Annotated in this window: 56 protein-coding genes (2 of these 56 cut by a window edge); all 56 read left to right on the top strand. The window is 46.5% G+C overall.

Going from position 1 to position 57671, the window contains the following annotated elements:
- A protein-coding gene (gene fliY, locus IEW48_RS01660) for a flagellar motor switch phosphatase FliY (protein WP_188622312.1) crosses the window boundary here: on the top strand, positions 1–1070 show its 3' portion. It extends 79 nt beyond the left edge of the window; the window shows 1070 of its 1149 coding nt (coding positions 80–1149); the start codon falls outside the window, past its left edge; its stop codon occupies positions 1068–1070.
- Between the two features lie 89 nt (positions 1071–1159).
- Positions 1160–1519, top strand: coding sequence for a response regulator (locus IEW48_RS01655; protein WP_188622311.1), 360 nt, complete (start codon positions 1160–1162; stop codon positions 1517–1519).
- Positions 1520–1529: 10 nt separating this feature from the next.
- Entirely contained in the window at positions 1530–2165 is a 636-nt protein-coding gene (locus tag IEW48_RS01650; protein ID WP_188622310.1) for a flagellar biosynthetic protein FliO, read from the top strand.
- Positions 2166–2209: 44 nt separating this feature from the next.
- A complete protein-coding gene (gene fliP, locus IEW48_RS01645) occupies positions 2210–2881 on the top strand; it encodes a flagellar type III secretion system pore protein FliP (RefSeq protein ID WP_371874795.1) in 672 nt (223 codons plus the stop codon).
- Positions 2882–2899: 18 nt separating this feature from the next.
- A complete protein-coding gene (gene fliQ / locus IEW48_RS01640; protein WP_188622309.1) occupies positions 2900–3169 on the top strand; it encodes a flagellar biosynthesis protein FliQ in 270 nt (89 codons plus the stop codon).
- A gap of 7 nt (positions 3170–3176) precedes the next feature.
- Positions 3177–3953: a flagellar biosynthetic protein FliR gene (gene fliR / locus IEW48_RS01635; protein WP_188622308.1), complete on the top strand. Its 777-nt coding sequence runs from the start codon at positions 3177–3179 to the stop codon at positions 3951–3953.
- A 7-nt stretch (positions 3954–3960) separates the two neighbouring features.
- Entirely contained in the window at positions 3961–5052 is a 1092-nt protein-coding gene (gene flhB / locus IEW48_RS01630; protein ID WP_188622307.1) for a flagellar biosynthesis protein FlhB, read from the top strand.
- 15 nt (positions 5053–5067) lie between these two features.
- Positions 5068–7101 carry a flagellar biosynthesis protein FlhA gene (gene flhA / locus IEW48_RS01625; RefSeq protein WP_188622306.1) on the top strand — a complete coding sequence of 678 codons (2034 nt, stop codon included), beginning with the start codon at positions 5068–5070 and terminating at the stop codon, positions 7099–7101.
- Positions 7101–8270, top strand: coding sequence for a flagellar biosynthesis GTPase FlhF (flhF, locus tag IEW48_RS01620; RefSeq protein ID WP_229703903.1), 1170 nt, complete (start codon positions 7101–7103; stop codon positions 8268–8270). Before flhA ends, flhF begins: the two co-directional genes overlap by 1 nt.
- Complete coding sequence (locus IEW48_RS01615) at positions 8254–9138, top strand: MinD/ParA family protein (protein WP_188622304.1); 885 nt, start codon at positions 8254–8256, stop codon at positions 9136–9138. Before flhF ends, IEW48_RS01615 begins: the two co-directional genes overlap by 17 nt.
- Before the next feature lie 70 nt (positions 9139–9208).
- Entirely contained in the window at positions 9209–9796 is a 588-nt protein-coding gene (locus IEW48_RS01610) for a CheB methylesterase domain-containing protein (RefSeq protein ID WP_268236516.1), read from the top strand.
- A complete protein-coding gene (locus tag IEW48_RS01605) occupies positions 9787–11844 on the top strand; it encodes a chemotaxis protein CheA (RefSeq protein ID WP_188622302.1) in 2058 nt (685 codons plus the stop codon). Before IEW48_RS01610 ends, IEW48_RS01605 begins: the two co-directional genes overlap by 10 nt.
- A 38-nt stretch (positions 11845–11882) precedes the next feature.
- Positions 11883–12359, top strand: a complete 477-nt coding sequence (locus IEW48_RS01600) for a chemotaxis protein CheW (protein WP_188622301.1) — start codon at positions 11883–11885, stop codon at positions 12357–12359.
- Entirely contained in the window at positions 12356–12988 is a 633-nt protein-coding gene (locus IEW48_RS01595) for a chemotaxis protein CheC (protein WP_188622300.1), read from the top strand. Before IEW48_RS01600 ends, IEW48_RS01595 begins: the two co-directional genes overlap by 4 nt.
- Complete coding sequence (locus IEW48_RS01590) at positions 12972–13457, top strand: chemotaxis protein CheD (RefSeq protein WP_188622299.1); 486 nt, start codon at positions 12972–12974, stop codon at positions 13455–13457. Before IEW48_RS01595 ends, IEW48_RS01590 begins: the two co-directional genes overlap by 17 nt.
- Before the next feature lie 32 nt (positions 13458–13489).
- The gene (locus tag IEW48_RS01585; protein ID WP_188622298.1) at positions 13490–14269 is read left to right on the top strand and encodes a FliA/WhiG family RNA polymerase sigma factor; all 780 of its coding nucleotides are present in this window, start codon (positions 13490–13492) and stop codon (positions 14267–14269) included.
- A gap of 56 nt (positions 14270–14325) precedes the next feature.
- The gene (locus IEW48_RS01580) at positions 14326–14811 is read left to right on the top strand and encodes a helix-turn-helix domain-containing protein (protein WP_188622297.1); all 486 of its coding nucleotides are present in this window, start codon (positions 14326–14328) and stop codon (positions 14809–14811) included.
- Positions 14812–14959: 148 nt separating this feature from the next.
- A complete protein-coding gene (rpsB, locus tag IEW48_RS01575; protein WP_188622296.1) occupies positions 14960–15661 on the top strand; it encodes a 30S ribosomal protein S2 in 702 nt (233 codons plus the stop codon).
- A 175-nt stretch (positions 15662–15836) separates the two neighbouring features.
- Positions 15837–16727 carry a translation elongation factor Ts gene (tsf, locus tag IEW48_RS01570; protein ID WP_007503192.1) on the top strand — a complete coding sequence of 297 codons (891 nt, stop codon included), beginning with the start codon at positions 15837–15839 and terminating at the stop codon, positions 16725–16727.
- 113 nt (positions 16728–16840) lie between these two features.
- Positions 16841–17563 carry a UMP kinase gene (pyrH, locus tag IEW48_RS01565; protein ID WP_188622295.1) on the top strand — a complete coding sequence of 241 codons (723 nt, stop codon included), beginning with the start codon at positions 16841–16843 and terminating at the stop codon, positions 17561–17563.
- Positions 17563–18120 carry a ribosome recycling factor gene (gene frr / locus IEW48_RS01560; protein WP_188622294.1) on the top strand — a complete coding sequence of 186 codons (558 nt, stop codon included), beginning with the start codon at positions 17563–17565 and terminating at the stop codon, positions 18118–18120. The genes pyrH and frr overlap by 1 nt, the downstream gene beginning before the upstream one ends.
- Positions 18121–18193: 73 nt before the next feature.
- Positions 18194–18958, top strand: a complete 765-nt coding sequence (gene uppS, locus IEW48_RS01555) for an undecaprenyl pyrophosphate synthase (RefSeq protein ID WP_188622293.1) — start codon at positions 18194–18196, stop codon at positions 18956–18958.
- Between the two features lie 45 nt (positions 18959–19003).
- Positions 19004–19807 carry a phosphatidate cytidylyltransferase gene (locus IEW48_RS01550; protein WP_188622292.1) on the top strand — a complete coding sequence of 268 codons (804 nt, stop codon included), beginning with the start codon at positions 19004–19006 and terminating at the stop codon, positions 19805–19807.
- Positions 19808–19884: 77 nt separating this feature from the next.
- Positions 19885–21036, top strand: a complete 1152-nt coding sequence (locus IEW48_RS01545) for a 1-deoxy-D-xylulose-5-phosphate reductoisomerase (protein WP_188622291.1) — start codon at positions 19885–19887, stop codon at positions 21034–21036.
- Position 21037: 1 nt separating this feature from the next.
- The gene (rseP, locus tag IEW48_RS01540) at positions 21038–22303 is read left to right on the top strand and encodes an RIP metalloprotease RseP (protein ID WP_188622290.1); all 1266 of its coding nucleotides are present in this window, start codon (positions 21038–21040) and stop codon (positions 22301–22303) included.
- A gap of 39 nt (positions 22304–22342) precedes the next feature.
- Entirely contained in the window at positions 22343–24049 is a 1707-nt protein-coding gene (locus IEW48_RS01535; RefSeq protein WP_188622289.1) for a proline--tRNA ligase, read from the top strand.
- An 86-nt stretch (positions 24050–24135) separates the two neighbouring features.
- Positions 24136–28437 (top strand): PolC-type DNA polymerase III, encoded by a 4302-nt coding sequence (locus IEW48_RS01530; protein ID WP_188622288.1) that lies wholly within the window; start codon positions 24136–24138, stop codon positions 28435–28437.
- Between the two features lie 135 nt (positions 28438–28572).
- A complete protein-coding gene (rimP, locus tag IEW48_RS01525; RefSeq protein ID WP_188622287.1) occupies positions 28573–29043 on the top strand; it encodes a ribosome maturation factor RimP in 471 nt (156 codons plus the stop codon).
- Positions 29044–29064: 21 nt separating this feature from the next.
- Positions 29065–30300: a transcription termination factor NusA gene (nusA, locus tag IEW48_RS01520; RefSeq protein ID WP_188622286.1), complete on the top strand. Its 1236-nt coding sequence runs from the start codon at positions 29065–29067 to the stop codon at positions 30298–30300.
- 23 nt (positions 30301–30323) lie between these two features.
- Positions 30324–30611 (top strand): RNase P modulator RnpM, encoded by a 288-nt coding sequence (rnpM, locus tag IEW48_RS01515; RefSeq protein WP_188622285.1) that lies wholly within the window; start codon positions 30324–30326, stop codon positions 30609–30611.
- Complete coding sequence (locus tag IEW48_RS01510; RefSeq protein WP_188622284.1) at positions 30601–30903, top strand: YlxQ family RNA-binding protein; 303 nt, start codon at positions 30601–30603, stop codon at positions 30901–30903. The genes rnpM and IEW48_RS01510 overlap by 11 nt, the downstream gene beginning before the upstream one ends.
- Before the next feature lie 16 nt (positions 30904–30919).
- Complete coding sequence (infB, locus tag IEW48_RS01505; RefSeq protein ID WP_188622283.1) at positions 30920–33160, top strand: translation initiation factor IF-2; 2241 nt, start codon at positions 30920–30922, stop codon at positions 33158–33160.
- A 26-nt stretch (positions 33161–33186) separates the two neighbouring features.
- Entirely contained in the window at positions 33187–33540 is a 354-nt protein-coding gene (rbfA, locus tag IEW48_RS01500; RefSeq protein ID WP_188622282.1) for a 30S ribosome-binding factor RbfA, read from the top strand.
- 12 nt (positions 33541–33552) lie between these two features.
- Positions 33553–34536, top strand: coding sequence for a DHH family phosphoesterase (locus tag IEW48_RS01495; RefSeq protein WP_188622281.1), 984 nt, complete (start codon positions 33553–33555; stop codon positions 34534–34536).
- Between the two features lie 5 nt (positions 34537–34541).
- Entirely contained in the window at positions 34542–35444 is a 903-nt protein-coding gene (gene truB, locus IEW48_RS01490) for a tRNA pseudouridine(55) synthase TruB (protein ID WP_188622280.1), read from the top strand.
- An 11-nt stretch (positions 35445–35455) separates the two neighbouring features.
- Positions 35456–36406 carry a bifunctional riboflavin kinase/FAD synthetase gene (locus tag IEW48_RS01485; protein WP_188622279.1) on the top strand — a complete coding sequence of 317 codons (951 nt, stop codon included), beginning with the start codon at positions 35456–35458 and terminating at the stop codon, positions 36404–36406.
- A 121-nt stretch (positions 36407–36527) separates the two neighbouring features.
- Positions 36528–36797, top strand: coding sequence for a 30S ribosomal protein S15 (gene rpsO, locus IEW48_RS01480; protein WP_188622278.1), 270 nt, complete (start codon positions 36528–36530; stop codon positions 36795–36797).
- Positions 36798–36940: 143 nt separating this feature from the next.
- Positions 36941–39079, top strand: a complete 2139-nt coding sequence (gene pnp / locus IEW48_RS01475) for a polyribonucleotide nucleotidyltransferase (RefSeq protein ID WP_188622277.1) — start codon at positions 36941–36943, stop codon at positions 39077–39079.
- A 94-nt stretch (positions 39080–39173) separates the two neighbouring features.
- Entirely contained in the window at positions 39174–40223 is a 1050-nt protein-coding gene (locus IEW48_RS01470) for a polysaccharide deacetylase family protein (RefSeq protein ID WP_188622276.1), read from the top strand.
- 58 nt (positions 40224–40281) lie between these two features.
- Positions 40282–41541 carry a M16 family metallopeptidase gene (locus IEW48_RS01465; protein ID WP_188622275.1) on the top strand — a complete coding sequence of 420 codons (1260 nt, stop codon included), beginning with the start codon at positions 40282–40284 and terminating at the stop codon, positions 41539–41541.
- A gap of 125 nt (positions 41542–41666) precedes the next feature.
- Complete coding sequence (locus IEW48_RS01460; RefSeq protein WP_007505982.1) at positions 41667–41921, top strand: YlmC/YmxH family sporulation protein; 255 nt, start codon at positions 41667–41669, stop codon at positions 41919–41921.
- A gap of 119 nt (positions 41922–42040) precedes the next feature.
- Positions 42041–42937, top strand: coding sequence for a dipicolinic acid synthetase subunit A (gene dpaA / locus IEW48_RS01455; RefSeq protein WP_188622274.1), 897 nt, complete (start codon positions 42041–42043; stop codon positions 42935–42937).
- The gene (locus IEW48_RS01450; protein ID WP_188622273.1) at positions 42937–43536 is read left to right on the top strand and encodes a dipicolinate synthase subunit B; all 600 of its coding nucleotides are present in this window, start codon (positions 42937–42939) and stop codon (positions 43534–43536) included. The genes dpaA and IEW48_RS01450 overlap by 1 nt, the downstream gene beginning before the upstream one ends.
- A gap of 68 nt (positions 43537–43604) precedes the next feature.
- The gene (locus IEW48_RS01445) at positions 43605–44645 is read left to right on the top strand and encodes an aspartate-semialdehyde dehydrogenase (RefSeq protein ID WP_188622272.1); all 1041 of its coding nucleotides are present in this window, start codon (positions 43605–43607) and stop codon (positions 44643–44645) included.
- 32 nt (positions 44646–44677) lie between these two features.
- Positions 44678–45931, top strand: coding sequence for an aspartate kinase (dapG, locus tag IEW48_RS01440; RefSeq protein ID WP_188622271.1), 1254 nt, complete (start codon positions 44678–44680; stop codon positions 45929–45931).
- Entirely contained in the window at positions 45928–46791 is an 864-nt protein-coding gene (dapA, locus tag IEW48_RS01435; RefSeq protein WP_268236515.1) for a 4-hydroxy-tetrahydrodipicolinate synthase, read from the top strand. Before dapG ends, dapA begins: the two co-directional genes overlap by 4 nt.
- A gap of 196 nt (positions 46792–46987) precedes the next feature.
- Positions 46988–48655, top strand: a complete 1668-nt coding sequence (locus tag IEW48_RS01430) for a ribonuclease J (RefSeq protein ID WP_007505976.1) — start codon at positions 46988–46990, stop codon at positions 48653–48655.
- A 127-nt stretch (positions 48656–48782) separates the two neighbouring features.
- The gene (locus IEW48_RS01425; RefSeq protein WP_007505975.1) at positions 48783–49595 is read left to right on the top strand and encodes a ClpP family protease; all 813 of its coding nucleotides are present in this window, start codon (positions 48783–48785) and stop codon (positions 49593–49595) included.
- Positions 49592–49813, top strand: a complete 222-nt coding sequence (locus IEW48_RS01420; protein WP_188622270.1) for a YlzJ-like family protein — start codon at positions 49592–49594, stop codon at positions 49811–49813. Before IEW48_RS01425 ends, IEW48_RS01420 begins: the two co-directional genes overlap by 4 nt.
- A gap of 97 nt (positions 49814–49910) precedes the next feature.
- Positions 49911–52307, top strand: a complete 2397-nt coding sequence (locus IEW48_RS01415; protein WP_188622269.1) for an FtsK/SpoIIIE family DNA translocase — start codon at positions 49911–49913, stop codon at positions 52305–52307.
- An 85-nt stretch (positions 52308–52392) separates the two neighbouring features.
- Positions 52393–53679 (top strand): EF-P 5-aminopentanol modification-associated protein YfmF, encoded by a 1287-nt coding sequence (gene yfmF, locus IEW48_RS01410; RefSeq protein ID WP_188622268.1) that lies wholly within the window; start codon positions 52393–52395, stop codon positions 53677–53679.
- On the top strand, positions 53676–54956 hold the full coding sequence (yfmH, locus tag IEW48_RS01405; protein ID WP_007505971.1) for an EF-P 5-aminopentanol modification-associated protein YfmH: 1281 nt from the start codon (positions 53676–53678) through the stop codon (positions 54954–54956). Before yfmF ends, yfmH begins: the two co-directional genes overlap by 4 nt.
- Before the next feature lie 58 nt (positions 54957–55014).
- Entirely contained in the window at positions 55015–55743 is a 729-nt protein-coding gene (ymfI, locus tag IEW48_RS01400) for an elongation factor P 5-aminopentanone reductase (RefSeq protein ID WP_188622267.1), read from the top strand.
- 84 nt (positions 55744–55827) lie between these two features.
- Complete coding sequence (locus IEW48_RS01395) at positions 55828–56088, top strand: DUF3243 domain-containing protein (protein ID WP_188622266.1); 261 nt, start codon at positions 55828–55830, stop codon at positions 56086–56088.
- A 157-nt stretch (positions 56089–56245) separates the two neighbouring features.
- Positions 56246–57058: a DUF3388 domain-containing protein gene (locus IEW48_RS01390; RefSeq protein ID WP_188622265.1), complete on the top strand. Its 813-nt coding sequence runs from the start codon at positions 56246–56248 to the stop codon at positions 57056–57058.
- A gap of 5 nt (positions 57059–57063) precedes the next feature.
- Positions 57064–57671: the 5' portion of a helix-turn-helix domain-containing protein gene (locus IEW48_RS01385; protein WP_188622264.1), read on the top strand. Its footprint extends 283 nt past the window's final position; the window shows 608 of its 891 coding nt (coding positions 1–608); it begins with the start codon at positions 57064–57066; its stop codon lies off the right edge, out of view.

Below are 57671 nucleotides of genomic sequence, written 5' to 3'. Positions count from 1 at the left end.
ACGTAGATCAATACTTAAGTACGTTTGAACAGGATGCTATCGGCGAAATTGGCAACATTGCTTTCGGCAGCGCCTCTACCGCTTTATCAACGCTGTTAAATCAAAAGGTAGACATTACAACGCCCAATTTGTCTTTATTGTACACTGACCGCCTGGCCGAAGAATTTCCTAAACCCCATGTCGCTGTATATGTCAACTACACAGAAGGGTTTAAAGGCTTAAACCTGCTCATTATTAAAATGGAAGATGCCAGCGTGATTGCAGATCTCATGTTGGGTGGTGACGGGAAGAATCCCGACCAAGAGCTGACTGAGATACATACCAGTGCGGTCCAGGAAGCAATGAACCAAATGATGGGCTCTGCTGCTACCGCCCTGTCCACGATGTTTGACAGGCGGATTGATATTTCGCCGCCCGGGATCGACATCTTTGACGTAACCAATACAGAATTTGAACATCCTGTTTTGGAAGAAAAAGTTTTATTAAAAGTTGCTTTTAAATTGCGGGTCGGTGAACTGATCAATTCTGAAATTATGCAATTGATTCCTATTTCCTTTGCCAAAGAGATGGTTGGGTTGCTTCTTGACCCAGAGGAATCTTCCCAACCAGAAAATCAGTCGGCAAGTGAATTATCACAGCAAGAGCCCCCTCAACGTCAGTCAACCGTTGACCCAGAACGGGAAGGAGCAAACCGTGGGGATGAGGGTGTCGTAGATAAACAGTCTATGACAAAGAACGGTCGCTACCAGGATTCGCCTGTTCAACCGGTTGAATTTGCAGAATTTGATCAAAAGCAACCAGCAACATCACCGCCAAAAAATCTGGACTTATTATTGGATATTCCCTTGCAAGTCACTGTTGAACTGGGACGGACCAAGCGCACCATTAAAGAGATCCTGGAGTTATCCCCCGGATCTATCCTTGAACTGGATAAGCTCGCTGGTGAACCTGTAGACATCCTGATCAACAACAAACCGATTGCCAAGGGAGAAGTGGTCGTCATCGAAGAAAACTTCGGTGTGCGGGTCACTGATATCTTAAGCCAGAGAGACCGCTTGCAAACACTCTAAAGGTAAATCCTGTCAGTAGGAAAAAGGGAAGGACTACAAACTGGTTCGTTAATGGGAAAACTTCATTAAATGCGAGGGAGGAGTTCTAAATGGCAAAAGTTCTAGTTGTTGATGATGCTGCATTTATGCGCATGATGATCAAGGACATCCTAACCAAAAATGGATACGAGGTGGTCGGGGAGGCTGCTGACGGCCAGCAAGCTGTGGAACAGTACAAAGAACTGAAGCCGGATTTAGTCACCATGGATATTACGATGCCGGAAATGGACGGGATTACCGCCTTGAAAAAAATAAGAGAAATAGATCCTGAGGCCAAGGTGATTATGTGTTCAGCCATGGGCCAACAAGCGATGGTCATTGATGCCATTCAGGCAGGAGCAAAAGACTTTATAGTCAAGCCCTTTCAGGCTGACCGGGTGTTGGAAGCGATCAAAAAGGTACTAGGATAAGGGATAAAAGATGGAGGGTAAATATCATCTGCTACGGCTGATCGTGATGACGGTGTTGATGTGTGTTCTCCTTCTCCCAGCGATAGAAGAAGGAGAGGCGGCTTTACCAACAGCACCGGGAACAGAAGTGAACGAGCAAATCGAACTGCCTGACCAAAGTAAGACATTCGGCTGGATGATAGTTCAACTGGTTTTTTACACTGTGCTCGTCATCATTTTGCTTGTCCTGTTTATTCGTTTTTTAGCCAGGCGCCAGCAAAAACTGGGACACCAACAACTTTTTGAACATATGGGCGGCACCTCGCTGGGCCCGCACAAGTCCTTGCAGTTAATCAAAGTGGGAGGAAAGATTTATCTGCTTGGAGTGAGCGATCAGATTACGTTAATAAAAGAAATAGATGATCCTGCTCAAATTGAGCGTATTGAAGCGGATAGAGAAAAACAGCAGTCTTTTTTCCAGACCACGGGGCAGGACGGTTGGAAATCCTTGCTGGATCAGTGGGCAAACAAAAAAAGAGACTCCCAATTCCAGTCATTGCTTGAGACCAGTTTAAGGAAGCAGCAGTTGAAGCGTGAAAAATATGAACGCGACTTGCGCCAAGGGCAATCCGGCCCAAGGAGTGACGTGGAGAACAAAGAGGGTTGATGTAAGTGATTGACATCGTGTCGCCACAGACAATTGGAGCATTGATTCCAGCTCTAAATCTTGAAATTGGCACATCGACAGATCCGGAAGAAGTGGCCTTTACGCTGCAGCTTCTAGCCTTATTAACCATTTTATCATTGGCGCCAGCCATTTTAATCATGATGACGTGCTTCACCAGGATCGTGGTTGTGCTGGCCTTTGTCAGAATGTCTCTGGCCACCCAAACGATGCCGCCCAACCAGGTTTTGATCGGCTTAGCCCTGTTTCTCACTTTTTTTGTGATGGCTCCAGTATTCACGGAAATTAATGAAACTGCTTTACAGCCGTATCTTGAGGGAGAACTTAATCAAGAGGAAGCATTTGATCTGGCTGTCGTCTCTCTTAAGGAGTTTATGGCCCGGCATACCAGGGAGAAAGATATGGCCTTGTTTTTAAGATACGCCGGGTTGGAGCAGCCGGAAACGATTCAGGATATACCATTGACTGCCCTTGTCCCTGCTTTTGCCATCAGTGAATTGAAGACTGCTTTTCAAATTGGTTTCATGATTTTTATTCCCTTTTTAATCATCGATATGATCGTCGCCAGCACCCTGATGTCAATGGGGATGATGATGCTCCCGCCGGTTATTATCTCTCTTCCTTTTAAAATATTGTTGTTTGTGCTGGTGGATGGCTGGTACTTGGTGGTTGAATCTTTACTCTTAAGTTTTCGATAAGAAAGGGGCGGGGGGATGATGACACCCGAGATAGTGTTGGATCTGGCCCAAAACGCCGTTTTTACCATTCTGCTGGTGGCCGGCCCTATGTTGCTCATGGCCCTTGGGGTAGGGTTGTTGGTCAGCATCTTTCAAGCCACAACACAAATTCAGGAGCAAACACTGGCCTTTATTCCGAAAATAGTGGTTGTGCTGTTGTCACTGGTTATTTTTGGACCCTGGATGCTGTCTGTCATTTTAGATTTTACCAATAAGTTGTGGAAAAACTTGCATCTTATTGTAGGATAGATGAGTGATGCTAATAGAATGGCTTAATGATCTGCCTGCTTTTCTATTAATATTAGTGCGTCTCACTGCTTTCTTTGTGACAGCCCCTTTGTTTTCCCTGCAAGGGGTACCACACGTGTTTAAGATTGGTTTGGCTTGTTTTCTTGCTTTGGTTTCTGTTGCAGTCATTGAAGTAGAGCACCCGCTACCTCTGGATGTTGGATTTCTGGTTTATGTGGTTAAAGAAACACTGGTCGGCCTTTCCTTGGGCTTTGTTGCAGCACTGGTGATCTATACCGTTCAGGTGGCGGGGGCGTTTATCGACTTTCAGATGGGTTTTCTTATTGCCAATCTGGTTGATCCACAAACAGGGGCCCAAATCCCGATTATTGGGAATCTGAAGTACTTTTTAACTCTGCTGTTTTTATTATCAGTTGATGCTCATCATTTGCTGATCGAAGGGGTGCTTCGCAGTTATCAGCTGGTGCCCGTTGACCACTATTTTGTACCCATTGGCTCGGCTGGTGTGGCTCAGTTTGTCACGCACGTCTTTGTGCAAATGTTTCTTGTTGCCCTGCAGATCGCCATCCCCATTGTAGGTGCTTTATTTCTTGTTGACGTATCGCTCGGCATTCTGGCCCGCACCGTTCCCCAGATTAATGTGTTTGTGGTCGGCTTGCCGTTAAAGATTTTGAGTGGTTTTGTCTTGATTTTGATCACGCTGCCTGGGTTTTTCTTCATTTTGCATAGACTGGTTGGGGAGATGGTGGACACAATGGGCCAGCTGTTGCGTTTACTGGGGTGATCGCCATATGGACAAGTACATACTACCTTTACAATTTTTTGCAGAGGACGCACAGGAAAAAACAGAAAAAGCGACGCCCAGGAAAAGGGAAGAGGTACGGCGAAAGGGGCAAGTAGCCAAAAGCTCAGAGGTGCCGACCGCCCTCATTTTGCTGTTTGTTTTCATCGTGCTCTATTTTACCGGGGACTGGATCGTGACCCGTTTCAAAACCTTGTATGTCAAAAGTTTAACCCAGTATATCCACCAGGAGGTCACATCCCAGATGGTACCCATCATCTTTCGGGAATTGTCGCTGGAGGCAGCCAAGCTCGCTGCGCCGGTTATGCTGGCTGCCCTGGCAGCCGGGCTCTTGGGCAATTACATTCAGGTGGGTTTTCTTTTTTCCACCGATCCCCTGCAGATGAAGCTGGAGCGCATCAATCCGCTGAAGGGATTTAAGCGGATCTTTTCCACCCGGGCCCTGGTGGAGTTGTTAAAATCACTGATCAAAATAACTTTGATTGGAACGGTGGTCTTTACCCTGCTCATGCACCGCCGGGAAGAGATCTTTCAGTTATCTCAAGCCAGTCTGGGCAGTACAATAGCGCTTTTAGGCAGATACACGTTTCAGATCGGACTTAGTGTTGCGCTGATTCTGCTCTTTTTGTCCCTGCTCGATTATCTATACCAAAAATATGAGTTTGAGAAAAATATCCGCATGTCCAAACAAGAAGTAAAGGATGAACACAAGCGGATGGAAGGGGATCCGTTGATCAGGTCCAAGATCAGGGAGCGACAGCGGCAGATGGCCGCAAGACGGATGATGCAACAAGTGCCATTGGCCGATGTGATTCTCACCAACCCGACCCACTATGCCGTAGCCCTGAAGTATGATGCTGACCAGATGGATGCTCCCCAAGTGGTGGCCAAGGGGACAGGACTTGTGGCTTTAAAAATAAAAGAGATTGGCGAGGAACATGACGTGACGATTGTTGAGAACAAACTGCTAGCCCGGGCGTTGTATGAACAGGTGGAGATCGGCGAAGAAATTCCGGAACACCTGTTTCAGGCTGTGGCCGAAGTATTGGCCTATGTGTACCGCTTAAAGGGCAAGGTGTAAGGAGGAGGATCTTTAGTGATTCTTAGGGATTATAGTATTTTATTCGCTGTTATCATGATTATTGTCATGATGGTTATTCCTCTTCCCACCTGGATGTTGGACATCCTGATCATCATTAACATTTCTCTGGCACTTACGATTCTTCTGGTGGCCATGAATACCAATGAGTCACTCCAATTTTCCATCTTTCCAGCACTGTTATTGTTAACCACCCTATTCCGGCTGGGTTTGAATGTGTCTACCACCCGGGCGATTTTGACCGGAGCCGATGCTGGCACTGTGATTCAAACCTTTGGTGAATTTGTGGTTGGCGGCAGTGTGATTGTCGGGTTCTTGGTTTTTTTAATCCTGGTGATTATTCAGTTTATTGTCATTACGAAAGGTTCCGAGCGTGTGGCTGAAGTGGCGGCCCGCTTTACTCTAGACGCCATGCCGGGAAAACAGATGAGCATTGATGCCGATTTGAATGCAGGCCTCATTAATGAACAACAAGCCAGAGAACGGCGGGAGAAAATTGAGAAAGAGGCAGATTTTTACGGTGCCATGGACGGTGCAGCCAAATTTGTCAAAGGTGATGCCATCGCTGCCATTGTGATTACCATTATTAACATTCTTGGCGGTTTATTGATCGGCATGATGGTGATGGGCATGCCTTTAAACGAGGCGGCTTCCACCTACACGCTGCTTTCAATCGGGGATGGTCTGGTCAGCCAGATTCCGGCCCTCCTGCTTTCTACTGCAACTGGCATTGTGGTCACCAGAGTTGCTTCTGACGGAAATTTGAGTCTGGATATCTCCCGGCAAGTTTTCGCCTATCCCAAACTCTTATATGTGGTCGGGGGCACGATCGCTTTGTTGGGAATTTTGACCCCGATTAACCCTTTTTTAACTTTGTCTATTGCCGGATTTATCTCCTTTGGCGGATTTAAGATGGAGCAAGCACTTAAAGAGCAGCAAGAGCAGCAGGACGTGCAGGAGGAAGAGCAGGCTTTGGAAGAGGTGAAAGGACCGGAAAGTGTGCTGCCTCTTTTGGAGGTTGACCCTATTGAGTTTGAATTTGGCTACAGCCTGATTCCCTTAGCTGATGCCAATCAAGGGGGGGATCTCCTAGACAGAGTCGTCATGATTCGCCGCCAATGTGCTTTGGAGTTGGGGATGATCGTTCCCGTGATCCGGATCAGGGACAACATTCAATTGAAACCGAATGAATATGTGATCAAAATCAGGGGCAACCGGGTGGCCCAAGGGGAGTTGCTGCTTGACCATTATCTGGCCATGAGTCCCGGTGTTGAAGATGAATCAATAGAAGGGATTGAAACGGTGGAGCCAGCGTTTGGTTTGCCGGCTCTATGGATTACTGAAGAGATGAAAGAGCGGGCAGAGATGGCGGGTTATACGGTTGTCGATCCTCCCTCTGTTGTCTCTACCCATCTCACTGAAGTTATCAAGCGTCATGCCCATGAGCTTCTGGGCCGCCAGGAAGTGAAAACATTGCTTGATCATGTCAAGGAATCTGCCCCTGCTGTAGTAGAAGAGCTGATTCCAGATCTTTTGACGGTGGGGGATGTGCAGAAAGTATTGCGCAATTTGCTCCAAGAGCGGGTTTCGATCCGCAATCTGCCCCTCATTTTGGAAAGTTTGGCTGACCATGCATCGCATACCAAAGATCCTGATCTGTTAACGGAATATGTCCGCCAAAGCCTGGCCAGACAGATCACCCATCAATATGCGGGAGATAACGGGTCGTTGAAAGTCATTACTGCCGGTGCTTCTTTAGAAAAACGGATTGCCGATGCGATCCAGCAAACAGAACAAGGCCCTTACCTGGCTCTGGATCCTGAAACGACCCAGCAAATCTATCAGGCCGTGCTGGAAGAAGTCAAGCGCGTGCAGCAGGTGGGGGCAGAACCTGTGCTTTTAACCTCCCCGATGATCAGAATGCATTTGCGTCGCTTGCTGGCTCGTTACCTGCCTGATTTACCCGTTCTATCTTATAACGAACTGGATGCCGATATCGAGGTGCAAAGCGTAGGAGTGGTGAACGTGTGATGAGAATCAAAAAGTATGTTGTCAATTCCCTGGCTGAAGCCATGCAGGAGATAAAACAGGATTTGGGTCAAGATGCGGTGATTCTGGATACCAAGAAGGTGAAAAGAAAGGGTCTTCTGGGTTTGTTTCGCAAAAAGACACAAATTGAAGTGATTGCTGCGGTAGATCCTAACCGTTCTCACCCCTTACCCGAAAGCTTTAGCAAGCGAAGAGAGCAAAACAGGAAGGGTTTAGACGGGAAAGCAGCTGCAGCTGCTTTGCAACCTTTAAAGCCTCAGGCTGTGCAGAATGATGTCGCCCAAGAGATTAAGGAACTGAAAACATTGATGCTCAACATGATGGGCGAAGTTACAGTTCAACTGCCGCCTGTGGCAGAGAAAATCGACCAGCAGCTGAGACAGCATGGCGTCTTGCCCTTTATCCGGGCTGATATTTTACAAAAATTGCTGCGGGAAGAAAAATGGCGGGTTGAAAAGGGGCCGCATAGAGAGCTAACGACAGAAGCGAGGAGGATGCTCAAGGACTATTTGGCCACACTCCCGTTTCAAGAGAACAAACCCTTGCCCAAGCTCGTCTGTTTCGTTGGTCCCACCGGTGTGGGAAAAACAACTACCATCGCCAAACTGGCTGCTGACATGTTACTGGTCAAACGGCGGAAAGTAGGTTTAATCACTGCAGACACTTACCGTATCGCAGCTGTTGAACAACTAAGGACATATGCCCAGATTTTAAATGTTCCCCTTAAAGTGATCTATTCAAGGAAGGATTTGACCGAAGCGCTGGACGAGCTTCAGGGTTGCGACTGCATCTTGATGGATACGGCGGGGCGCAACTATTTGGGGACGTTTGACATACACCAACTTAAACAATTTGTCCCTGAAGGGGAGGATGTCGAAACTTGTTTGGTGCTCAGTCTGACCAGCAAATATGAGGATATGAAGCATGTCATAGCCAATTTTAAAACACTGCCCGTCCACAGCTTAATTCTGACTAAGGCGGATGAAACGCGCTCACTGGGTTCAATTGTTAATTTGCTCAGTGAATACCGCCTGCCGTTAGCTTATATCACCAACGGTCAGAACGTCCCAGACGATTTTCTCCATCCATCACCCGGGTGGCTGGCCGATGCTCTGTTGAAAGAGGGGGTAGAGCATGAAAGATCAAGCTGAAGGCCTGCGGGAAAAAATGCGCCGCAGCCAGACGAAAACCGGCCCCCGCACAATTGTGGTGACAAGCGGCAAGGGCGGCGTAGGAAAATCTAATGTTGCCCTCAATTTTGCCTTAAGTCTGGTTGAACGCGGGAAACCGGCATTACTGTTTGATCTTGATGTGGGTTTTGCCAATATCGATATCTTAATCGGTTACAGCCCCCGGAAGACTTTTGTGGATATGATTGAACAACAGCTGCCTTTAAACCAGGTGATTGAAAGGGGGCCATACGGCCTTGAGCTTATTTCCGGCGGATCAGGACTGGGCAAGTTGTTTCATGTGGATCAGGAAAAGCTTCATCATGTCCTGCTCCAATTGGACACATTAGCTAACCGTGTGGACTATATTGTTTTGGATACTGGGGCAGGCTTGTCCCACGAATCGTTAAGTCTGATGCTGGCTGCGGATGATGTGCTGGTGGTGACCACCCCTGAACCGACCTCTTTGACCGATGCCTATGGAGTGATAAAAGTCTTGTGCAAGTACAATCGGGAGAGTCACTTACATCTGATCGTCAACCGCTGCACCAAACCTTGGGAAGGTTTGCAAACAGCACGCAGATTGCAGGCAGTGGCACAGCAATTTTTAAATAAAGAGTTTAACTATTTGGGCTATCTTCCCCATGATTCAGCTGTACAAAAAGCCGTGCTTAACCAACAGCCTTTCATTAAAATGTTTCCTGCTTCCAAGGCTGCGCAGGCGATGAAGGTCATCACGGCCCAATACCTTGGTCAACAGTTTGAACAGCAGCCGGTGGAGAAAGAGGGAAGATTGCGCTCCTTTTTTAAGCAGTTAATCGCTCCCTTTCGCCAGAAGGAAACAGGATAACAGAAGAATTGGCTGCAGAGGAGGGAGGATCATCACAGGTTATCGCCATCAAAAACCACTTAAATATTTAGTGCTCATTGGTGCTTCCACCGGTGGTCCCAAGGCATTGCACTATATTTTTTCCCATTTGACCCTGCGTCAAGATACAGCCTTGCTTGTTGTTCAGCATATGCCTCCTGGATTCACACGGTCATTGGCGAATCGCTTAAATGAGCTCTCCGCTTATACGGTGAAGGAAGCACAGCAGGGCGAAGCGGTTCAAGGCGCTTATGCCTATGTGGCACCAGGAGACTACCACATGGAAATGAAGCTGACAGAAGGTGTACCGGTCATTCACCTGCACCAGGACGCGCCGCAAAGGGGGCATCGCCCGTCAGTAGATGTTTTGTTTAAATCAGCTGCACAAACTGTCAACTATGGGGTAGTTACAGTGATCTTAACGGGAATGGGAAAGGATGGGACAGAAGGATTACAATGGCTAAGGGAACGGAAAAACGTTTACTCGTTGGCTGAGGATCAATCAACCTGTGTTGTCTATGGAATGCCTAAAGCAGCCATTGAGGCAAGACTGATTGATAAGGTTGTGCCGCTCGAAGGCATGCCTGGGGCGATTGAACAGGCTATTAAAGAGCTGGGGGGATCTGGACAATGGATATGAACAAGTATTTGGACGCTTTTATTGATGAAGCAACTCAACATTTGCAAGCTGTTAATGAAAATTTGCTCTTATTGGAAAAGGAGCCGGACAATGTGGCCCTGGTGCAAGAAATCTTCCGCTCTGCCCACACATTGAAAGGGATGGCAGCTACCATGGGGTTTGAAGATGTGGCTGACCTGACCCATCATTTGGAAAATGTGCTGGATCAGGTGCGTAACGGGCAATTGCAAGTCAACACGCCCATGCTAGATACGCTGTTTTCAGCCGTTGATACACTGGAGCAAATGATTGAGGCTATTATGAAACAAGAGGAGTCAGGCGCAAATCCCGGCCAGATCATCAGTGCGTTGAGCCGGATTTTAGATCGGGGGGGCGCCAAGGATGATCCAGAGCAGCTTGGCAACGAGGAAAAATCCTTGCCTCTTGAATCCAGCACTATTTTACAAGCGGTGGATGAGTTTGTTTTGACTGTATTGACCCAGTCAGAAGAAGCTGGATTTCACATTTATTACATACAGGTCATCTTGGATCAAGGTTGTTTGTTAAAAGCAGCCAGAGCGTACATGGTGTTTCAGCTCCTTGAAAGGGAAGGGGAAATTATACAATCCCATCCTCCGGTGCAAGAAATAGAAGAAGAGGCCTTTGATTTCTCTTTTCAACTGCTTTATGTCACCAAACAACCCATGGAATATATTCAACAGATCATCCTCAAAGTTTCGGAAATAGAACAGGTAGAGATTTTCCCCATCAGTGTAGACGAGTTGAAGCACAGTCAGGGACAAAAAAAGATGAGCGCAACAGAAGAAGTTGCAGCTGGAAAAGAAGCGCCGGCTAGTGAAGCACCGCGTCAATCATCACGGTCTAACACACCGTCGACTGGAGCAGGAACAAAACGGGTGCTGAATAAGACCATTCGCGTCAATATTGACCGTTTAGATGCGTTAATGAACTTGTTTAGCGAGCTGGTTATTGACCGGGGCCGTCTGGAGAAAATCTCTAAGGAACTTCAACATCAAGAATTAATGGACACAGTAGAACACATGAGCCGCATGAGCAGCAACTTGCAAGATCTGATTCTCAACATGCGCATGGTGCCCGTTGAACAAGTCTTTAACCGCTTCCCCAAAATGGTGCGCAGTTTGGCGCGGGAATTAGGGAAAGAAGTGGAGTTGATTATGAGCGGAACAGAGACGGAGCTGGATCGTACAGTGATAGATGAGATTGGTGATCCGCTGGTCCATCTGTTGCGCAATGCCATTGATCATGGTTTAGAAACTAAAGAAGAACGCAGACGCTTGGGTAAACCGGAACAGGGGCGGATAGAGCTTAAGGCGTATCACAGCGGCAATCATGTCTTCATCGAGGTCAAAGATGACGGGCGGGGCATTGACCGTGACAAAGTGTTAAAAAAGGCAGTTGAGCGGGAAATCCTGACCTGGGAAAGGGGGCAGGAGTTTACGGATCAGGATGTCTATCAATTGCTGTTTGCTTCCGGTTTCAGTACCGCTGAGACGGTGTCTGACATATCCGGACGGGGCGTTGGGCTCGATGTGGTCAAAAACAAAATCGAATCTTTGGGGGGAAGTGTCTCCGTTCAATCAGAGCCCGGAGCAGGGACCACTTTTACGGTGCAACTGCCCTTAACTTTGTCTATCATTTCCGCTCTGCTTGTCAAAGTAAAGCATGAGACTTATGCGATTCCGCTGACCTCTATCATTGAGGTGGCTGCAGTCAAAAAAGGGGATGTCCGCACCGTCCAGGGGCAGAAAGTGATTAATTTTAGAGGAAAAGTTGTACCCCTGGTCTCCTTGGAGGAGGTTTTTGAAGTGCCAGGGGAAAGAGTGGACGAGGACGTTCTTTCCATCGTGATTGTAAGGAAAGGGGAGAAGTTGGCGGGGTTGGTTGTGGATGCTTTAATTGGCCAGCAGGAAGTGGTGCTCAAATCCCTTGGGGCTTACTTAAATCAAGTTTTCGCTATTTCCGGAGCAACCATTTTGGGGGATGGGCAGGTGGCCTTGATCATAGACTGCAATGCACTGATTAAATAAGGAAATAAACCATCATGCTGTTTGGCGGAGGGAAAAACATGCAGAACGAACAGGTGAAACTTGAGGAGAAGAAGGTTGTTGTGTTTAGGCTGGACAAAGAGGAATACGCCATTGAGGTTGAGCAGGTCCGTTCGATTGAGCCTCTGCAGCCGATTACACGGGTGCCACACACCCCCCCGTTTGTCAAAGGGGTCATCAATTTAAGAGGAGTGGTCACTCCGGTGATTGATTTGCGCCGCCGGTTTAATCTGGACGAAACAGATGATACCAGCACCACACGGATCATTATTGTAGTGGCAGGTGAGATGGAGGTGGGACTGATCGTTGATGCTGCCAATGATGTGATCAACATTCCGGTTGATGGGATTGAACCTCCTCCGGAAGTGGTGGGGGGAGTGATGGCCGATTATGTCCGAGGTGTGGTCAGACTGGAAAACAGATTGTTGACTTTGCTTAATCTTGAACATGTTTTATCTCATCACAACCAAACCAACAAGATTGAGGAGACATCATGAGTACCTGGGATCAATTGAACAATATGCAGGTTGACGTCCTGAAGGAGATTGGCAACATTGGTGCTGGCCATGCTGCCACCTCTTTAGCTCACTTGTTGCAAAAACCGATTCAAATGAAGGTCCCTGACGTCCGCTTGGTGTCCTTCGATGAGATTGCAGAACGGGTGGGAGGAGCCGAGCACGTTATTGTTGCTACTGTGTTGACGATACAAGGTGATGTCACAGGTTATATGTTTTTCATTCTTCACCAGGAGAAGGCTGAAAAGCTGATTCGTAACCTGTTCAGCCCCGAAGTATCTGACCTGTTAAATGACCTGCACTTATCTGCCATACAAGAAGTGGGCAATATTTTATGCGGCTCCTACTTATCAGCTTTGGCTGATTTAACGGGACTGAACATCCAGCCGTCGGTTCCTGAGGTGGCAATTGACATGGCGGCCGCCATTTTAAGCTATGGCTTGTTAGAAGTAGGTAAGGTAGGAAACGATGCATTAGTGATTGATGCGTGTTTTTATGACCAGTCAGGTCAAGATCCGATTGAAGGGCATTTCTTTCTTTTACCTGATCCAGACTCTTTTTCAAGATTATTTCAAGCATTAGGAGTAACAGAACATGACAAACGTGATTAAAGTCAGCATGGCTGATCTTAAGGTCGCTTGTGCCCCAGACAGAATAATGACGGTCGGACTCGGCTCTTGCGTTGGGGTAGCCATCTACGATCCTTCTAAGCAAATTGCAGGCCTGGCCCATGTTATGCTCCCAAGCAAAGACTTATCCAGAGGAGATACGAATATGGCCAAATATGCGGACACAGCCATTCCCTTATTAATTGAAAAAATGGTCAGCTGTGGGGGCAATCGGCGGAAGTTTCAGGCCAAGCTGGCCGGAGGGGCGCAAATGTTCTCATTTCAAGGTTCAAACCCAGTCATGAAGATCGGTGAACGTAATGTGGAGGCTTGTAAATTACAGCTTAAACGATTCAACATCCCGATTGTTGCAGAGGACACCGGTGGAAATTACGGACGGACCATTGAGTTGGACACGCTGACTGGTGTGCTGATGGTCCGCACTGCTAGCAAGGGAATCAAAAAGCTGTAAATGCAAACGGATAGGGGGTGAGCCCATTAGGAATGAAAAAATGGACAGAAGCAGACTGGAAAAACTGGAACAGATGGAAACACGGGCGAGACCCTGAAGCTGGGCAATATCTTGTCTTAAAATACCTCCCGTTAGTCGACTATGTGGTCAATCGCTTGGCCTTTTCCTTACCTGACAGTGTCACCAAAGATGACCTCAGAAGTTTGGGGATGGAAGGTCTCTTAGATGCCCTGGATAAGTTCGAGCCGGAAAGGGGTTGGCAATTTGAAACCTATGCCAGCCTCAGGATCAAGGGGGCCATTATCGATGGATTGCGAAAAGACGATTACATTCCCCGTTCTGTCCGGGAAAAAGTCCGTAAAATCGAACAAGCCTATCTGAAATTGGAGCAGGAGAAGCAGCGGCCGGTCACCGATCAAGAAGTGAGCCAGTATTTGGGGATCAGTGTTGAGGAACTGAGACAATCACTGGCTGATGCTTCCCTGGCGGCTATGGTCTCCATTGATGAGGTGGTCTATGATGATGAAAGCCAGCATGTGGCCAGATCTGCGCTTTTAGAGAACACCGAGGCTGAAAATCCTGAACAGTTTATGGATCAACAGTGGATGAAAGAAACGCTGGCTCAGGCGATTGAACGTTTGCCTGAAAAGGAGAAGTGGGTGATTTCCCTTGTTTACTTTGAAGAATTAACTTTAACTGAAGTGGCCAAACTGTTAAATTTATCCACTTCCCGTATTTCTCAGCTTCACTCCAAAGCTTTGTTGCGGCTAAAAGCAGCTTTAACCAAGGAAAGACAACTGTTGTACAATTAGTCACAACTTTTTGACCTGGTCAGCTCAACATATTTAGATTAAGGTGGGATGGCGGAGTGAGTATATGGATTGCCTTAAGCCTGCTTCTCCATTTGATCACCCTGTTTGCCCTCATTGTTGTTTATCAACGTTGTTCCGTCCTTGGCCGCTCAAAAGGCGAACCCCGTTCTACCCTTGAGTATTTGGAAAACTTTGTTAAAAAGGTTGAACAAGAAAATGAAACATACTATCGAAATGTACTGGCCCATATAGAGGATCTGGAGGCCAAATGGGAGAATAAACTGAACGATTTCCTTAATAAAATGAATGAAAATACTCCCCCTTCCTCCCATACTTCCCATGCAGATGACGAACGGCATGACTTGGACTTATTTGCAAAGCATTCAACCCAAGCAAACGTTGCAGGAGACGAAGCTTTTGCCCGCGCCCTTCGTTTGCACCGGCAAGGATACTCTCCAGAACAAATTGCTAAGCAGCTGGGCATTGGCATTGGTGAGACTGAACTGTTGATTAGCCTTTTTAATAAAAAAGATAAGGAGTAGTACATTGCTTATTTGTATTGAGTATGATATATTAACTGATGGTGTGAAGCACACACGGCGGCCAATTTAGATGGGGGTGCTTGCCCTAGGCAAGTTCCATCTAAAAAAGCGGCTGTCGGAGGAAAAAACCAAAGGAGGACATATTCACATGGCAGTTATTTCAATGAAACAACTTTTAGAAGCCGGGGTTCATTTCGGCCATCAAACCCGCCGTTGGAACCCGAAAATGGCCCGTTACATTTTTACGGAGCGTAACGGTATTTACATTATTGACCTTCAAAAAACAGTGAAGAAGGTTGAGGAAGCTTATAATTTTGTCCGTGATCTTGCCGCAAACGGAGGAAAAATTTTGTTTGTCGGCACCAAGAAACAAGCTCAAGAGTCAATCAAAGAAGAAGCTGAGCGCTGTAACATGTTTTATATCAATACGCGCTGGCTGGGAGGCACCTTAACCAATTTCCAAACCATCCGCAAGCGTATTGAACGTTTGCATGAGCTGGAGCAAATGGAAACAGACGGCACTTTTGATATGTTGCCTAAAAAAGAAGTGATTTTGCTTCGCAAAGAAAAAGAACGCCTGGAAAAATTCCTGGGTGGCATTAAAGAGATGAAAGAGCTGCCAGATGCCCTGTTCGTCGTTGATCCCCGTAAGGAACGAATTGCCATTTCTGAAGCACGGAAGCTTGGGATTCCGATTGTGGCCATTGTCGACACCAATTGTGACCCAGATGAAATTGATTACGTCATTCCTGGCAACGATGATGCTATCCGTGCTGTAAAACTCTTAACTTCCAAAATGGCTGATGCCGTTTTAGAAGGGAATCAAGGAGAGCAAACCAGCGCATCCTAATCAAGATCCCAGCATTTGCTTTAAAAATTTGAAAAGGGGTGGTCTGAGGGGATGCCCTTAGCCCCCTTTTTTTAAAGGTTTTATGAATGATAAGCTTGGGAAAACTTTAAAAAGAATGTACATAAAACGCATAAACTATTTTGAACTGACAACGGGATAAAGGAGGATGACAGCTGTGACTGTAACAGCAAGCATGGTAAAAGAGCTGCGTGAAAAAACGGGTGCCGGCATGATGGATTGCAAAAAGGCACTGACAGAAACAAATGGCGACATGGAGAAAGCCATCGAGTATCTGCGTGAGAAAGGGTTGGCCAAAGCGGCTAAGAAGGCGGACCGGGTTGCTGCTGAAGGTTTAACAACCGTAGAGGTAGAAGGTAACGTTGCCGTGTTGGTCGAAGTCAATTGTGAAACTGATTTTGTGGCCAAAAATGCGGAATTCCAAGGTTTTCTCTCTGAGGTGAGCAAGCATCTGGTTAAACACCGTCCAGGCAGTGTGGAAGAAGCGTTGCAACAAAAACTGGAAGGCAGCCAGGAAACACTGCAAGAGCGTTTGCACGCTTTAATTTCCAAAATTGGTGAAAACATAAAATTACGCCGCTTTGAAGTGGTTGAGAAGACCGATAAAGATGTGTTCGGTGCCTACATTCATATGGGCGGCAATATCAGTGTGTTAACCGTTCTTGAAAATACAACCAATGAAAATCTGGCTAAAGATGTGGCCATGCATATTGCTGCACTTAATCCCCGTTATATTTCCAGAAACGATGTGCCTGAGGAGGTTGTGAATCAGGAAAGGGAAATTTTGAAACAGCAAGCGCTTAATGAAGGTAAACCTGAACACATTGTGGAAAAAATGGTGGAAGGCCGTTTAGGTAAATTTTATCAAGAAGTGTGTCTTTTAGAGCAAGAATTTGTTAAAGATCCAGACCTTACTGTGGGCAAATTGCTGCAGCAAGAAGGGCAAGATGTCAAAGTTAAACAATTCTACCGCTATCAACTCGGCGAGGGTATTGAGAAAAAACAACAAAATTTTGCCGAAGAAGTCATGTCCCAAGTGAAAAAATAATGGCCATGCGTCTTTAGTACCAATCATATAGGGAACACGCCGTGTTCCCTATTTTTGAGGAAAAAAGAAGGAATTGCGACAGATCTGCAGAATATGAGAATGGAGGAAACCCTATGCAGCCGAAGTACCAACGGGTCGTCCTCAAGTTAAGTGGAGAAGCCTTGGCGGGGAAAAAAGGCTTTGGCATTGACCCAATGGTGATACAATCCATTGCCAAACAAATAAAAGAAGTGACTGAGCTAGGAGTTGAATTGGCTGTTGTGGTTGGGGGTGGCAATATTTGGAGGGGTATGGCCGGCAGTGCCCAAGGAATGGATCGGGCCACGGCCGATTATATGGGCATGTTGGCCACAGTGATGAATTCCTTGGCTCTGCAAGATGCCCTTGAAGCTATTGGTGTGCAAACCCGTGTGCAAACCTCCATTGAAATGCGACAAGTGGCTGAACCTTACATACGCCGCCGGGCCATTCGTCACTTGGAGAAAAAGCGGGTGGTTATTTTTGCTGCCGGAACCGGAAATCCTTATTTCTCCACGGACACCACTGCAGCATTAAGAGCCGCTGAGATTGAAGCTGAAGTGATTTTAATGGCCAAAAATAAAGTGGACGGGATTTATTCTGCTGATCCAACAGTCGATCCCAATGCTAAAAAGTACGATAATCTCTCGTTTCTTGATGTGTTGAAAGAAGGACTGGCTGTAATGGACTCAACAGCTTCGTCCCTATGCATGGACAATAACATTCCGCTTATTGTCTTCTCCATTGCTGAAGAAGGAAATATCAAGCGAGCCGTCTGTGGGGAAGAAATTGGAACAATTGTAAGGGGGAATTCCTGATGGTAAATGAGGTCATACAAAATGCACGGGAGCGAATGGATAAAGCGGTCAACCAATTGAAAACAGAATTGGCCAGTTTGCGGGCCGGCCGGGCAACACCTGCTTTGTTGGATAAGGTTTATGTTGACTATTACGGCACCCAAACACCTGTTAATCAACTGGCCAATATTAGTGCACCTGAACCTCGTCTGTTGACCATCCAGCCTTGGGACAAAAGCGCGTTGGATGCCATTGAAAAAGCGATTTTAAAGTCCGAGTTAGGATTGACGCCTAATAATGATGGTAACATTATCCGTATTACAATTCCCGCTTTGACTGAAGAAAGACGTCAAGAATTGGTTAAAATGGTTAAAAAATATGGTGAAGATGCCAAGGTTGCCATCCGCAATATTCGCCGGGATGCCAATGAATCCATCAAGAAAATTGAAAAAGAGGGCGGAATTTCCGAAGACGAATCACGTCGTTACCAGGACACGGTGCAAAAGGCCACTGATGAGTACATTGCCCAGGTCGATCGAATTATTGCTAAGAAGGAAAAAGAGATTATGGAAGTGTAACGCTGAAGGTGACGGTCAATCACCCTCCAACTCAAGAGGGTGATTTTGTTCATCAATTGTTGGAGGAATTTTTATGTTGCACAAGTTTACCAATCGACACAAACAGACCAAAACGGAACAGTCGAAAGAAGAAATCGAATTAAATAATATTCCCAGACATGTGGCGATCATTATGGATGGAAACGGCCGCTGGGCCAATCAGCGAGGCCTTCCCCGGGCTGCAGGACACCGGGCTGGCATGAAAGTGGTTAAAGAGATCACGAAAGCGGCCGATGAGATTGGGGTAAAAATATTAACACTGTATGCGTTCTCCACGGAAAATTGGAAGCGGCCGAGAGAAGAAGTGGATTATTTGATGAAGTTGCCTCAAGAGTATTTAGCAACGGAACTGGACGAATTGAATCAGCGTAACGTGCAGGTTCGCCTGCTGGGCTCTGAAGAGGGATTGCCCCCTCATACCCTTCAAGCGGTGAAAGAAGCAGTTGAAAAGACCCGCCACAACACAGGGTTGATTCTTAACTTTGCTTTGAATTACGGCAGCCGTTCAGAAATTGTCCAGATGGTCAAAACTGTCGCCGCCAAAGTGCAACGCCATGAACTTAGTGTTGACGATATTGATGAGCAGCTTGTCAGTCAATTTCTGCAAACGCGCGGATTGCCTGACCCTGATTTACTCATCCGTACCAAAGAAATCCGCTTGAGCAATTTCATGCTCTGGCAATTAGCCTATACTGAACTGTGGTTTGCTGATGTTTATTGGCCTGACTTTACTAAAAAACATTTTGAAGAAGCCATCCATGACTTTCAACAGAGGGCTCGTCGTTACGGTTCGATTTAAAGGTGGCGCGGTCTCTCTGGGCAATTAAAGTGAGGAGGGTGTCTATTGAGGCAACGTGTAATCACAGCAGCAATTGGTGGTTCTTTGTTTATCGTCTTTCTTATTTTGGGAGGTTTATGGTTTGCCCTTCTCATTTTTCTTCTGGCTGTGCTGGCTTACCGTGAAATGATTCGAATGGCCGGGATCCCTTTATTTTTCGCCCCTTCTGTACTGGGTCTGGTTTTTTTGCTGGTGCTCTTTTGGTCCTTCCTGCATAATGCCAATCTGATCCAGGTTTCACCCCTGTTTGTCATCTCCACAGAGACTCTGTTTGTGCTGTTTATGGTCTTGTTTTTGCTCATCACTGTTGTCACCAAGAACCGGGTGACGTCTGACCACTTTGGCCCCTATTTGCTGGCCGTGTTTTATATCGGAATTGGTTTTGCTCAGTTTGTCTCGGCCCGGGAAACGGAAGGGCTTGCGTTTATTTTTTTTGTGCTGTTGGTGATCTGGGCTACGGACAGCGGTGCTTACTTCATTGGCCGGGCCTTTGGCAAACGTAAGTTATGCCCTAGTATAAGTCCCAACAAAACGATTGAAGGCTCTCTGGGGGGCATCGTTTTCGGTTTGATGGGGGGCGTTCTCATTCAGTTTTTCACCGCACCATTTGTCCATTATGGGGAAGCACTAAGTCTGGCACTCTTGGTGTCCGTTGCCAGTCAAGCCGGGGATCTGATCGAATCGGCCTTGAAACGATATTATGGAGTAAAGGATTCGGGAACGCTTCTACCTGGTCATGGAGGAGTATTAGACCGTTTTGACAGCTTGATCTTTGTTTTTGTGCTTCTCTTTCTGCTTGAGAGGTTCTAAAGTAAACTGACCATTGTCAGGGAACAAAATCATTGCTATAGTTTGAAAATGAAAAGATAAAAATAGGGGTTTGTGCCATGAAGAATATTGCCGTTTTAGGTTCAACAGGTTCTATTGGCAGGCAAACACTGGAGATCATCGCTGCCCACCCTGACGCGTTTAAACTGGTCGCAATTGCAGGTGGGACGAACGTTGATTTGATCATTGAACAAGCCAACCGGTTTAAACCGGCCCTTGTTTCGGTAAGCACGAAAGAGCTGGCCGAAAAGGTGAAGATACATATTCCTGACCAGACAAAAGTTGTTTATGGTCTGGAAGGATTGATTGAAGTATCAATCCATGAAGATGTACATACATTAGTAACGGCGGTTGTGGGCAGCATCGGGCTCAGGCCGACTTTGGCTGCCATTGAGCAGGGCAAGCAAATTGCCTTGGCTAATAAGGAGACATTGGTCACGGCAGGTCAGATCGTGATGGAGATGGCTGATAAACATGGGGCAGCCATCTTGCCTGTTGACAGTGAACACTCGGCTATTTTTCAATGCTTGCAGGGAGAAAACAGCAAGCAAGTTGAAAAAATAATTTTGACGGCATCAGGAGGCAGTTTCAGACATAAGAGTAGAGAAGAACTTGTAAATGTCACGGTAGAAGACGCTTTAAAGCATCCGAACTGGTCTATGGGGCGGAAAGTGACCATTGATTCGGCCACGATGATGAATAAAGGATTAGAAGTGATTGAAGCCCACTGGTTGTTTGCCATGCCCTATGAAAAAATAGAAGTTCTGCTTCATGACGAAAGCATTATCCATTCTATGGTTGTATTTCAGGACAGCGCGGTGATGGCCCAGCTGGGTACTCCAGATATGAAAGTACCTATCCAGTACGCATTAACTTATCCTGACCGTTTTCCGCTCCATACTCCGCGTCTTGATTTGGCTCAGATTGGCCGCTTGCACTTCCGGGAAGCAGATTTTAACCGTTATCCCTGTTTAAGGCTGGCCTTTGAAGCAGGAAAAACAGGAGGCACTATGCCAACTGTCTTAAATGCGGCCAATGAGATCGCTGTAACTCAATTTTTGTGTTCGGAAATCGGTTTCCTGGAGATTGAAAAAGTGATCGAACGGACAATGGAACAGCATGACCCCATCCCCAATCCCACTCTGGAAGAGATAGAAGAGATCGACCGCTGGGCAAGAGAGAGGGCAAAAACGTTAGGAAGAAGGTGCTGACATGCAAACAGTGATTAGCATTATTTTGGTCATTGGTGTGATCATCTTTGTTCATGAACTGGGACATTTGATCGTAGCTAAACGGGCTGGCATTTTATGCCGTGAATTTGCCATTGGCTTTGGCCCCAAACTTTTTTCCTTTCGTAAAGGTGAAACACTGTATACGATCCGTCTGCTTCCCCTGGGGGGTTACGTGCGCATGGCCGGGGAAGATCCGGAGATGGTTCAAATTAAGACCGGCCACGATGTGGGTCTGCAATTTAATGCCGAAGGAAAAGTCACCAAAATTATTTTGAACAGGAAGAAAAAACTTAGCCACACAGAGACATTAAATGTCCAGCGTATTGATTTAGAGCATGATTTGTTTATTGAAGGATACAATGCGGAAGAGGAGCTGGTCCGCTATGAAGTTGACCGGGAAGCTGTCTTGGTTTATGACAATCAGGAAATGTTGATTGCTCCATACGATCGCCAATTTGGCAGCAAAACATTGGGACAGCGGGCAGCGACTATTTTTGCCGGTCCCTTGGCTAATTTTATCCTGGCCTTTGTTTTGTTTACCGGATTGGCCCTCAGTTACGGGGTGCCTAGTGAGGAGCCCATCATTGGTGATGTGCTGCCAGGCTCTGTCGCTGAAGAAGCCGGGCTTGAGCAAGGAGACCGCATACTGGCCATTAATCAAAAGGCCATGGACAGCTGGGAGGAACTGGTGCGAACCATTATGCATAATCCTGGACGGGAGCTGGTCTTTCTTGTTGAACGGAATAACGAAGAGTTTGAGCTGACGATCACTCCTGCGGTCAGGGAACATGAACTGGAGTCTGGGGAGCAGGTCGGGTTTATCGGTGTCCATCAGCATGTGGAGCACTCTGTTTTGGGATCATTTGTGTATGGCTTTAACTACATGTTGGAGCTGTCCATGCTCATCTTTAAAGTGATCGGCATGTTATTTACAGGTGCAGTGGGACTTGATGCGCTGGCTGGCCCGGTTGGCATCTTCGATTTCACGGGGCAGGCCGCCCAAGCGGGGTTGCCTATTCTCCTGCGGTGGACCGCTGCCTTGAGTGTCAATCTGGCCATCCTTAACTTGCTTCCGATTCCAGCATTAGACGGAGGCAGATTGCTCTTTTTAGCCCTTGAGGCAGTGAGGGGGCGTCCCATTGATCCGCAGAAAGAGGGTTTGGCCCATTTTATAGGTTTTGCCCTGCTCATGTTATTAATCCTCGTGGTGACCTGGAATGATATTCAACGGGTGTTCTTTAACTAGTCGTGATTTGCTAAGGAATTAAGGAAAGGTGATGGAGAGATGAGGCAACAACATTATCTCATTCCAACTTTGAGAGACATCCCTGCTGATGCAGAAGTGGTCAGTCACCAGCTTATGCTTAGAGCTGGTTTGATCCGTCAATTGGCATCCGGGCTGTACACCTACTTGCCTTTGGCGCAAAAGGTGCTAAAAAAAATTCAAGCCATTATCCGCGAGGAGATGGATAAAGCCGGAGCCCAAGAAATATTAATGCCGGCGCTGCATCCGGCCGAAATTTGGCAGGAAACTGGCAGATGGGATGTATATGGGCCTGAACTGATGCGTTTATATGACCGGCATGAACGGCAGTTTGCTTTAGGTCCGACCCATGAAGAGGTTGTAACGGCGCTGGTGCGGGATGAGATTAAATCCTATAAGCGGCTGCCGATGACGGTTTATCAGATTCAGACTAAATTTCGTGATGAACGCCGGCCCCGGTTTGGGGTCTTACGGGCCAGGGAGTTTATCATGAAGGATGCCTATTCATTTGACACTTCCCATGAAGGTTTAGACGAAAGCTATCGCAAAATGTATGAGGCCTATCAGGCCATCTTCTCTCGATGCGGGCTTAATTTTAGAGCGGTAGAAGCCGACTCTGGTGCCATTGGCGGTACAGGCACCCATGAATTTATGGTCTTGTCTGACGTCGGGGAAGATACCATTGCCTATTGTGACAGTTGTCAGTATGCGGCCAATATTGAGAAGGCTGAAGTGAACCAGCGTGATTACAGGCAAATCGAGAGCACTGGACAGCCAATGGAAAAAGTGAACACCCCTCAAGCGAAAACGGTCACCGAACTGGTAGACATGCTTGATGTTTCGCCCCGTCAGATCATTAAGGCCGTGGCCCTGGACGTTGATGGTCAAGTAGTTGTGGCTCTTGTCCGTGGAGACTTTGAGCTCAACGAAGTGAAAGTGAAGAATCTGTTTGGTGCAGACCGGGTTGAGTTGCTTGATGAAGAACGGATTCGCGCAGAACTGGGATCTGAGCCAGGATTCATTGGTCCTATCGGTTTGGACGGCGCTAAGATCATAGCAGATCATAGTGTGAAAGGTATGCAAGATGCGGTGACAGGTGCCAACGAAAAGGACAAGCACTATATTCACGTCTCTGTTGGCCGGGATTTTGCAGTGGAAAGATATGAGGATCTTAGACAGATTACTGAGGGAGATGCCTGTCCCCGTTGTGAAGGTACCATCCGCTTTGCTAAGGGTATTGAAGTCGGCCATGTTTTTAAACTGGGGACAAAATACAGTGAAGCGATGGGGGCTACTTTTTTAGATGAAAATGGACATCAGCAGCCAATGATAATGGGCTGTTATGGGATCGGTGTCACCCGTTTGCTGGCAGCTATCATTGAGCAGCATCATGATGAACATGGCATTATCTGGCCCAGAGCGGTGGCCCCGTTTGACATTCATTTAATCTCTGTCAACATGAAAGATGATATGCAGCGTGAATTGGCTGAACAACTGTATGTTAAATTGCAGCAGGCAGGTTTTGATGTGCTTTATGATGACCGTGAAGAACGGGCCGGGGTTAAGTTTAAAGACGCTGATCTGATCGGTATCCCGCTGAGGGTAACTGTCGGTAAAAAAGCAGGGGACGGTATAGTAGAATGCAAGTTGCGGCGCACTGGGGAAACGGAAGAGATTAAAGCGGATGAGCTGATCCAAATTTTGCCCAGATTATTAGAGCAGGCCTAATTTTGGCCCATTGCTTCAGTTAGGCCAGGTTTTGTCACACCCAGACAAGGGACTGGTGGAAACAGGGAGAGGGGGAACAGCTAACCATGGCAACTGAAGTGAAAGTCAAGCGGGAGAGACTATTAATCCTATTGGAACAACTGGAGATTCCTGCAGATATCCAAGACACTTACTTTAAGGAAGCTTATATTGACAAATTGCAGCTGATTGAACGGGAGAAACGTTGGCTTTTCCATTTTGTTTTGGAAAAGCCTTTTCCTCCTTCTATCTACCAACTATTCTCAGAACGTTTACGAAACACCTTTTCCCACCTTGCAGAAGTTCGCTTTGTTTTCCGCTTTACAACACCTGTTAATCAAGCTTCTCTATTTTATGATTATTGGCCTGAATTCTTACGGGAACAACGCCACCGCTTGAATGGGATTTATAAACGGCTTGAGTCTTTTCCTCCCGAATTGAAAGGCAATACCATTGTCTTTTCTGTGTTTAATGAAGTTGAAAAGGGCTTGTATCAGAAAAAAGTGGAGCCTTTGCTGAAGGAATTTTATCAGCAGTTTATGGATTTTAATCCTAAGGCCCAGTATGTGATTGAAGAAGCAGAGGCAGCCTATCAGCAGTTTATAGAAGCGCGGGAGAAGGAGGACCAGGCCCGGGCTCAACAAGCGGTACAACAGACAGAGCAGGAGCAAGCAGCTGAAACAAAAGAGAAACCAAAGCCTGCTGCCACCAAAGAGATCATCGGTTATGCCATCAAAGAGGATCCTGTTCCCCTTAAAACCATTCATGAAGAAGAGAAAAGTGTGGTCGTACAAGGATATGTGTTTGATTTGGACTTGAGAGAGTTAAAGAGCGGCCGGACCCTGCTCACCATGGATATCACCGATTATACGGATTCTATTACGGTCAAAGTGTTTTCTAAGGGCAAAGAAGATATCGAGGCTTTTCAGGCAGTTCAGAAAGGTATGTGGGTCAAGGTGCGGGGTAGTGTCCAGCTTGATACCTTTCAGCGGGAACTGGTCCTGATGGCCCATGATATTAACAAAATTGAAAAAGAGGGGCGGAAGGATACCCATCCTGAGAAGCGGGTGGAGCTGCACTTACATACCAACATGTCGGCGATGGACGGCGTCACCTCAATCACCAATTATGTGAAGCAGGCGGCTGAGTGGGGACATCCGGCGCTGGCCGTCACGGATCATGGTGTGGCTCAAGCCTTTCCGGAAGCCTTTGCAGCAGGCCAAAAGCATGGGGTCAAAATTATTTATGGCCTGGAAGCCTACGTTGTGGACGACGGCGTGCCTATTGTTTATAATCCCAAACCCTGCAGCTTGAAAGATGAAACCTACGTTGTCTTTGACGTGGAGACCACTGGTTTGTCTGCGGTATATAATAAAATTATCGAACTGGCCGCAGTGAAAATCCGTAATGGAGAAGTGATTGACAAGTTTTCAGAGTTTGCCAATCCCCATGAACCTCTGACAGACCAGATCGTGAAACTGACGGGGATTACGGATGATATGCTTAAGGATGCCCCTGAGATTGAAGATGTGTTGCGGCGCTTTTATGACTTTGTGGGTGATGCGACTCTAGTGGCTCACAACGCCAGCTTTGATATGGGCTTTTTACAGGTCGGGTATAAAAAATTGGGCCTGGAACTGAACAACGCGGTCATTGATACATTGGAGCTGGCCCGTTTTTTGTATCCTGATTTAAAGAATCACAGGCTGAATACTTTGTGTAAATTATTTAACATTGAGCTGGTTAATCACCACCGGGCGGTGTACGACGCGGAGGCCACAGGTTATTTACTGTGGAAAATGATCAGCGATTGCCAGGAGCGAGAGATCACACAGCTGGATCAATTAAATGAATACAAAGGCAGCGGGGATGTGATTCGCCAGCGGCCGTTTCATTGCACCCTGCTGGCCAAGACGCAACAGGGCTTGAAAAATTTATATAAATTGATTTCGTTGGCTCATATCAAATACTTTCACCGTACCCCCCGGATTCCTCGCAGCCTGATTGAACAATACAGGGAGGGTCTTTTGGTCGGCTCTGCTTGTGATCAGGGGGAAATCTTTGAAGGCATGATGCAAAAATCTCCTGAAGAGGTGGAGGAGATCGCCAAATTTTACGATTACTTTGAGATTCAGCCTGTCTCTAACTATGAACATTTGATTGAAAAAGAATTGGTCAAGGACAAAGCACACATTCAAACCATTCTGTCCAACATCGTCAAGTTGGGGGACAAGCTGGGCAAACCGGTGGTTGCCACGGGGAATGTCCATTATCTTCATCCGGAAGATGCCATTTACCGCAAAATTTTAGTGACCACCTTGGGCGGAGCCACCCCCCTTGATCCCAACCGTTTGCCGCTTGTTTACTTTAGAACTACGGATGAAATGCTGGAGGAGTTTCAATTTTTAGGAGCCGGCAAAGCGGAAGAAGTGGTCATTAAGCATCCCCAGTCTATTGCAGATCAAATTGAGGAGATAAGACCTGTGCCGGCTGAATTGTATACTCCTCATATCGAGGGGGCAGATGAAGACATCCGGCGGATGTGTTATGACAAAGCGAAACAGATCTATGGCGATCCTTTGCCGGACATTGTGGAAAAACGGTTAGAAAAAGAGTTAAACAGTATTATTAATAATGGTTTCTCAGTGATCTATCTTATCTCGCAAAAGTTGGTTCATAAGTCATTACAGGATGGTTACCTTGTTGGATCGCGAGGTTCAGTGGGGTCCTCCTTTGTGGCAACCATGCTGGAAATTACCGAAGTGAACCCGCTGCCTCCCCATTATGTCTGCCCCAACTGTCATTATTCCCAGTTTTTTGATGACGGTTCTGTGGGGTCAGGTTTTGACTTGCCGGCCAAGGACTGCCCCGAGTGCGGGCACCGGTTGATCAAAGATGGCCATGACATCCCTTTTGAAACCTTTTTGGGATTTGAAGGAGACAAAGTACCGGATATTGACTTAAACTTCTCCGGGGAGTATCAGCCCATCGCACACAAATATACGCAAGAATTATTCGGGGAAGACAAAGTTTACCGTGCTGGAACGATCGGCACGGTGGCGGATAAAACAGCATACGGTTTTGTCAAGAAGTATGAGGAAATTGAGGGAAAAACATTCCGTCAAGCCGAAATCAACCGTTTGGCTAAAGGTTGTACGGGTGTTAAACGGACCACAGGACAGCACCCCGGGGGGATCATTGTCGTACCGGAAGATAAAGAGATATACGACTTTACACCGATCCAGTATCCAGCCGACGATATGGACTCGGAGTGGCGTACCACCCATTTTGACTTTCACTCTATTCATGACAACCTGCTTAAACTGGATATCCTTGGTCACGATGATCCGACCGTGATCCGCATGTTGCAGGATTTGACGGGCATCAATCCCAAGGAGATTCCCATTGATGATCCGGAAACCATGAAAATTTTCAGCAGTACAGAGCCCTTGGGAGTAACTGAAGAGCAAATTATGTCCAAGACGGGGACATTGGGCATCCCGGAATTTGGCACCCGCTTTGTGCGGCAGATGTTAGAGGATACCCGTCCAACCACCTTTGCCGAACTGGTGCGTATTTCGGGACTCTCCCACGGAACAGATGTCTGGCTGAACAACGCCCAGGAGTTGATCCGCGAGGGCAAAGCCGTCTTGTCCGAGGTAATTTCCACCCGTGACGATATTATGGTTTACTTGATTCATAAAGGTTTGGAGCCCTCCCGCGCCTTTAAAATCATGGAGCGGGTGCGCAAGGGGAAAGGGCTTGAAGAAGATGATATTAACGAAATGAAAAAACATGGCGTACCTGATTGGTATATCTGGTCTTGCCAGAAAATCAAATACATGTTTCCCAAAGCCCACGCGGTGGCTTACGTGCTAATGGCAGTCCGCATTGCTTACTTTAAGGTGCATTACCCGATTCAGTTTTACGCATCGTACTTTACCGTACGTGCAGACGATTTTGATGTACAGTTAGCTTTGAAAGGCTCACAGGCCATCCGGAAAAAGATTGAAGAGATACTGGAAAAAGGGAACCAGGCCCAACCGAAAGAAAAAAGTTTACTGACTGTGCTGGAGTTGTGCCTGGAGATGGTGGAGCGGGGCTTTCACTTTAAAAATGTGGATCTTTACCGTTCAGATGCGATCCAGTTTCTGGTGGACGGAGACGGCCTGATTCCCCCGTTCAATGCCATCCCAGGGATTGGCACCAACGCGGCAATAAGCATCGTCAAGGCCCGAAATGAAGGTGAATTCCTCTCGAAGGAAGATTTGCAAATCCGCAGTAAAGTGTCCAAAACCGTGATCGATTATCTAGAGCAGCATGGTTGCTTAAAAGATTTGCCCGAAACCAACCAGTTGTCTCTTTTCTAGGCAAAGGCCAGAAAAAGATTGATTTTCTGGCAGGACTATGCTATCTTAGTACTGGTAATACTGTGAATAGGCAATGTGTGAAGAGTGGGGCGGTCCCACTCTTTCGTTTTAGGTGCATAAAAGGAGGTTCTGTTTTTGGCTAGCAATGTTGTGGAACTGACCAAAACGCTTGTGTTACCCATTTTGGAAGAAAAAGCATTGGAACTGGTGGATGTTGAGTTTAAAAAAGAAGGACGTAAATGGTACTTAAGGGTGTATATTGACAAACCCGGGGGAGTGGATATTGAGGATTGCAGTGCCGTCAGTGAGGCCTTGTCAGCCAAACTGGATGAAGTAGATCCGATCGATCAGGCTTACTTTTTGGAGGTATCCTCACCTGGAGCGGAACGTCCTTTGAAAAACGAAGAGGATATTCGGCGGGCCGTAGGCAAGTTTATCTGTGTGACCACCTACGAACCGGTTGAAGGGCAAAAAGCATTTGAAGGCCGCCTGATACAGTTTGACGGAGAAAACCTGACCATCGAAATTAAAGTGAAACATACCACAAAAACCGTTGACATTCCCTATGCTAAAGTAGCCAAAGCCCGTTTAGCCGTTGTCTTTTAGACTGAAAGGAGGAGAAACTTCATGAACACGGACTTTATTGAGGCACTCGATGCCATTGAAAAAGAAAAAGGCATTAGCAAAGATATTTTGATTGAAGCAATAGAGACCGCACTGATTTCAGGTTATAAGAAAAATTTCAATTCCGCCCAAAACGTGCGGGTTGATATTAACCGTGAAACCGGAACCGTCCGTGTTTTTGCCCGCAAAGAAGTAGTGGAAGAAGTAAAAGATCCCCGTTTAGAAATCAGTCTTGAGGCAGCACGGGGATTGGATCCTGCCTATGAGATTGGGGATATTGTTGAAATTGAAGTGACGCCCCGTGATTTTGGACGCATTGCAGCTCAAACGGCCAAGCAAGTTGTTACTCAACGCATTAGGGAAGCGGAACGTGCCATCATTTACAACGAATTTATCGACCGGGAGGAAGATATTGTCACTGGTGTCGTCCAGCGTCAAGACAGCCGGTATATCTATATCGACCTGGGCCGTGCAGAAGCCTTGATGCCCGTTCATGAGAAAATGCCCACCGACCAATTTAAGCACCGTGACCGTGTCAAGGCGTACATCACCAAGGTTGAAAAAACAACGAAAGGGCCACTCATTCTCCTTTCGCGGACTCATCCTGGCTTTCTTAAACGATTGTTTGAACTGGAAGTGCCTGAGATTTATGATGGAACAGTGGAGATCAAATCGGTGGCCAGGGAAGCAGGAGACCGATCCAAGGTAGCCGTCTATTCCCATAACAAAGATGTGGATCCGGTAGGTGCTTGTGTCGGTCCCAAGGGCGCGCGGGTGCAAACCATTGTCCAGGAGCTCAACGGGGAAAAAATCGATATTGTGGAGTGGTCCGATGACCCAGTGGTCTATGTGGCCAATGCCCTTAGCCCAGCTAAAGTCATCCGCGTTGATGTTTATGAAGATCAAAAAATGACACAGGTGATTGTACCCGATTATCAGTTGTCACTGGCGATTGGAAAAAAAGGACAGAATGCCCGGTTGGCTGCCAAATTGACCAACTGGAAAATTGATATCAAGAGTGAATCAGAAGCAAAAGAGAAAGGGTTATTAGACAATCCCCCAGAGGAAGTGGAATCAACTGTTGAAACGGAAGCAACTGCCCAAGATCATGAACAGGTTAACGTTCCAGATGCGGGGGATGATCCTGCACAAGGTGAAGGCGTGCAAGTTGACGATGCAGTGTCGGAGAATACACAGCCGGAAGAAACCGTTACAGTTGATGAAGATCATCTATCCTGAGGGAACAGGGGGATGGATAAACAATGGGACGACGCAAGATTCCCTTGCGAAAGTGCGTGGCTTGTGAAGAAATGATGCCTAAGAAGTCACTGATCCGTGTTGTTCGCACACCCGAACACGAGGTCAAACTGGATCCCACAGGAAAAGCGTCGGGGCGCGGTGCCTATATCTGTGCCAGCCAGTCGTGTTTCCAGCTGGCTCGCAAGAAAAATGCCCTTGACCGGTCATTAAAGGTCAAGGTGAGTGATGAGATTTATGACCTGCTGGAACAACAAGTGCAAGAATGGGGAAGGGAGCAAGATGGATCCTAAATTTTGGAACCTGCTTGGTTTAGCCATGAGAGCGGGTAAAGTCATTTCGGGTGAGGAACAAGTTTTAAGGACCATTCGCAAGCAGCAGGCGTGTTTGGTCCTTGTGGCTGCAGATGCCTCTGACAATACCAAAAAGAAAATTCAAGACAAAGTTGCTTATTATAAAATACCTTTTCTCATTGCTGGTGACAGATACCAGTTAGGGCGGGCTATCGGCAAACAAGAACGGGTGCTTGTGGCTATCACTGATCAGGGATTTGCTAATGAACTTAGACGGTATAGTCATCAATAACTTTGGGGGTGACGTTATGACACAAAAACTGCGCGTGTATGAATATGCCAGAAATCAGAACATGACCAGCAAGGAAGTATTAGAAATCCTGAAACGTCTTGATATTGATGTGCGCAATCATATGAGTGTTATGGATTCGGAGATGGTCACAAAAGTGGAAGATTATATGAAAAAATTAAAGCAGAAAGCCGAACCTAAAGCCAAAGCAGCATCTGCTACTAAACGAAACAGCGACAAAAAGCCCAAGTCCCCGAAAGGTCAGGCTAAAAAGGGAAATCGGGAAAAGCCTAGACAGCCCGTACTATCCCGTGCTGAGACTGGGCCAGATGATGAGACGGAGAACATCCCCAAAAAAGAAAAACCCAGAAGAAGAAAACTGTCCAAACATAGGGATGACAAGGAACATCTCCATGTTGCACATGGAAGCAAGCCTAAGAAGCAGAAAGAGGCTAACAAAAATCAAAAGACTGCCCAGCAAAAACCAGTTGAAAAACCGGTTGAAAAGCCGGTTGAAAAAATAACCATTACCGGTCCCCTCACCGTAGGTGAACTGGCCAAACGTTTGAAAAAAGAGCCTTCGGAAATCATCAAAAAGCTGATGCTGCTTGGCATCATGGCTAATATCAACCAGGAAGTGGATATGGATGCCATTACCCTTATCGCCGAAGAATACGGTGTAAAGGTTGAGCAAAAAGTAGAGGTTGATGAGACCGAATTTGAGCAGATTGAAGAACAAGATGATCCAGATCAACTGAAAGAAAGACCGCCCGTCGTCACGGTGATGGGGCATGTAGACCATGGCAAAACCACACTTCTCGATGCCATCCGGCACACGAATGTAACGGCCCAAGAGGCGGGAGGCATTACCCAGCATATCGGGGCTTATCAAGTGGAATATGAACAGAAAAAAATCACTTTCCTGGATACCCCGGGCCATGAAGCGTTTACCACGATGAGAGCCAGAGGGGCTCAGGTAACGGATATTGCCATTATCGTCGTAGCTGCGGACGATGGGGTCATGCCTCAGACGAGGGAAGCGATTAATCATGCTCAAGCAGCCAAAGTGCCTATTATTGTGGCCATCAACAAGATGGATAAACCGGAAGCAAACCCTGAGAAAGTCAAGCAGGAATTGATGGAACTCAATCTGGTCCCTGAAGAGTGGGGTGGCGACACCATCTTTGTCCCCATTTCTGCTCTGAAAGGGGAAGGGTTAGATGAACTGATGGAAATGGTTCTGCTTGTGGCTGAAATGGAAGAGCTGAAAGCCAATCCGGACCGACTGGCAACCGGTACTGTGATCGAAGCCAAACTGGACAAAGGCAAAGGACCTGTTGCCACTGTTCTGGTCCAAAATGGTACCCTGCACGTGGGTGATCCCATTGTCGTGGGCAACACCTTTGGCCGTGTAAGGGCCATGACCAATGACAATGGTCAGCGAATTAAAGAGGCTGGGCCGTCTACTCCTGTGGAGATCATTGGTTTGCAAGACGTGCCTCAAGCGGGAGATCAGTTCAAGGTTTTTGAAGATGAGAAAAAGGCGCGGGCCATCGCTGAGGCGCGGGCTGAAAAACAAAAACAGAAAGAGCTTGCTCAAACACAAAGAGTCAGTTTGGATGAATTGTTCCAACAAATTCAAGAAGGTGACATCAAGGAGATTAATGTGATCCTTAAAGCGGATGTTCAAGGATCGGTTGAAGCCTTAAAAGCAGCCTTGGAAAAAATTGATGTGGAAGGGGTACGCGTCAAGATTATTCATTCAGGTGTAGGGGCGATCACTGAATCTGATATCACTTTGGCAGCTGCGTCCAATGCCATCGTGATCGGCTTTAATGTGCGTCCACAGCCGCAAGCTAAACAACTGGCTGAACAAGAGAAAGTGGACATCCGTCTGCACCGCATCATATACAACGTAACGGAAGAAATTGAAAACGCCATGAAAGGGATGCTTGATCCCGAGTATCGTGAAAAAATCATCGGCACGGTGGAAGTGCGGCAAATCTTCAAGGTATCCAAAGTGGGGACTATTGCCGGTTCGTATGTTAAGGAGGGTAAAATTACCCGGGATTCCTTTGTGCGGCTCATTCGTGACGGAGTTGTCATTCACGAAGGTAAAATCAATGCTTTGAAACGCTTTAAGGATGACGTCCGAGAAGTGGCCCAAGGGTATGAATGCGGCATCACGATTGAGAATTATAACGACATCAAAGAAGGAGATATCATTGAAGCTTATGTCATGGAAGAAGTCAAGAGATAAGCGTGATTGATAAGGGGGTGAGCAGCATGCGCGAGGTGCGCGTTCAGCGTGTTGGTGAGGCGATTAAAAAAGAACTGAGCCAGATTTTTCAGCAGGAATTAAAGGATCCCCGCATTGGGTTTGTCACGGTGACTGACGTGGAGATGAGCGGTGATCTGCAACAAGCTGAGGTTTACCTGACTGTGCTCGGCAATGAGGAACAAAAGGAACAAACATTGGAAGCCTTGGAGAAAGCGAAGGGTTTTATCCGTTCTGAAATTGGCCGCCGGGTGCGTTTGCGGCACACACCCCAACTGATCTTTAAATTTGATGCATCCATTGAGTATGGCAACCGGATTGAAAAGTTGCTAAAAGAAATCAATCAAGAGGATAAAAGCTAAGGGGTTAAGTCTATGCAATCATACCAGCAAGCACTGGCTGAAGCGTCACGGTTTATAAAAACAAATGACCATTTTTTGGTTATTTCCCATGTCAATCCAGATGGTGATGCAACAGGATCAGTACTGGCAGTGGCCCATTTGCTCCGGCATCTGGGTAAATCATTCACTCTTGTTAATGAGGGGCCTTCCCCTCAACGCTTTTCTTTTTTAAAGGGATTTGACGGGATTATTAATTTGGCTGAACAGCCTGTAAATCATCGTTTCCGGTATGTGATTGCCGTCGATGTGGCCGATGAGGAGCGGTTTGGCGACATTGGTCATTTGTTTGCGGAAAATGTTGAGCTATTAAATATCGATCATCATCCAACGAACACCTGTTTTGGCCAAGTCAATGTGATCTATCCTGAGGCGGCATCCACCACAGAAATTTTGTATGATTTATGTTGTCTCCATTTTCGGCAAGCTCTTAATCAGGATCTGGCCGAAGCACTGTATACCGGTCTTTTAACCGATACCGGTGGCTTTCGCTACTCCAATACGACCCACAAGGTCATGGAGATGGCAGCAGATCTGTTAAAGTTTAACCTCGAGCCTGCCAAAATTGCCCAACATTCCCTAGAAACGATCACGATGGGGCATGTGAGAATTTTAAAGATAGCTTTGGATACTTTAACATTTGCCTATGAACAGCAAGTGGCGTTAATGGCTGTTTCACTTGACGCCATCAAACAGGCCCAAGCTGAGCGTGACGATATTGATGGGTTAGTGGGATACCCGAGTAAAATTGCTGGTGTAAAAGTGGGAGTATTACTTAAAGAGATGAAAGAAGGAGAGGTGAAAGTCTCTCTCCGTTCAAAGGATACGGTTAATGTGGCTGAGATTGCCCAAGCATTTGGAGGTGGCGGCCATGCCAAGGCGGCAGGTTTCACCTACAGAGGGACATTAGATGAAGCGAAAAAGGCATTGCTGGCTAAATTGGAAGAGGTGTTTCACTAGAAAAAATGGGTAAATTAACTGGTATCCTGGTCCTGAATAAACCCAAAGGGATGACATCCCATGACTGCGTTCTCGCGGTCAGAAAACTAGCCAAAACCAAAAAAGTGGGCCATACAGGCACTTTAGATCCCGAAGTGACAGGGGTTCTGCCCATTTGCCTCGGCCGTGCCACAAAAATTGCCCAGTTTTTAACCGAAAAAGAAAAAGAATATATTGCTGAAGTCAAACTGGGCTATGCTACCACAACAGAGGACCATACAGGCGATGTGATTGAAGAGAAACCAGTGGATCACCCCCCCACTGAACAGGCTGTTTTAGAGGCGTTGAGTCAATTTATGGGGGAAATTGAACAAACTCCTCCCATGTATTCAGCTGTTAAGGTAAAAGGCAAACGTTTGTATGAGTGGGCCAGGGAGGGGATCGAAATTGAGCGGCCCAGCCGCCGGGTGGTGATTCACCGGCTGAAACTCGTCCGTTATGATCCAGTGTTGCCCTATCCCACCATCACGTTTAAAGTGCTTTGTTCCAAAGGGACTTACGTGCGCACCTTAGGGGTAGATATCGGCCGGACCTTGGGCTTTCCTGCTCACCTTTCCTCTCTTGTGCGGACCAGGAGCGGGCCCTTTACTTTAGCACAGTGTGTGACGTTTGATGAGATCAAGACATGGAGTCCGGCTGAGTGGGTCGAGCAGTTGCTTCCAATGGATGCCGCATTGACCAACTATCCGAAAGTGGAATTGGATTGGGATAAGATTAAACGGGTCAAACACGGACAGGCCATCCGGGTTAGCCAAAGGTTAGAGGAGGATGAACTGTACCGTGTGTATGACCCTTATGGTCAATTTACCGCGCTTTGTTGCGGGCAGCGATCATCTGTGTTAAAACCTGTGAAAGTCTTTGAGACATAAAGGAGTTTCCTATGAAAGTATATCGTGTCACCCATCCGTCGGAACTGAAAGAAAGACCTGCCCCGGCAAGTGTTGCGCTTGGTAATTTTGACGGGGTGCATCGTGGTCATCAAGCCGTAATTGCTAAAGCAATGCAACAGGCGGCTGTGCTGGGTTTACGCTCAGCTGTGATGACATTTTACCCCCATCCGAAAGAGGTGCTTGGCCTGGTACAAGCTCCAGCTTACCTTACGCCCCTTCCTGATAAACTGGAGATGTTGGCCGGGATGGGGCTTGATGCAGCCTATGTGGTTCAGTTTACCCCTGCATTATCAAAGCTGACGCCTGCCGAGTTTATCGAACAGTATATTGTGGGCCTGAACATTAAGCAGGTGGTAACTGGATTCGATTTCCGCTTTGGTCATAAGGGGGCAGGCGATATCCACACCTTAGCACGGTGGAGCCGGGAAAAGGCAGATTTTGCTTTTGAAGTTGTATCCAAAATTGAACAGGAAAATCATAAAATCAGTTCTTCTCGCATTCGTTCGCTGTTAAAAGCGGGAGAGGTGTCAAAGGTTCGTGATTTATTAAGCCGCCCTTATCGCATTACAGGATTAGTGGTTCACGGAGATAAAAGGGGAAGAACAATTGGTTTTCCAACCGCCAATATTGCCCCTGCTTACCCCTACGTGATCCCAAGATATGGAGTTTACGCTGTCTATGTGGTAAGGGGGAAGCACCGTTATCCTGGCGTTGTCAATGTGGGCAAGAAACCTACTTTTCTACAGGGAGACCATCCCGTTTCGATTGAAGTGCATTTGCTTGACTTCAACGGGGACTTATACGGTGAAACATTAGCGATTGAGTTTATTGATTTTTTACGTTCAGAACGTAAATTTGAGTCCATTGAGGCCTTGCGCACCCAAATTGAAAGTGACATCCGCCGGGCACACAGCATATTATTGGGCTCGACAAATGTGTAAATTTATGATATCTTAGCTTGGGACGTCCTGATCAGGGCCCTTAGTTAACCTATTGCTTGGCTCTACGACTCACCACCGTATGGCTAAGCTTTAGGGGATCACATGAAGGAGGTGAATGAGGATGGCATTAACACAAGAACGCAAACGGGAAATCATCGAGGAATTCAAAGTGCATGAAAATGACACAGGATCTCCGGAAGTGCAAATTGCTATCCTTACGGAAAAAATCAATTACCTGAACGAGCATTTGCGCAAACACAAAAAAGATCACCATTCACGGCGTGGTTTGTTAAAAATGGTTGGTCAGCGCCGCAACTTGTTAAACTATCTTCGCAAGAAAGACATTCAGCGTTACCGCAACCTGATTAAGAAACTTGGATTGCGCCGATAAAAGAGAGAAAGCGGGAGATCTCCCGCTTTTTCTGCGTCATGAGCCCACCTGTGTTATATTTATTTTTTAATCAATAAAAAGAAGGAAATACTAAATTATTAGCGAATATTTAGAGCTATACTGAGAGGAGGAAACAGTATACGATGAGTCATGACGACTTCAAAGTCTACGAAATGGAGTGGGCAGGTAAGCCGCTTCGTTTCGAAGTGGGCAAGATGGCCAAACAAGCTAATGGTGCTATTTTGGCCCGTTACGGTGACACAGCTGTCTTATGTACAGTGACTGCTTCGAAGGAGCCAAAAGACCTGGACTTTTTTCCCTTAACGGTCAATTACGAAGAGCGGCTCTATGCAGTGGGGAAAATTCCAGGTGGATTTATCAAACGGGAAGGCCGTCCCAGTGAAAAAGCGGTTTTGGCCAGCCGTTTGATTGACAGGCCAATCCGCCCTCTGTTCCCAGATGGGTTCCGCAACGAAGTGCATGTGATCAGCACAGTGTTATCTGTTGATCAGGATTGCTCACCAGAAATTACAGCGATGATTGGCTCTTCCTTGGCTTTGATGATTTCAGACATCCCCTTTGCCGGTCCTATTGCTGGTGTTAATGTCGGTCGGATAGGTGATGAATTAATTATCAACCCGACTTGGCAACAGTTGGAAAAGAGTGACATAAACCTGATTGTTGCCGGTACCCAGCAGGGCATTAACATGGTGGAGGCAGGAGCAGATGAAGTGCCTGAAGAGATCATGCTAGAAGCCATGCTAAGGGGGCACGAGGAAATTCAAAAATTGGTCAACTTCCAGCTTGAAATTACGAAAGAAGTCGGCAAAGAAAAAATGGAAGTTGAACTGTATGAAGTTGCACCCGAGATCGAACAGGCTGTTGAAGCCTTCACCAAAGACCGTCTGCTGGACGTTATCCTGGTCAAGGAGAAGAAAGCACGGGAAGAGGCGATTCAAGCCCTAAAAGATGAAACTGTACAGCACATTAGTGAAAGTATTGCTGAAGATGATGAAGAGCGGGAGAAAAAGCTGAAGGATGTTGAGATCGTATTTGACTCTCTGCTTAAAAAAGAAGTTCGCCGCCTGATCACGGTGGAGAAGATCAGGCCCGACGGACGTAAAAGTGATGAGATTAGGCCTATCTCCTGTGAGGTTGGCTTGCTGGCGCGCACGCACGGCTCGGGATTATTTACCCGCGGACAAACACAGGCACTCAGCGTCTGCACACTGGGCGCGTTGGGAGATGTCCAGATCTTGGACGGTTTAGGTGTTGAAGAATCGAAACGCTTTATGCACCATTATAACTTTCCACCGTTTAGTGTTGGGGAAGCTCGGCCACCGAGAGCTCCTGGCCGCCGGGAAATCGGTCATGGCGCGTTAGGAGAGCGAGCCTTGGAACCGGTTATTCCTTCTGAAGAAGAATTTCCATATACGATCCGCTTAGTTTCTGAAGTCTTAGAGTCCAACGGTTCCACTTCCCAAGCAAGCATTTGTGCCAGCACGTTGGCTTTAATGGACGCGGGTGTACCGATTAAAGCACCTGTTGCCGGTATCGCCATGGGTCTGGTTAAAGAAGGCGATCAGATTACCATTCTTTCAGATATTCAAGGCATTGAAGATGCCCTGGGAGATATGGACTTTAAAGTCGCTGGAACCAAAAAAGGTGTCACAGCTTTGCAGATGGACATTAAGATTGATCAATTGTCCAAGGAAATCTTGGTTAAAGCGCTGGAGCAGGCGCGCAAAGGGCGCTTGTACATTTTGGATAAAATGCTGGCTGTAATTGATCAGCCTAGAAAAGAGCTGTCAACGTATGCGCCGAAAATTAAGACAATGCGTATTTCACCGGAGAAAATACGCGATGTCATTGGACCGAGTGGCCGCATGATCAATCAAATTATTGATGAAACAGGGGTTAAGATTGATATTGAGCAGGATGGTCGTTTATACATCGCTTCGCCAGATGTGAACATGATCAAGAAGGCACAGCAAATGATTGAAAACATTGTCCGGGATGTTGAAGTTGGTGAGACCTACCTTGGCAAAGTGAAGCGGATTGAAAAGTTTGGTGCCTTTGTAGAAATTCTGCCAGGCAAGGAAGGGCTGGTTCACATTTCACAACTGGCTGAAGGGCGGGTCAACCGCGTGGAGGATGTGGTTAAGATTGGGGATGATATCCTGGTCAAAGTGACAGAAATTGATGAACATGGACGTGTCAATCTGTCTCGCAAAGCATTGCTTAAAGACCAAAACCGGAAATTTTTCAGCAAAAGAAATTGAGCGCTATAGTCATATAGCCTCAATTTTTTTGCATCAATTTCTCCCATGGACAATACAATGATGACAGAAGAATTTGTCCACGGGAGGATATGGCATGTCCAATTCTAAAACAGGATTGTATTTTTTGACCGTGATGTGTTATGGCCTTACCATATTGATAGTGATGGTCCTCATTAACACCCACCCTGTTCAGTCATACATACATACCTTAAAAAACCCCCATGTGGAGACGATAGCCAGGTCGGCAGCTAACCCTAAACTGGCTGGCCAAGAGGGTGCAGATGAAATAAACCAGGTTCCCGGTCAAGATGTTTTGCTTAGTGAAATAAAGGAGTTAAGCAAGAAGATTAATGAAAAACCTGTCAATGCCCGAATAGATCGCGTCTGGAAAGCGATACCAGGCTACAACGGATTAGAAGTGGACATTGATAAGTCGTATCATCTGGCGAAGCAGGCCGGGAAAGTCCAACTTGAACATCTGGTCATCAAAGAAGTGGAACCGGAGGTGGGTTTGGAAGATTTGCCACCTGCTCCAATTTACAGGGGGAATCCCCAAAAACCAATGGTTGCCTTTATGGTGAACGTAGCCTGGGGAACAGAATATTTACCGGACATGTTGGACATTTTTGATGATTATCAGGTCAAAGCAACCTTTTTCCTGGATGGTAAATGGCTTTCCCGCAATAAAGAAGTGGCTCAGGAATTGATTAAACGGGGACATGAACTTGGCAACCATGCCTATTCCCACCCTGACATGCGCAGGCTCAGTATTGCAGAGATTCAAGAGGAAATCAGCAAGACCGAGGCACTTATACAAGAATTGGGCGTAAACAGCCATTACTTTGCCCCGCCTGCTGGTACCTATGATGACCGTGTGGTGAAAGTAGCCAGGGAATTCAATATGCACACTGTGATGTGGACACTGGACACGGTGGATTGGAAAGAACCTTCTCCTGCGGAAATTACAGCACGCATTGTGCCCTATCTGGAAAATGGCGCACTGATTCTGATGCATCCGACAGCCTCAACCGTCCAAGCTTTGCCAAACTTGATCGAAGGTGCCCTGCAAAAAGAATTACGGGCCGGAACCGTATCGGAAGTGCTCAGTCCTGAGAGAACCATGGCTATTGTGAGGGTTGAATAACTTTGGTATATTATTGCTTAAACAGAGCACTACTGGCATCGTTTAAGGAGGATTCGCCTTGATTAAAACACATCGATATGCAAGCGGTTTGCGCCTCGTCATGGAAAAAATACCTTCGGTCCGCTCTGTATCCATCGGCGTTTGGATTGGTGCCGGATCAAAGCACGAGACGCCTGATAACAATGGCATCTCACATTTTATTGAGCATATGCTGTTTAAGGGCACTACGACCCGCAGCGCACGGGATATTGCTGAAGCTTTTGACAGCATCGGCGGCCATTTAAATGCTTTTACGTCTAAAGAATATACCTGTTATTACGCCAAGGTGCTGGATCAGCATGTTGAATATGCCTTCGATGTTTTATCTGATATGTTTTTCAATGCCACTTTCAGTGAAGAAGAGTTAGAAAAAGAGAAAAATGTGGTAATTGAGGAGCTGCACATGTATGAAGATACACCAGATGATGTGGTTCATGATCTGATTGCCGAGGCCACATACAAGAATCATTCCTTAGGCTATAACATTTTGGGGCGCAAAGAGGTCCTGCAGAAATTAACCCCGGAGGATCTCCGGCGGTATATAGACCAGTATTATACCCCCGAAAACACAGTGATCGCAGTGGCGGGGAATATTGATGAAAACCAAATGATTCGTCTTACAGAAACCTATTTTGATCGTTTTAAAAACCAACACAAACCAAAAAAACAACCCCTTCCCCGCGTTACCAGTGAGCATTTACTCAAAGTGAAAGATACAGAACAAGCGCACCTGTGCATTGGTTTAGAAGGATTGCCATTAGGTGATTCAAAACTGTATGCCCTCATCTTATTAAATAATATTTTAGGCGGTAGTATGAGTTCACGCTTGTTCCAGCAAATCAGAGAGGAGAAGGGGCTGGCTTACTCCGTATTCTCTTATCACTCCTGTTTTCAAGAAACAGGCTCACTGCATATTTATGCGGGAACATCCGTTCATCAGGTAGAACAAGTGTATGAGTTATGTACATCCATCCTCCATGATCTGGCCCAAAACGGTGTAACTGAAAAGGAATTGCGGAACGGAAAGGAACAGTTGAAAGGGCATCTGATGCTCAGTCTTGAAAGCACAAACTCCCGTATGTCACGTATTGCCCGCAATGAATTGCTCTTAAACAGACACCTCACCTTGGATCAAATCGTGGCTGGGATCGATGCGATTACACTGGACGATGTTCATCAATTGGCATCCCGGTTGTTCAAGCAGAAGCACAGCTTTGCATTGGTGAGTCCTTTGGAGCATATCCCCGACAGCATTCATCCGGAACAACTGTTAGTCTAAGCACTTCCCCATCTTGTTGATGGGGTTTTTTTATGTCTTTTAACTTTAACGTGTTGCCCTTGTCATCATGTTCGTCAAAGGAGAATAAGACAGTAATAGATCAATGTGCAAAGGAGAGGGTGTAAATGCGCTTAAGTGAACTGAACAGCAAAGAAATTATCGATGTGGACAATGGCGAACGTTTGGGCATGGTGGGCCAGACCGATCTTGTGATCTGTGAGACGACTGGCAGCATAGAATCGCTCTTATTACCCTCTGCTTCCTTCCTTGGCCTGGGTAAAAAACGGACGGAGCTGGTTATTCCGTGGAGGGCCGTGCGCAAGATTGGACCGGAAATGATGATTGTGGAACTCAGGGAGAGAGGAAGAGTATATGACTAGATCACTGAAAAAATAATCTGGAATTCCTGCACTCCCCTTGGTCCCCTGTCATACGATGAAGGTAGAGACTGGGCTATCCAGCAAATTTAAATCTGATCAAGAAAGGGGCCAAATCGTTGATGTTAACGGGATGTCAGGTTGCTTTCATCGGCGGGGATGCCCGGCAAATAGAAGTCATTAAAAAGTGCAGTGAATTGGATGCGACGATCTTGCTCATAGGTTTTAACCGGTTAGAGAGCCAGTATCCAGGGGCAACAAAAGTAAATCCTTCTCCGGAGATTTTTGAAGAGGTGGATGCCCTTATTCTTCCCGTTGTGGGTACACAAGATGATGGGATTGTGGAAAGTATTTTTTCTGATCAAATCATTATCCTGAAAGATGAATGGCTTGAGGCCTTGCCTGACCATTGTGTCATTTATACGGGCATGTCCACCCCTTATTTGGAGCAGTTGGCCTCAAAATACAACCTTAAGCTCGTTCAGCTCTTGGAACGGGATGATGTGGCCATATACAATTCTATTCCTACGGTAGAAGGGGCCTTGATGATGGCCATCCAAAACACTGACATTACTCTGCATGGGTCTCATTGTGTGGTGCTGGGATTGGGGCGCGTGGGTATGACTTTAGCCAGAACATTGCATGCCATTGGGGCCAAAGTTTTTGTCGGAGCCCGTAAAAAGGAACATTTAGCGCGCAGCTATGAAATGAGTTTAACGCCTTTCCATCTGCAGGAGATCAAACAGTATGTTCAGCACTGCGATATATTGTTTAACACGATTCCCTCCAAAGTGGTTCCGGCGGAAGTGATTGTCCATTTACCTTCTCACGCCTTAATTATTGACCTGGCGTCTAATCCTGGAGGCGTTGACTTCAGGTTTGCTGAGAAGAGAGGGATTAAGGCACTTTTAGCTCCCGGTTTGCCAGGTATCGTGGCTCCTAAAACGGCCGGACGCATATTGGCTAATGTAGTGACACAGCTGCTGATCGAAGAACGACAAGCCAGGGGGGGAAAATGATGGATTTAAAAGGTAAAACCATTGGTTTCGGTCTGACCGGCTCCCATTGCACTTATGCTGACGTCATACCGGAAATCCAAAAACTTGTTGATGCGGGGGCAAGGGTCATCCCCATTGTGACCCATACTGTGAAAACAACGGATACTAAATTCGGCAAAGCGGAAGACTGGGTGGCCAAAATCAAAGCAATAACGGGTGAAGATATCATTGACAGCATTGTTAAAGCTGAACCGTTGGGTCCCACCAAACTGCTTGATATCATGGTCATCGCACCCATGACAGGCAACACGACGGCGAAGCTAGCCAACGCCTTAACAGACAGTCCAGTGTTAATGGCAACCAAAGCGACACTGCGCAACCTTCGTCCCGTTGTCGTCGCCATTTCAACCAACGATGGGCTAGGACTTAATGCGGCAAATGTTGCTAAACTGATCAACACCAAAAATATCTATTTTGTACCGTTTGGACAGGATAACCCCTTTGTCAAAACGAATTCTTTGGTCGCCCGTATGGAACTGATTAAGGAAACATGTGAGGCCGCTCTGGATGGGAAACAACTTCAACCCATGATAGTAGAAAAATATAAATACATGAATTAAAATATTAGAATAGTGACCATAAAATAGAGAAATTGTGAAGCAGTTTAACATGGGGAGGAGTTTTATCCATGAATAGTCAAACATATCATGTGGCAGTTGTTGGTGCCACAGGTGCTGTTGGACAGCAAATGGTCAGACTGTTAGAGGAGCGGCAGTTTCCAATCCACAAACTCACCTTGCTTGCTTCTCGTCGTTCAGCAGGAAAGCAAGTCTCATTTAAGGGAGAAACAATCACGGTTAAGGAAACCACTCCTGAAGCTTTTGATGGTGTTGACATTGCCCTGTTCAGTGCAGGAGGGAGCGTCAGCAAACAGTTTGCCAAAGAAGCAGTTAAACGGGGTGCGTTGGTGATTGATAACACCAATGCTTTTCGCATGGAGCCTGATGTTCCGCTTGTTGTTCCTGAGGTGAATCTGGAGGATATTGGCAAGCACCAAGGGATCATTGCCAACCCCAACTGTTCAACAATTCAAATGGTGGTTGCGCTTAAACCCATTAAGGATAAGTATGGGCTTAAACGCATTATTGTTTCCACTTATCAAGCGGTTTCTGGAGCTGGGAATTTGGCTGTAGAAGAACTGAAGGAACAAAGTGCCAAAGTCTTAAATGGTGAAGCGTTCACTCCGAAAGTGCTGCCGGTAGCCAAGGATAAGAAGAAATTCCAAATTGCCTTTAATGCTATTCCGCAAATCGATCTTTTCCAAGAAAATGACTATACACTGGAAGAGATGAAAATGGTTAGGGAAACGAAAAAAATTATGCATGATGACACCATTGAGGTAGCCGCGACTTGCGTTCGCATTCCCGTTTTTACCGGCCACTCGGAGTCTATCTATGTTGAAACAGAGCAAGAGGTCAATGTGGAAGAAGTCAGACAGCTGCTCCGCGAAGCTCCGGGTGTGATTGTGGAAGATAACCCGGCTGAACAACTCTATCCTTTGGCGACTCGGGCTGCCGGACGTCCTGAAGTGTTTGTGGGCCGAATCCGCCGGGATTTGGACCGTCCCAATGGGTTGCATCTGTGGGTTGTGTCAGACAACTTGCTAAAGGGAGCGGCTTATAACAGCATTCAGATTGCGGAAGCCTATATTTCAAAATTTCAATCCTGAAGCAGCTACTTTAGCCAAAGAGGGATTTCTAGATGAAAATTATTGTACAAAAGTTTGGTGGAACATCATTAAAGGATAAAGAGATTAGAGGCAAAGCCATTCAGCATATCAAAAAAGCAAGGGAAGAGGGTTATCATGTCGTTGTAGTGGTCTCTGCCATGGGACGCAAGGGAGACCCCTACGCCACCGATACGCTGCTTGAGTGGATCAAACAAAACGGCAATCATCTCTCGGACCGGGAAAAGGATTTGCTGCTCAGTTGCGGAGAAATTATCTCTAGCGCAACGTTAACCAGCATGCTTAACGCCCAAGGGATCCCTGCTGTTGCATTAACCGGTTTTCAGGCGGGCATCCTGACAAATGATACGTTTGGCCAGGCTCAGATCATTTCCGTTAACCCTCAACGGATTTTAGATGAACTTGCCAAAAATAAGGTCGTTGTTGTTTGCGGTTTCCAAGGTGGAACAGCTGCTGGAGAAATTACGACCCTTGGCCGCGGAGGCAGTGATACCACAGCAACTGCCCTTGGAGTGGCGTTAAAAGCCGAATATGTCGATATCTTTACGGATGTCGATGGGATTATGACAGCAGACCCCCGTATTGTGGAGGATGCTGCCCCGCTCAACTGGGTGACCTATACAGAGATTTGCAATCTGGCCTATCAAGGCGCAAAGGTTATACACCCCCGGGCCGTTGAAATTGCCATGCAAAGCCAGGTGCCCATCCGGGTGCGCAGCACGATGTCGGACGATCCAGGCACTTTGGTGACCACATTGGATAAGGTCAGAGAGTATCAAGAGAATTTAAACGAGCGTTTGATTACAGGTATTGCTTATGTTCCTAACTTAACCCAAATTAAAGTGCTGGCCAAAGAACATGAATATGACTTGCAGTTAAAAGTCTTTAAGGCGATGGCAGAAAACAAGATCAGTGTTGATTTCATCAATGTGAATCCCATGGGCGTGGCCTATACGGTGTTTAATGACGTAGCCGACCAGGCTATATCGCTGATTAAAGAAATGGAGTTTGAGGTTCAGGTGGAACCTCATTGCGCCAAAGTTTCCATCGTAGGAGCAGGCATGGCCGGCGTGCCAGGAATAATGGCCCAAATTGTTGAAGCTTTAACACAGGAAGATATTCAGATTTTGCAATCTGCCGATTCTCATACAACCATTTGGGTTCTGGTTAAGGACGAAGATATGATTCGGGCTGTGAATGCCTTGCACCGTAAATTTAATTTGCATAAATTAAATCAGCAACACCATAGAAGGGAGGACAACTCGTGAGTTTTGGACGCTTGCTGACAGCCATGGTCACCGCATTTGATGTCGAAGGCAAACTGGATTTAAAACGCCAAACGAAGGTGATTGAACATCTCATCCAAACAGGAACAGAAACCATTGTCGTTGCGGGGACGACAGGTGAATCGCCCACATTAACCAAGGATGAGAAACTCACCTTATTTGAACACACGCTTGAGGTGACTGACGGACGTGTAAAAGTGATCGCCGGAACGGGGAGTAATAATACACAAGAGTCAATTGCGCTGACTCAAAAAGCGGAGCAATTAGGGGTAGATGGGGTAATGCTGGTTACCCCCTATTATAATCGGCCTAATCAAGAAGGGCTGTATCAACATTTTAAGGCTATTGCCGAATCCACATCCTTGCCTGTGATGTTATATAATGTGCCTGGCCGGACCAGTGTAAACATGGAAGCGGAGACCGTTTGCCGTCTGGCTGAGATTCCAAATATCACCATGGTCAAAGAGGCCAGTGGTCATCTAGGTCAAATGACAGAAATTATTAAAGGTACGCCGGATGATTTCCTTTTATACAGTGGAGACGATAATCTAACACTTCCCGTTCTTGCCATTGGCGGCTACGGTGTCGTTAGCGTGGCCAGCCATGTAGTCGGGCGGGAAATGAGCCGCATGATTTCCGCCTTTGTTGAAGGAAATGTGAGTGAAGCCGCTCAAATTCATGGTGAGCTCTATCCCAAATGTAAAGCTTTGTTTGCTGCCCCGTCCCCTGTTCCAGTGAAACAAGTATTAACAGAGTTGGGGATTGATGTGGGGCCTGTACGCCCTCCTCTCGTTCCTTTATCTGAAAGCGAAAAAACACATATTATGAATTATTTTAAATAGGACCGTTTAGCCTCTTCGCTTGCCTCTTTGCTGATAAACCAGGCAACAGGTATAAAATGGATAAATGAACTTGTGATTACCGATCCCCATCCTGTATAATAGGATCAAGTGATATGTGCGGTTTTTCAGTTTTGTGACAGGGGCGTTGTTCGGGTGTAACTACAACTGAATATGGCAACATGGGAGGATAAATCAATTGTCAAAACAAAATGAACACAAATTGCTGATCTTCGCCTTAGGTGGAGTTGGTGAGATTGGCAAAAACATGTATGTTGTAGAGTATGGAGATGACATCGTTATTATTGATGCAGGACTTAAATATCCCGAAGAAGATATGCTGGGAATCGACATTGTCATCCCTGACATTACTTACCTGGAAGAGAACAAAGAACGTATCCGGGGTATTGTGGTTACCCACGGACATGAAGACCATATCGGCGCTCTGCCCTATGTGTTGAAACGGATTAAAGCCCCTATTTTTGCAACCAAACTGACTTTGGGTTTAATCGAGTCGAAACTGAAAGAAGCTAATCTGCTCCATCAGGTTAAACGGGTGTTGATTCACAAGAAGAGCAAGATCAAACTGGGATGCTTTACCCTTACCTTCTTTAAAACCAATCACAGCATTCCAGATTCAGTGGGGGTTTGTATTGATACACCCGAGGGACGAGTGGTCCACACGGGGGATTTTAAATTTGACTATACACCGATTAATGATGAGCATGCCGATATTGGTCGCATGGCTGAAATTGGAGAGCAGGGTGTTCTAGCTTTGCTTTCTGACAGCACCAATGCCGAACGTCCAGGTTACACCCGCTCTGAAAAGGAAGTAGGTCGGGCCATTGTCGATCAATTTTTCAAAGCTAAAGGCCGTATTATCGTCGCTACTTTTGCTTCTAACATTCACCGTATTCAAAATGTATTTGATGCCGCATTGGAAACAAACCGGAAGGTAGCGATTGTGGGTCGCCATGTGTCCGAGGTCGTTCGTATAGCCCGTGAGTTGGGTTATTTATATGCCCCTGATCATTTGCTCATTGATATCGATGAAATGAATCGTTTACCAGCTCATAAGGTATGTATTTTATCCGCGGGCAGCCAAGGCGAGCCGATTAGTGCTTTAACCCGCATGGCTAAATCGAGTCATAAACAGGTTGACATTATTCCGGGAGATACGGTTATTTTTGCGGCGACGCCTATTCCGGGGAATGAAAAGCTTGTCTCCCGTACCATCGACCAGCTGTTCCGGGCCGGTGCCCATGTGGTTTATGGATTGGAAGGCGTTCACGTTTCTGGTCACGGCAGCCAAGAAGAGTTAAAACTCATGCTCAACCTGATGAAGCCCAAGTACTTCATCCCCATTCATGGCGAATACCGCATGCTTCGCCAGCATGGCAAATTAGCCGAAGCAACTGGTGTTCCGTCTGGTAACATTTTCCTGATTGAAAATGGGGATATTGTAGAGTTTCATAAAGGTAAAGCACGACTGGGCGGCAAAGTACCGGCCGGACATGTTTTGATTGATGGCCTTGGTGTTGGTGACGTGGGAAATATTGTACTGAGAGACCGCAAATTATTATCACAAGATGGGATATTGATTGTTGTAGTTACACTCTCTAAGGAGACTGGTTCTGTTATTTCAGGGCCGGACATTATTTCACGCGGGTTTGTCTATGTCCGTGAGTCTGAGGAGTTAATGGATGAAGCCATCCAGCTTGTGATGACCACTTTGGAACACTGTCAAAATGTTCAAACCCATGATTGGTCAACTTTAAAAACTCATATCCGGGATGCGTTAAGCCGTTTCCTTTATGAACAAACCCGTCGGCGGCCCATGATCTTACCCATCATCATGGAAGCCTGACACCGGACTTGGCTTTTGTGTTTTAGAGCCTCATCTTCCCTGCGCAGGGAAGGGGGCTCTTTTTCTTTTTATATTAAGGTATGTTATCTCGTTCCTGACGAATACTAAGGGAGAAGGAGGATGAAGCATGACAGACCAAAATTCAACACGTGAAGCACATCCCAATAAACCGCTTGACCCAGAAGCGCGGGGTGCTTCATTCAATACCCAGAATCCCTCACCTCCTCAGGAAAAACAAGGGGGGATCCTTGACAAAATCCAGCAATTGGGTACCCCAGGGTTACCTAGCTTTCAGAGCAATATTCATTGCTTGACAATTATTGGGCAAATTGAAGGGCATCTTCAACTTCCGCCCCAAAACAAAACAACGAAGTATGAACACATTATCCCCCAGCTGGTGGCAGCTGAACAAAATCCCAATATTGAAGGTATTCTGGTTGTGTTGAACACGGTAGGGGGAGATGTTGAGGCCGGTTTGGCCATTGCTGAAATGATTGCCAGTACATCTAAACCGACAGTCGCCCTTGTGTTGGGTGGAGGGCACAGCATCGGCGTGCCGATTGCCGTGGCAGCCGATTACAGTTTCATAGCCGAAACCGCCACGATGACCATTCATCCTATCCGGTTAACCGGCTTAGTGATTGGTGTCCCTCAAACCTTTGAATATTTGGACAAAATGCAGGAGCGGGTTGTCAGCTTTGTTACCCGTCACTCCAATATAAAAGATGAAAAATTTAAAGAGTTAATGTTCAAAACGGGAGAACTGACAAGGGATATTGGTACAAATGTGATAGGGAGCGATGCCGTCAACTATGGATTAATTGATGAGGTGGGAGGTTTGGGGCAAGCCCTGCGCAAGCTGAACGAACTGATTATAGCCTCTAAGGAGAATCTGGCGGGAAGAGAGCAGGAACAGCAACAGGGAGGGATGTTGCAATGATTATTTATACTTCAATGCCTTTGGAATTGGTCTATGAGGGTTATGAGCAATTTCAGCCCCGGTATGAAGAGATTGATTATAATGGAGTGAAAATGGTGATTGAACCCAGTGGACCGTTTAAGGCGAAGATTGTGCGCTTGATAAGTGCCGATCCCCAGGATTATCTTAATCCAAACTATTCTCCAGGTTCCATGATTTACTTCCGTGCCTCCAAGTGACTGCTAGTCCATATTACCAAATCATGCTATACTAATAAAAAATGGCCGATCATGATCGGCTGTTTTTCATGCTATCTTTAAACAAGGGGTTGACCCTATGGCACGAAAGGGTAAACGCAGAAAACAGGCGCGGAGAGAACGAATTAAACGTGCCCTAGTATATGAATTATATGGTCTTATTCTTCTGGCGGTCTCGGTGATTGCCCTCGTTCAACCGGGAACAGCAGGGATCTTATTCAGGGGTTTGTTTCGCTTTTTTGCTGGAAACTGGGACTTTATCATTCCGTTGTTGCTGGCTTTTCTTTCCATATACTTAATCATTAAGCGAGACTGGCCGAAATGGCATTATCGTTGGACAGGTGTGCTTTTAATCATTAGTTCTTTACTGATCCTGAACCATTATACACTTTTTCAGTCTTTGACAGATGCTGGCCGTTTTCCACAATCGGTGTTAAAAATGACATGGCAGTTGTTTGTGGAAGATGTCACCGCTGAGATCCCCGCGGTTGATCTCGGTGGCGGGATGATTGGGGCCGTTTTGTTTGCCGGTTTAAATTTTATGGTGGCAGAAACAGGGACATTAATTGTCATTTTTTTCTTGGTTCTGATTGGTGTTATGTTGCTGTTTGGAATTTCTTATGTTGATATTTTGAAGGCTATCCGTCGTTTCAACCGCCGGGGTGTGGAGTGGCTTAAAGAGAAACGGCAGACCTTTATAGAAATGATGAAAGAAGATGATCGTGAAAGAGCAGCAGTAAACCAAGTACCCAAGAAGCTTGCTCAAAAACCGAAAGGGATTTTCAGTGGGGGTGAAGATGGTCGTCTGGCCGGTGATCTTTTGGGTGAAGACGGTGCCTCTGATCAGGCGGACCCGGTGATCCGCGATTTTACGGATGTGGCCTATGAAGACGGACAAGCTGAACTTGCTGGCACAGACAAGAAGCAACCAGTTCCAACTGCGGGTCCGACTGAAAGGGAAAAGCCAGAGCGGAAAAAGACCGGACCAGAAAGACAACGGGATATCGCTGCCAATGAAGTGATTGCTTACCGTGAAGATGGTGAAGAAAACGACTATGTACTCCCTCCTTATTCTTTACTGCGTAAGCCCTCCAAACATCAACAGGCAGGTATACAGGATATGCGCGCCAATGCCCGCAAACTGGAGAGAACGCTGGAAAGCTTCGGGGTCAATGCCAAGGTGACCCAAGTTCACCGTGGCCCCGCTGTAACCCGCTATGAGATTCACCCGGCTGTCGGCGTGAAGGTCAGCCGGATTGTCAGCCTGGCAGATGATATCGCTTTAGCATTGGCGGCCAAAGGTATCCGCATTGAAGCGCCTATTCCGGGCAAGTCGGCTATTGGCATTGAAGTGCCCAACAAAGATGTGGCCATGGTGACCCTAAGAGAAGTACTGGAGAGTTCGGCTTTCCATGAATCAAAGTCTAAGCTGAGCATTGCCTTGGGACGCGATATTTCTGGGGAACCCATTGTAGCCCAGCTGAACAAAATGCCCCATCTGCTCGTGGCTGGAGCAACGGGAAGCGGAAAAAGTGTGTGTATTAACAGCATGATTGCCAGCATTTTGTATAAAGCCAAACCCCATGAAGTAAAACTGATGATGATTGATCCCAAGATGGTGGAACTGAATGTGTATAACGGCATCCCCCATTTACTTGTCCCTGTGGTAACAGATCCCAAGAAAGCCTCGCTAGCCTTAAAAAAAGTTGTGGCCGAGATGGAACGCCGTTATGAACTTTTTGCTCAGAGCGGGACGCGGGATATCGAAAAATATAATGATTTGATACGTAAAGAAAATGAAGCTGACGCTGAGGCAAAAAAACCGCTGCTTCCTTATATTGTAGTGATAATTGATGAATTGGCCGACCTGATGATGGTCACTCCCGGTGATGTGGAAGATTCCATTTGCCGCCTGGCCCAGATGGCTCGTGCGGCAGGCATTCACTTGATTATTGCCACCCAGCGTCCTTCTGTAGATGTGATCACCGGCGTCATCAAAGCCAATATTCCCTCCCGTATTGCATTCGGTGTCTCATCACAAGCTGACTCTCGCACCATTTTGGATATGGGGGGAGCTGAAAAGCTCCTGGGCCGTGGAGATATGCTCTTTTTACCCGTGGGCGCGGCCAAGCCCTTGCGTGTCCAAGGGGCCTTTATTTCAGATGAGGAAGTTCAAGAAGTTGTCACCTATTGTATAAATCAGCAAAAAGCCCAATACCATGAGGATATGATCCCTGATCAGACCGATGAACAGGGAGGGGAGTCTGTGGAAGATGAATTGTACGACCAGGCGGTTGAGCTGGTGATTCAGCAAGGGTCGGCTTCCGTTTCCATGCTGCAAAGGCGTTTCCGCATTGGCTATACCCGTGCTGCACGTCTTATTGATGCCATGGAAGCCAATGGAATAGTGGGTCCCTATGAGGGAAGCAAACCGAGGGAGGTTTTGGTGTCCAAAGAAGAGAGCCAGATTTCGTAACCACAGGCTTGTTAGTGTGGATGGCGGTGTTTAGAGATGAATACACTATAAGAAAAGTATCCTTGACGGAAAGGAGACCATATCGATGACAGACCAGTTTCAATCCACCCGGATTAACCAGATTCCGGTTCATTTCATTTCCACACCCAAATATAAAACCAATTTTATTTCACTTTACATCCGCCAGCCCTTAACTGAAGAGGATCATACCAAAGTGGCTTTACTGCCCTCAGTTTTAAAAAGGGGAACTGAAAAGTATCCGACGGCTCAGCGTATCCGCCAGGCTCTTGATGATTTATACGGGGCTACCTTATCCACTGATGTGGTCAAACGTGGAGAAGAGCAAGTCATGATATTCAGGCTCCAGCTGGCTAACGAGAAATTTTTAAGCGACCGGGAACCCCTGTTTGAAAAGGGAATTCAATTGTTAAGTGAACTCATCATCAACCCCCGCCTGGAAAACGGGGTGTTCCACAACCGCCATGTTGAACTGGAGAAAGATTTATTGGAGCGGAAATTAAGCCAAGTGAAGGATGACAAAATCAAATATGCGAATAAACGGTGCATAGAGGAAATGTTTAAAACAGAACCATACCGGCTCTATCCCTATGGTTCCAAAGACCAATTGGAGCACATTACCCCCGGAACTTTGTATCAGTTTTATCAGCGGGTTTTAAACACGCATCCGGTTGATTTGTTCATTGTGGGTGATGTACATAAGGATTATTTACTGGAAATGGTTGACAAACATTTCAAGCTGCCGCGCACCGGCCTTATTGATATTCCCAGGCCTTCTGTCCGCTATCGTGTTGCCGAAGAGCGTAGAGTGGTTGAAAAAACAAAAGTTGCACAAGGCAAGTTGCATATTGGCTGCCGAACGCAAACGGCGTATGGAGATGACGATTATATTGCCCTCTTAGTGTTCAACGGCCTGTTCGGAGGATTTTCCCACTCTAAACTTTTCCGCCATGTGAGGGAAAAAGAGTCTCTGGCTTATTATGTCACCTCCAATATTGAAAGTCATAAAGGATTTATGATGATTATGTCTGGCATTGACTTTAAGCATTATGACAAAACGGTTCAGATCATAAAAGAACAGCTGCACCAAACAGCATCCGGACGGATTACGGAGGAGGAATTAAATCAAACCAAAGCCATGCTCATTAACCAGATTAAAGAAGCCAATGACCAGCCGTTTCAGTTGATGGATTACTTTTTCCATGGGATTGTGGGCGGCCTGAAGCGCAGCAGCGAGGAGTTAATCGCAGCCATCCAAAAGGTCAGCAAAGAAGACATTCAACACGCAGCTCAAAAAGTGCAGGTTGATACCATTTACTTTTTAACTTCTGAAGAAACGGGGGACCAGTCATGAGTGCGCAAAAACTTGTGTTTGACCAGCTGCAGGAGACACTCCATTATGAACAGCTGCCGAACGGGCTAGAAGTGTACGTCCTGCCCAAACAGGGTTTTAATAAAACTTATGCCACCTTTACAACCAAGTTTGGTTCCATTGATAATCACTTTATTTCCCACACAGGAGAAGAAGTGAAGGTGCCGGATGGTATTGCCCATTTTTTGGAGCACAAAATGTTTGAAGAAGAAGAAGGGGATGTCTTTCACAAGTTTAGCCAGTATGGAGCCCAGGCCAACGCTTTTACCAGTTTTGATATGACTGCTTATCTTTTCTCTTGCACAGATCATGTACACAAGAATTTGACCACGCTTTTGGACTTTGTTCAACATCCGTATTTTACCGATCAAAATGTGGAGAAAGAAAAGGGCATCATTGAACAAGAAATCCGCATGTATCAGGACAATCCTGACTGGCGTGTTTATTTTGGCTTTATTGAGGCCCTTTATCACCGCTTACCCGTCAAAATTGACATTGCCGGTACGGTGGACTCCATCCGCCAAATTAACAAAGAGCTGCTCTATATTTGTTACGAAACCTTCTATCATCCCAGCAATATGTTGTTGTTCGTCGTTGGAAATGTCCAGCCTGACGATATTTTTGCTCTGGTAAAAGAAAATCAAGCCCAGAAATCGTTTCAACCTGCCCGGGAGATTAAACGTTTGTTCGAAAAAGAACCAGCTCCAGTGGCTAAAAAGCGGCATGAGATTGAGTTGAATGTGGATATGCCTAAAATCAGCATGGGTTATAAAGAAACGAATGTGGACCTTGAAGGCAAGGCGATGTTAAAACAGGAGTTGTCCACCCATATTTTATTGGAAATGATCATCGGTCCCACCTCCAGTGTCTATGAACAGCTGATGGAAGAGGGATTAATCGATGAATCATTTGGCATTGACTATAACCTGGAACAGAAGTACGGTTTCTCCATCATCGGGGGGAATTCCAAAGATCCAGATAAACTGCTGGAAAGGGTGCAAGAGGTAATAGCTGAAGTTCAGATGAAAGGGTTGAGTAAGGCTGATTTTGAACGGAACCGCAAGAAGAAAATCGGGCATTTCTTAAAAGCGTTGAATTCACCTGAATTTATTGCCACTCAATTTACCCGCTACAAATTTAATCATATCGATTTGTTTGACATTATTCCGGTTTTGGAATCCCTGCGGTTTGAAGATATTGAAGAGCGTCTGGCTGAACATATTCATGAGGACCAGTTTGCGGTGTGCATCGTCAAGTAACAACATTTATTGACCGGCTGGATGAAAAACAGGCCAACAGGAAAGGGAGAGAACAACATTGGCCAAAGTAGCACTGATTACAGGTGCAACAGGCGGAATTGGCCGGGCGACGGCGGTCAAACTTGCGGCAAACGGCTACCACTTGCTTCTCCATTACTACAACAACCATGAAGCGGCAGCCGAGTTACAAGAAAAGCTGGCTGCCAAATATGGCATAGACGTTTATATTCACCGCGCTGATTTAAGTCATCCCCAGGGCGTGGACTGCTTGCTCCAAGGTTTGGTTAGAAAGCCGGATATTTTGATCCACAATGCCGGTTTGGCTCATGTTGCTTTGTTTACGGAGATAAGGGATGAGGATTATCAGCGGATGATCCAATTGCATCTCACTTCACCGTTTAAACTGACCCAGCGTCTGTTGCCGTCTATGATCGCTAATCAATGGGGGCGCATCGTTTATGTCACTTCGATTTGGGGAGAGACTGGCGGTTCATGTGAGACCCTGTACTCCATGGTTAAAGGTGGTTTGAATGCTTTGACCAAAGCTTTGGCCAAGGAGGTGGCTCCATCTGGCATTACGGTGAATGCTGTCTCCCCTGGCGCCATTGACACCCCCATGCTGAAAGGGTATACACCAGAGGAAAAACAAGCACTCACCGAGGAAATACCAGCCGGACGATTGGGTTTTCCTGATGAGGTGGCCCACGCCATCCACTTTTTGATTCAGGATGAAAGCAGTTATATCACCGGGGATATTTTACGGGTGAACGGAGGGTGGCTTACCTGATTTGATGAATAATTCCCCTTCCATATAACCATATTAAAAGATGAATCCCCACTCATTACCATGTTGATGGCGAGGAGGTAAAACATGTCTATTTTAGATAATTTTGAGCAATGGAAAGACTTTTTGGGTGACCGCTTGGAAGCGGCGCAGCAAGGTGGGATGACCCAGGAAGTTATCAATGAAATGGCTTACCGCATCGGGGACTATTTGTCTGCTGAAGTGGAGCCTAAGAACGCTGAGGAACGTTTGCTCAAAGCATTGTGGGATGCGAGCAGTGAAGAAGAACAAAAGGTCCTTGCTCAATTGATGGTCAAACTTGTCCAAAATGAAGGCACGACGCACTAACTGCAAGAAACCAAGTTGAGACTCAGCATAAACGCTCTTTCGCCAGAAAGGGCGTTTATCTGTTTGTCATTTTATCCAAAAATTTTTCAACTAAAGTAGCAGGAACTCTTCTCATTGTGTAGAATAGTGTCGATAGTACATTAGTAGTACATTGAAAATGCTGGAAGGGTTGATCAGTGTGGCTGATGAGAAACCAGAGAAAAAAGAATGGTATTTGGAGTATCTGATTCATGAAAACCGCCCCGGGTTGCTTGGTGATATTTCCTCCCTGTTAGGCATGCTAAAGATTAATATCATTACCATTAACGGTGTAGACTTAAACCGGCGGGGGATGATTTTGGAAAGTGATGATGACGAGCGTATTGAGTTGTTAAGAAGTCTGTTAGAAAGGGTCAATAACATCTCCATTACGAAACTACGCCATCCCCACTTACGTGACCGTTTGGCCGTTCGCCACGGCCGTTACATCTCTCGTGATGCCGATGATAAAAAAACGTTTCGTTTTGTCCGTGACGAGATAGGGCTCTTGGTTGATTTCCTGGCTGAAATTTTCAAAAAAGAGGGTCATCAACTCATCGGGATCAGAGGAAGACCGAGAGTAGGCAAAACGGAATCTATTGTCGCCTCCAGTGTTTGTGCCAACAAACGGTGGTCCTTTGTTTCGTCCACCTTGTTAAAACAAACCATTCGCAGTCAAATGGCTGATGATGAGCTCTCACCTGATCATGTTTTTATTATTGATGGCATTGTTTCCACTACACGGGCGCCTGAACAACATCAGACGCTGCTCAGGGAAGTTTTGCGGCTGGATGCAACTAAGGTGGTGGAACACCCCGATATTTTTGTGCGTTACACCGAATACAGTTTGGAGGATTTTGACTTCATTATTGAGTTGCGCAACTATGAAAACGAAGAGATGCCCTATGATATTGACCCCCAGATTTCAAATTTTAACAGTGATTGGAGGTGACTCTTTTGTCAGAACTGGGTCGCTACCTGAAAGAGACACGGAAAGAGAAGAAGATGACCCTGGAGGAAATCCAGGAAGTGACAAAGATTCGCAAGCGGTACCTGGAGGCCATTGAAAAAGGAGAGTACAACGCTTTGCCCGGAGCTTTTTATGCCCGAGCGTTCATCAAAAGTTATGCCGAAGCACTGGGGCTTAATCCTGAGCAGGTGCTGGAGCAATTTTCCCATGAACTTCCGCGTGTGCCCCAAACTCCGACAGAATTGGTCCAGACGCCCCAGCGTAAGAGCCGCAGAACCCGAAGGCCATCTTCAACCGCAGGAGGAAAGTGGGTTTCCAATCTCCTTTTTTATGCCTTTTTACTGTTAATTGGGTTTGTGATCTACATCTCTGCTGTGAACTTTATCAATCCTGAAGCAGGCGCACCACTGGATGATGCTCCCGGAGTGGATAGTGACGGGGAAGTGGTGAGCGAAGAGGAACAAAATGGAGGAGCAACCGAAACCAATGGACAAAACGGTAAAGAAAACCAGTCTGAAAATGAGCCCGTCCAACAAGCAGAAAATGCGTTCCTTGAGCCTGTATTAACAAGGGGGGAAACAGAAGGTAACCGGAC

The organism is Caldalkalibacillus thermarum (genome assembly GCF_014644735.1).
Classification (GTDB): Bacteria; Bacillota; Bacilli; order Caldalkalibacillales; family Caldalkalibacillaceae; genus Caldalkalibacillus; species Caldalkalibacillus thermarum.
This window is presented reverse-complemented; position numbering and strand designations above follow the sequence as displayed.

Excerpts from the sequence above, each read along its gene's own strand:
- rpsB (WP_188622296.1), top strand. The coding sequence starts at position 14,960 with ATGGCAGTTATTTCAATGAAACAACTTTTAGAAGCCGGGGTTCATTTC.
- IEW48_RS01605 (WP_188622302.1), top strand. The coding sequence starts at position 9,787 with ATGGATATGAACAAGTATTTGGACGCTTTTATTGATGAAGCAACTCAA.
- IEW48_RS01425 (WP_007505975.1), top strand. The coding sequence starts at position 48,783 with ATGACAGACCAAAATTCAACACGTGAAGCACATCCCAATAAACCGCTT.
- IEW48_RS01395 (WP_188622266.1), top strand. The coding sequence starts at position 55,828 with ATGTCTATTTTAGATAATTTTGAGCAATGGAAAGACTTTTTGGGTGAC.
- IEW48_RS01495 (WP_188622281.1), top strand. The coding sequence starts at position 33,553 with ATGCAATCATACCAGCAAGCACTGGCTGAAGCGTCACGGTTTATAAAA.
- yfmH (WP_007505971.1), top strand. The coding sequence starts at position 53,676 with ATGAGTGCGCAAAAACTTGTGTTTGACCAGCTGCAGGAGACACTCCAT.
- dpaA (WP_188622274.1), top strand. The coding sequence starts at position 42,041 with ATGTTAACGGGATGTCAGGTTGCTTTCATCGGCGGGGATGCCCGGCAA.
- pyrH (WP_188622295.1), top strand. The coding sequence starts at position 16,841 with ATGCAGCCGAAGTACCAACGGGTCGTCCTCAAGTTAAGTGGAGAAGCC.
- IEW48_RS01485 (WP_188622279.1), top strand. The coding sequence starts at position 35,456 with ATGAAAGTATATCGTGTCACCCATCCGTCGGAACTGAAAGAAAGACCT.
- rseP (WP_188622290.1), top strand. The coding sequence starts at position 21,038 with ATGCAAACAGTGATTAGCATTATTTTGGTCATTGGTGTGATCATCTTT.
- IEW48_RS01615 (WP_188622304.1), top strand. The coding sequence starts at position 8,254 with ATGAAAGATCAAGCTGAAGGCCTGCGGGAAAAAATGCGCCGCAGCCAG.
- IEW48_RS01470 (WP_188622276.1), top strand. The coding sequence starts at position 39,174 with ATGTCCAATTCTAAAACAGGATTGTATTTTTTGACCGTGATGTGTTAT.
- IEW48_RS01390 (WP_188622265.1), top strand. The coding sequence starts at position 56,246 with ATGCTGGAAGGGTTGATCAGTGTGGCTGATGAGAAACCAGAGAAAAAA.
- IEW48_RS01510 (WP_188622284.1), top strand. The coding sequence starts at position 30,601 with ATGGATCCTAAATTTTGGAACCTGCTTGGTTTAGCCATGAGAGCGGGT.
- nusA (WP_188622286.1), top strand. The coding sequence starts at position 29,065 with ATGAACACGGACTTTATTGAGGCACTCGATGCCATTGAAAAAGAAAAA.
- IEW48_RS01545 (WP_188622291.1), top strand. The coding sequence starts at position 19,885 with ATGAAGAATATTGCCGTTTTAGGTTCAACAGGTTCTATTGGCAGGCAA.
- IEW48_RS01420 (WP_188622270.1), top strand. The coding sequence starts at position 49,592 with ATGATTATTTATACTTCAATGCCTTTGGAATTGGTCTATGAGGGTTAT.
- flhF (WP_229703903.1), top strand. The coding sequence starts at position 7,101 with ATGAGAATCAAAAAGTATGTTGTCAATTCCCTGGCTGAAGCCATGCAG.
- rpsO (WP_188622278.1), top strand. The coding sequence starts at position 36,528 with ATGGCATTAACACAAGAACGCAAACGGGAAATCATCGAGGAATTCAAA.
- IEW48_RS01530 (WP_188622288.1), top strand. The coding sequence starts at position 24,136 with ATGGCAACTGAAGTGAAAGTCAAGCGGGAGAGACTATTAATCCTATTG.
- IEW48_RS01460 (WP_007505982.1), top strand. The coding sequence starts at position 41,667 with ATGCGCTTAAGTGAACTGAACAGCAAAGAAATTATCGATGTGGACAAT.
- IEW48_RS01585 (WP_188622298.1), top strand. The coding sequence starts at position 13,490 with ATGAAAAAATGGACAGAAGCAGACTGGAAAAACTGGAACAGATGGAAA.
- pnp (WP_188622277.1), top strand. The coding sequence starts at position 36,941 with ATGAGTCATGACGACTTCAAAGTCTACGAAATGGAGTGGGCAGGTAAG.
- IEW48_RS01415 (WP_188622269.1), top strand. The coding sequence starts at position 49,911 with ATGGCACGAAAGGGTAAACGCAGAAAACAGGCGCGGAGAGAACGAATT.
- frr (WP_188622294.1), top strand. The coding sequence starts at position 17,563 with ATGGTAAATGAGGTCATACAAAATGCACGGGAGCGAATGGATAAAGCG.
- yfmF (WP_188622268.1), top strand. The coding sequence starts at position 52,393 with ATGACAGACCAGTTTCAATCCACCCGGATTAACCAGATTCCGGTTCAT.
- IEW48_RS01535 (WP_188622289.1), top strand. The coding sequence starts at position 22,343 with ATGAGGCAACAACATTATCTCATTCCAACTTTGAGAGACATCCCTGCT.
- IEW48_RS01595 (WP_188622300.1), top strand. The coding sequence starts at position 12,356 with ATGAGTACCTGGGATCAATTGAACAATATGCAGGTTGACGTCCTGAAG.
- IEW48_RS01590 (WP_188622299.1), top strand. The coding sequence starts at position 12,972 with ATGACAAACGTGATTAAAGTCAGCATGGCTGATCTTAAGGTCGCTTGT.
- infB (WP_188622283.1), top strand. The coding sequence starts at position 30,920 with ATGACACAAAAACTGCGCGTGTATGAATATGCCAGAAATCAGAACATG.
- uppS (WP_188622293.1), top strand. The coding sequence starts at position 18,194 with ATGTTGCACAAGTTTACCAATCGACACAAACAGACCAAAACGGAACAG.
- fliR (WP_188622308.1), top strand. The coding sequence starts at position 3,177 with ATGCTAATAGAATGGCTTAATGATCTGCCTGCTTTTCTATTAATATTA.
- fliQ (WP_188622309.1), top strand. The coding sequence starts at position 2,900 with ATGACACCCGAGATAGTGTTGGATCTGGCCCAAAACGCCGTTTTTACC.
- IEW48_RS01445 (WP_188622272.1), top strand. The coding sequence starts at position 43,605 with ATGAATAGTCAAACATATCATGTGGCAGTTGTTGGTGCCACAGGTGCT.
- rbfA (WP_188622282.1), top strand. The coding sequence starts at position 33,187 with ATGCGCGAGGTGCGCGTTCAGCGTGTTGGTGAGGCGATTAAAAAAGAA.
- IEW48_RS01650 (WP_188622310.1), top strand. The coding sequence starts at position 1,530 with ATGGAGGGTAAATATCATCTGCTACGGCTGATCGTGATGACGGTGTTG.
- truB (WP_188622280.1), top strand. The coding sequence starts at position 34,542 with ATGGGTAAATTAACTGGTATCCTGGTCCTGAATAAACCCAAAGGGATG.
- flhB (WP_188622307.1), top strand. The coding sequence starts at position 3,961 with ATGGACAAGTACATACTACCTTTACAATTTTTTGCAGAGGACGCACAG.
- IEW48_RS01600 (WP_188622301.1), top strand. The coding sequence starts at position 11,883 with ATGCAGAACGAACAGGTGAAACTTGAGGAGAAGAAGGTTGTTGTGTTT.
- dapG (WP_188622271.1), top strand. The coding sequence starts at position 44,678 with ATGAAAATTATTGTACAAAAGTTTGGTGGAACATCATTAAAGGATAAA.
- IEW48_RS01450 (WP_188622273.1), top strand. The coding sequence starts at position 42,937 with ATGGATTTAAAAGGTAAAACCATTGGTTTCGGTCTGACCGGCTCCCAT.
- rnpM (WP_188622285.1), top strand. The coding sequence starts at position 30,324 with ATGGGACGACGCAAGATTCCCTTGCGAAAGTGCGTGGCTTGTGAAGAA.
- IEW48_RS01655 (WP_188622311.1), top strand. The coding sequence starts at position 1,160 with ATGGCAAAAGTTCTAGTTGTTGATGATGCTGCATTTATGCGCATGATG.